Source organism: Microseira sp. BLCC-F43 (genome assembly GCF_041929235.1).
In the GTDB taxonomy this organism is placed as follows: domain Bacteria; phylum Cyanobacteriota; class Cyanobacteriia; order Cyanobacteriales; family Aerosakkonemataceae; genus Microseira.
Genome location: NZ_JBHFNP010000036.1, coordinates 57,672 through 115,342 on the forward strand (window position 1 = coordinate 57,672; position 57,671 = coordinate 115,342).

The following is a 57,671-nucleotide window of genomic DNA, read 5'->3' on the forward strand; positions in this document are numbered from 1 at the left end:
ATCATGACGAAACCAGCTTGGGCGATGGAAGAATAGGCTAACAGCCGTTTCATGCTGGTTTGGGCGAGGGCTACTACGTTACCCAAAATCATGCTGAGGATAGCGAGGGCTGTAAACACAAACCGCCACTCGTCGGCGACTAGGGGGAAAGCGGTGACTAACAAACGGATGGCGAGGGCGAAGCCAGCGGCTTTGGAACCGACGGATAAAAATGCTACAACAGGTGTAGGTGAACCTTCGTAAACGTCTGGCGTCCACTGGTGGAAGGGAACCGCAGAGAGTTTGAAGGCGACGCCCGCGATCGCAAACACTAACGCAATCACCAAACCAAGGGAACCAGTACCGTTAGCGCTGGCGATACCGCGCGCGATCGCCCCTAACTGAGTTTCGCCGCCGGATAATCCGTACAGCAGGGAAACCCCATACAGAAACACCGCCGAACTCGATGCCCCAATCAGCAGGTATTTCAACGCGGCTTCATTCGAGCGAGGGTCGCGCTTGGTGTAACCTGTGAGCAGGTAAGAAGAGATACTCAGCGTCTCCAGGGAAACAAAAATAGTCACCAGTTCATCTGCGCCTGACAGGAACATACCCCCAAGGGTGGCGGTGAGCAAAATTCCGATAAATTCCGCTAGGGAAGTTCCCGTTTGTTCGACATAGCGGATCGACATCAAAATGGTGACGGCAGCAGACAGGGCGATGATACCGCGAAAAACAACGCTGAGGGCATCGCCGTTAAAGCCACCTAAAAACGAGATCGGGTTAGAGATATCCCATTGAAAGTATAGGGCGACAACAGCGGCTAGAAGACCTGCGATCGCTGCGTAGGGTAACCAGCGCGACGCCGTCCGACCGACAATTAAGTCACCCAGTACGACGAAGAGAATCGTTATCAGGACGATACTCTCTGGCAAAATTGTTCCAGCATTCAACTGGGCTGCGAGTTCAGCAAAGCTCATAGAACCTATAAGTATTGGGGATTAGGCATAGAGTCACCGGACACTATTTATAATATTGTGTTCTGGGTTACTTGCGCTCAAGCTGTGTCAGGGAATACGCTTCGTTATATCGTTTCCGTTTGTGCCTGAATGAATAAACCGCTCCAGGCGCAGAGGACGCAGAGGAAGAGAAGAGATTAGTAATTCAGATGCAAACGGATTTGATATTACACCCTTATGCTTCTAAGATCGCCAGTTATCCAGCTTTAAACTATAACCCACAGCTTGAATCCTTTGATAGTGGGATATATTGCCGGTAATTAAGATTAAATCGCGATCGATTGCAGTTGCAGCAATTATAGAATCGGCTAAACCAATTGGTTGTCCCGTGCGTTCCAAATCTCCATAAATACGTCCTGCTAATTCGGCAATAGAAGTGTTTACTGGCAAAACTTCCATTGGGACAAGATCTGCCAAAAACTTGGTAATAGCTGCTTCTTGTTGACGCTTACGCCATCCTTTAATTACTTCCGTAACTGTTACAACCGAGATTGTAAAGTGACTGAAAGCTGCTGTATAAGCAGTTGCCCTAGCGACGACCTGCTGATTTATCCGTTTGCGGCTTTCAGAAAGAATATCCGTATCAAGTAGTGCTTTGTCCAAATTTTTGATTCAATGGGTGTGCGGCTCGATCTCTCATAATATCAGCTAGGATCTCATCTACCAATTCGGCTTCATCCTCCCATCCCCCTATAAGAGGATAATTTGCAGCTTCGGCGATTGAAAATTGCTCAATCGCCGAAGCAATCAGTTCATCCAAGCTACAGTGCTTCCACTTGGTCATCCACTGTGCTTTCTCCAATATTTTTTCGTCCATTTCAATTTCAATTTTGGTCATGTTGCTGATTCTATCTCCATTCCTAGCGATCATTTTAGCATTTTCTAAGTTTGTACCGAAAATTCCTCTGGTTCGATGCCCCAATTTACCCAGCGAATTGCTTCCCTCGCGGATTGCATATCAGGTGGAACGCGCAAAGCGTGAATATGTCCCGTACTGGGACAAGTCATCTTTAACAGATAAATTAACTCACCATCTACTTCTTTATCTATTTTCAATAACGTATATTCCCGCCTAGTATCTAATTCAGTAGCTTGCAATTATTGACAAATTCTACCGTAACCAATTCCTTGAATTAACACTTGCCGCAATTCGGCGTTTTTCTCTGCTAAAATCCATTCAGCTTGCCACTGGTGCGGGTGCAGTTTTCCATATGCTTCGGGTATGGTAACACCGTGGTAGGCATACAGGCTATAGCCATCAGCCAATTGAATTGCGGGCGCGCCTTCTGCGTGGAGTCGCTGTTGGTTATCAAACGAGATGATCCGGGGGCGATCGCTCTCCATTTCTCCACAATAATTGCAATCTGTGCTGCTTGTTTTGGCGTCAATGTTTCCATCTGATGTCACCTCCCGTCTGGTAAGCTTACCCTGCTTGCGTCAACTTTTCCCTGTAAATCATCATTGCTGGTTTTATATTACAGTCATAATACAAAAGCGAGTCTCGTAGGGAGTCGTAGTTAGGGAATCTGAAGAAAAAGTAGAGAGCGATCGCATCGAAGCTTTTCCCGGTATAAAAGAATAAGCTGGGTTAGCGCTACTCGCTCGGTGTGCCAATCTCAAGCAAGCGCATCTCAAGATTTGACACAATCATCAGGAAAAAATCCACGCGCAGCGAATCCAACCGGGCAAACCTCGATCCCCATCCATCAACGCTAAGTTAAAAATTGAGATAGCCTGACAATAAGAGAGCGATGTGCCGACCGCACGAATCCGCGCATCCGCAATGCTGAGCGAACGCGATCGCGCCTCTGGGAAGCACCAGCATCCCTCCCAAGCAACCCACCCTCTTGACAAGTTGCACAAATTCTCTAAATTAGACAAGCTAGCTGAACTGCTATTGTTGAAGTTCCCATGTCAACCCTGGTCATCGTCGAATCACCCACAAAAGCACGTACCATCCGCAACTACCTACCCTCCGATTACCGGGTAGAAGCGTCGATGGGGCACGTGCGCGACCTTCCCTCATCCGCAGATGAAATTCCTCCAGAAGTTAAAGGGGAAAAATGGGCGCAGTTCGGTGTCAATGTAGAGGCTGACTTTGAACCCCTATATATCATCCCCAAGGAAAAAGAGAAAACCGTCAAGCAGCTGAAAGACGCCCTCAAAGACGCTGACGAACTCGTACTAGCAACGGACGAAGACCGGGAAGGGGAAAGCATAAGTTGGCATTTATTGCAAGTGCTAAAACCGAAAGTGCCGATCAAGCGGATGGTATTCCACGAAATCACCCAAGAAGCTATCCGCGACGCCCTGAAGCACTGCCGCACCATCGACGAACAGGTAGTCCGCGCCCAAGAAACGCGGCGCATTTTGGATCGGTTGGTGGGTTATACCCTCTCGCCGCTGTTGTGGAAGAAAATAGCCAGAGGTTTATCCGCAGGGCGGGTGCAGTCGGTAGCAGTACGGTTGTTGGTGAATCGAGAACGTCAGCGCCTCGCTTTCCGTCAGGGGACATACTGGGATTTAAAGGCAACTCTAGAGAAAGAGAAAACGCCATTTGAAGCGCGGTTAATCACCCTGAGAGGGATTAAAGTAGCCACGGGCAGCGATTTTGACGAATCTACCGGACAAATTGCCGCCGGACGCAACGTAGTTTTACTTTCTGAAGCCGATGCATTAGCCTTACAAGAACGGCTAACGGGTAAAACTTGGACAGTGGCGAATATCGAAGAAAGACCGATGACGCGCAAACCTGCCCCGCCGTTTACCACCTCGACACTGCAACAGGAAGCGAACCGGAAATTGGGGTTATCGGCAAAGGATACAATGCGAACCGCGCAAAGTTTGTACGAGCAGGGGTATATTACCTACATGCGTACTGACTCGGTGCATTTATCGGAACAAGCGATCGCCGCCGCCCGCACCTGCGTCGAGCAAATGTACGGCAAAGAATACCTCAGTCCCAAAGCGCGCCAGTACAGCACCAAAAGCAAAGGCGCTCAAGAAGCTCACGAAGCGATTCGCCCCGCCGGTAGCAGCTTCCGCACCCCCCAAGACACCGGACTCAAAGACAGAGAATTCCGGCTTTATGACTTAATTTGGAAACGCACCGTCGCCACCCAAATGGCAGACTCGCGCCAAACCCTGATTAGCGTAGAAATTCAAGTCGAAGATGCCGGTTTCCGTTCCAGCGGTAAGCGCATCAACTTCCCCGGATATCTGCGCGCCTACGTCGAAGGTTCCGACGATCCCAACGCCGCGATCGAAGACCAAGAAGTCATTCTACCGCCATTAAAAGTCGGCGACCATCCCAAGTGTACTGAACTCGAAGCGATCGGTCACGAAACCCAACCCCCCGCCCGCTACACCGAAGCTTCTCTGGTCAAAACCCTAGAAAGCGAAGGCATCGGGCGTCCCAGTACCTACGCCAGCATCATCAGTACCATCGTTGACCGGGGTTACGCCCAAATGAACGGCAACGCCCTCGTTCCCACCTTCACCGCCTTCGCCGTCACAGGATTGCTGGAAAAATACTTCCCCGACTTGGTAGACACCGGGTTTACTTCCCGCATGGAACAAACCCTAGACGACATTGCCACAGGCGAAGTTGACTGGCTGCCTTACTTGCAGAAATTTTATCTCGGCGAGGAGGGTTTAGAAACCCAGGTGAAGGTACAAGAAAGCCAAATTGACGCAACTGTTGCCAGAACTATCGAACTCGAAGGAATAGATGCCAAAATCCGCATCGGTAAATTTGGCCCTTACGTGGAAGCAGAAAACGGCGACGGCGTCGTCACCGCCTCGATTCCCAAAGATTTAACGCCAGCGGACATCAACCCCGAACAAGTAGAAACCATCCTGCGGCAAAAAACCGAAGGCCCCGAAAAGCTAGGAATCCACCCGGAAACTGGGGAACCGATTTACATCCTGTTGGGCAGCTACGGTCATTACATCCAACTCGGCGACGCCCAAGAAGGCAGCAAGAAAAAACCCAAGCGCGCCGGAATACCCAAAAATACCAAAGTCGAGGATGTCACCCTAGAGATGGCACTCGGACTGCTGGCTTTACCCCGCAACCTGGGCGTCCACCCAGCCACCTCCGGCAAAATTCAAGCCGCACTAGGCCCTTACGGCCCCTACGTCGTCCACGACCAAGGCAAGGAAGGGGGGAAAGATTATCGCTCGCTCAAAGCCACCGATGATGTATTGACAATTACCCTCGAACGTGCTTTAGAGTTGCTTTCTCAGCAGAAGACCGGACGCGGCGGCGGTCGCAGCAAGACAAAGGAAGCATTGCGCGAACTGGGCAATCATCCAGAAGATGGAGAGCCAGTGAATATATACGATGGCCCCTATGGCCCTTATATCAAGCACGGCAAAACCAATGCTTCCATCCCAGAAGGCGAATCGGTCGAAGCGGTGACCCTGGAGAGGGCACTGGAACTGCTAGCTGCTAAGGCTTCTACGGCGAAGTCTACCAAATCTAGTACCAAGTCGAGTAAATCAACCACCACCAAAAAATCAACAACCTCGCAAGCCAAGACGACTAAAACTGCTGCGAGTAAAACCACAACTAAAACCACTGCTACCAAGAAAAAAACATCTTAGGTAATGGGTAATTGGTAATTGGGAAAAAGCAGATTTCAGATTGCGGATTTCAGATTTTAATTCAATCAAATATACAATCTGAAATCCCCAATCTAAAATTACGCATTACCTACTACCATTGCCGAGGGATGTAATATTATGTCCGCTGGCATCGGCATCGCGCGCGGGGCGGGTTTATCAACACAATTCGCTTGGTATCAAAGGTGGAGGGTTTTACCCGCCCCTACTATAAACAACCTTTGCTATCGGACATGATATAAATAGCAACTTACGTTAAGTATTTGAAATACTGGAGAGAAGTATTATGACTGCTTACACTATTAACTTTGAGCCTGTTTGTAAAATGACTGACGAGCAATTTTATCAGCTTTGTCGAAAGAATCCAGAAATTAAATTTGAACGCAATGCTAAAGGGGAGATCGTTATAATGTCACCCACAGGAGGAGAAACAGGAAATCAAAATATTGAAATAGCAGGAGATTTTGTGATTTGGAATCGCCAGGAGAAACTTGGTAAATTGTTTGATTCTTCTAGCTGTTTTAAACTCCCAAATGGAGCCAATCGTTCTCCCGATATTTCTTGGGTTAAACAAGAAAGATGGGATACTCTGACTCTGGAAGAAAAACGCAAATTTCCGCCGATTCCCCCAGATTTTGTGTTGGAGTTAATGTCGCCAACTGATAGCTTGAAGGAAACACAAGCCAAAATGCAAGAATACATGGAAAATGGGGTTAAACTTGGTTGGTTAATTGACCCCAAAACCCGCCGAGTTGAAATTTATCGCCAAGGACAACCCGTGGAAGTGTTGGAATCTCCAACTGAATTATCGGGAGAAGATGTTTTGCCGGGTTTTGTACTGAACTTGCAAGTTGTTTGGGGATAATAACGTAAGTTGCTAGTTATATCAGGAGGCGCTGGTAATTGGTAATTGGTAATTGGTAATTGTCAGAATTCCAGCACCTATGAATCTCATTACCCATTAGCTATTACCTATTACCACCCCCAAATCTGATAACTAGCAACTTGGGTTAATAGCGATCGCATGAATTACCCATATCGAGGCCATCACCAAAGTTTCTTCGGATCAACCGGATTTCTGTGAAAAATCGTTGAGCAACACAACATTGTTGTGGGGGCACGGCATTCAAAAAACTTTGCTCTTAGCGACAAAATTTACTCATGCCTTGCCCCTACAGAAAACAAGATCGACGAAAAACCCAGTTTCTAGCAGGAAGTTACCCCAGGACGCGGGCTAACTGCCGATTAAATAACCGCGTGCAGGGAAAATCCCGCACGTGGTTTCGGATCAAAAGCGGCTGCTATCCTAAGCTTTCTGTTGCTGCTTGCGTTTGGGCACCCAATTGACACCAAACGCACCAAACGCCAACAAACCTAACATCGAAGAAGGTTCGGGTATGCTTGTTTGAGGCCGTGGAACAACAACATTATGCAGCCCGACGACATAGGTAATATCTGGGTCAAACTGAGTGTCAGTAAATGTTGCGCTTCCAGGCACACCAGTCTGGGGAGTATATTGACCCCCTAGGAAACCCTGACCATCTTGTCCGGTGACCCGATCTGTTGCGATCGCGTTGCTGATGCGAATAGCGTCAATGGCATCGCCGTCACCAAGGCCAAAATCCCTCAAATCGAAAAGTGTGACAAATGCAAACAGATCGGGGTTATAGGCGGCGGTGAATTTGTAGAGGAAATTGGTAAAGTTGGTTTCACCCTGTTTGCGAATGGCTACGGCAAAAGGTTCCGGTTTGCCTAAACTACCGCTTTCGTAAATTGCCAAGTCATTGCCGGTTTGATTTTGCAGTAAAGAGCCCCCCCAGTTTAGCTCGATGGTTGATCGATTGGTGGGATTCCCCAGCTCTACCGAGGTCTTGTCCTCAACGAAACCAAGTACTGAAGCCACGGTGCTAGCTGGATTTACTGGAAAGTAGGTATAAAACCCGGAGGCGCTTTCCCTTCCGGAGACGAATGAACCGGATGTTACCGCGTTGGCTTCATTACCAACCAATGTAACCGCAGTAGCAGATTGTGACGATGTAGCGCAGGAAACAGCGGTGAGGACACCCAAGGCTAAGCTGAGTCGATTTTGGCTGTTTTTGGTGGTAGATGTTTTCATAAAGCTTATAGCTTCCAGTAGATAACGGTGATAGGACAACTCCAGGTGCGTCATGCGATCGCTCGATAGATCGGGCATCTCGCTCAGGGTTCTGTAGCTCGATAACATCCCGACCAATAGAAGCGATCAATAGCTTGATTAATCCTGACGGCAAACCTGTAGATATGTTCTGGGAATGGAACTTAGCACAGGCTCCCTGTTATCCTCATCGGTAATTTTAGCTAAATTGCCAACCCCAAACCGGCGCTATGGCTTGTACTGGCTCAGGTTGATGTACTGTAGTAAATATCAGGGAACTTCAACCCCGGATACACTTAACCCTGATATATGACCGTCGATGGGTGTGCCATGAGCAGCGTGATTTCGATCGGTGATTCTGAGTTTGAAACCGAAGTCCTGAAAGCAACACAGCCGGTGTTAGTGTACTTTTGGGCGTCTTGGTGCGGGCCTTGCCGACTGATGACGCCAATTATGAACACGGCAGCGCAAACCTACGGCGATCGCCTCAAGGTTGTCAAAATGGAAGTCGATCCAAACCCAGTTACCGTCGCGCAGTACAAGGTGGAGGGCGTTCCCGCACTGAGACTGTTTAAAAACGGTGAATTAGTTGGATCGGTTGAAGGTATCGATAGCAAGCAAAAAGTAACCAGCTTGCTCGAAACTAACTTGTGAATCGGTAATGGGTAATGGGTAATTGCAGATTTAAAATTTCAGATTTCAGATTGAAAAGTTAAATTTGAAATTTGTTCCACCAATTACCAATTACCCATTACCAATTACCAATTGACCAATTATGCAATTCTCTAAGCGTTTAGAATCCCTGCAAGCCAATGTTTTCGCCGATATGGATCGGGCGAAGTCTTTGGCAATGGCTGGGGGTAAAGATATCATCGATCTTTCGTTGGGTTCTTCCGATTTGCCAGCAGCGGCGCATGTTATTGATGCGATCGCTCACTCCCTACAAGATAAAACTACCCACGGCTACTTACTATTTCACGGCACCGCAGCGTTTCGCCAAGCCGCAGCAACCTGGTATACTCAAAGATTCGGCATCAAAGTCGATCCCCAAACCGAAGTGCTGCCTTTAATCGGTTCCCAAGAAGGCACGGCGCACTTACCTTTAGCAATACTCAATCCGGGAGATTTCGCCTTATTGCTCGATCCGGGTTATCCTTCCCATGCGGGTGGTGTCTATCTCGCCAGCGGTCAAATTTACCCGATGCCCCTAACAGCCGAAAATAATTTCTTGCCAGTACTAGAAGATATCCCAGCGCCAGTATTATCCCAGGCACGGATGATGGTACTGAGCTATCCCCACAATCCTACTACCGCGATCGCTCCCCTATCTTTTTTCCAGCAAGCCGTCGCTTTCTGTCAGCAACATAACTTAGTATTAGTCCACGATTTCCCCTACGTCGATTTAGTCTTCCAATCTTCACTTGCCCCTTCGATACTGCAAGCAGATCCCGATAAAAGCGTTTCCATCGAATTTTTCACCCTCTCCAAGTCATACAATATGGGAGGTTTCCGCATCGGGTATGCCATCGGCAACGCCAAGCTGATTCGCGCTTTGCGACAAGTCAAAGCAGCGGTTGATTTTAACCAGTATCGCGGAATTTTAAACGGCGCGATCGCAGCCCTCACCGGCGATCAAATCGGCGTGCAACACACCGTCGCCACCTTCAAACAGCGCCGAGATGCTTTTATTAGCGCTTTACACCGCATCGGCTGGCAAGTGCCAACCCCCGCAGCGACAATGTATGTTTGGGCGCAACTCCCCCCACCTTGGCAGCAAAATTCCGTAGATTTTTGCACTCGCTTAGTCGAAACAACAGGCGTCGCTGCTTCCCCCGGTGCAGGATTCGGTAAATCTGGGGAAGGATATGTACGATTTGCCCTAGTCCACGACCCGGATATTTTGGAAACAGCCGTCGAGAGAATCTCACTATTTTTACAATCATCCTAACATTCTGGAATTTTTAACGCGAGCCTGATACCCACACTGGCAAAGGTATAAATGGGTTGTCTCCCTTGCTTGTTTTGCTTGTCTCCCTTTTTTCTGAGGAATTACACTCATATTCCGGGTTTCTCTCCAAAGCAGAAACCCGGTTTTTAGGCTGGGAAGTGCTTAAATACCGACAGAAACAACCTGATAGCATAAAAATGTGGAAATTTTGTGAATCAGTAGATTCGGAAAATACTGAAGGGAAATTACGTAATTTATAGCCAACAAAAAAGCGCGAAAAATTCACATAAACTTTACCAAATTCAGTCAAAGAGTCATCTAGATTAGAAACATCAGAAAAATGGGTGGATCGACTACACACAACCTCAGGATTTAGGGAGAAGAGAAGATGACAGGTTTAATCAAAAAGGCTTTGATTGGCGCTTCGGTGGTAGCAGGAATGAGTGCGATCGCATCTGCCCCAGCTTCTGCCTTCACCATCACCGGCACAGACTACCTACTCTACGATGTCACTGGCAACAGCACCTACGTTAATCCAAACGCTAACTTAAATAGCATTTTGGCTGGCAACAGCGCTAATCCCGGTGGCAACGTAGAACTATTTGCCAGCAGTGAAACCCTCACCAATGCACAGTTTTTAGCATCTAACGCTCGCACTAGCGTTAGTGGCTTGGTTGGCGGCAGTACCCTCACCCTCAGCAGTCTGACAGCAGCAGACTGGTTTAGCACTGGTTCAGGCATGAGTATGAGCTATGGGGCAAATAACTTGGCAAATAGATGGTTTAATGACTTCTTAACTGCCGCCGGACAAGGTTCTGCCTCACTTACCACAAAAGCAGACCTTTACAATATATTTGGTGCTATTGAAGGCTTCCAACGCAGCAGCGACCCCAACATCTCCTACATCAACAGCAGCGGCGGCAACATCAACATTGGACTTGCCGGTCACTATGACCTCAAAGCATTCTATACCCGTCCTGGTTCTCCATTCGCAATGGTTGCAGCCTTTCTACCCAATGGATTCCAAGCCAGTGAAGTCGTTAGAACTGACTACAATGGCGTAACTAACTACCTTTACAGCTTCTCTGCCACCCAGACTGGACTAACCAACAGCGTCGGAGCAGGAGCAGATGGTAGTTCTCACAGCGGCAACTACGAAGTTTCCCTCAGGGGTATTGTCACTCCTCCTCGGAGAACGGTTGTGCCAGAACCCTCTGCAATGCTGGCTCTGTTTGGCTTGGGTGCTTTCTTAGTTACCAAGCGCCAGCAGTCGAAAACCCCCTAGACTTCACATCTACTCAATCTCTGCCAATCAGAAAAAAAGGCAACAGGCAAGAGGCAGTAGGTAACAGTTCCTAATTTTATTGTTCTCTTGTTAAACAAACCCGGTTTAGTTTTTTTGCCCTATTCCTGTTTTAATTACCTAGAACGCTCACATCCCACTTGTGATTTAAAACACAGGTGGGATGTGAGCGTTGTCATACACTTATGCAAGGCTTTAGTTGATGATGTCCAAATAAAGAAAGAATCATTTTAGACAATAAAAGATGGTAAAAGTACTGAAGAAATGCGAGTTTAAAGTCGAAAGAAACCTTTGTAGACACTTACGCAAAAAAACCCGGTTTATACGAAAAATCGTGGGTTTAGAGGCGCTCTATTGACGCATCACCTTTGTTTTTGGCCCCGCGTGGGTAAGTCCTGATTGAGTTAAAACCAGAGTAAAATTTACGAAAGCTTTACAATACTAATTTAAGATGGGAAATAACTAGCGAGATAGTGGCAAGATTCAAGCGCAACTCCAAGATTCAGGAAAAAGCACAGATGAAAGCAAGTATCCCAAAATTTTTGCTCGCCGTAACGGTGGCAGGTGGAATGAGCGCGATCGCTTGTGTCGAAGCGATCGCCACAACCCTCAAACCGACTAACATTCAGTTCCAGACTTACAACGGTCTACCCCAAATTGAAACCTATCTGTTCAACAATCCTCCTACCTCCGAAACAGTCAACGGGGTTTCCAGGCAAAGGCTAGAGGACGTTACCAGAGATAATGTGGGCAAGGCAATCCAAGCCTTGACCGATGATTCGTCGGCAACTAACGTAGAACTTTGGTACGCCAGCGAAACTCCTCAAAGGGTTGGCTTTACCGCGAATTTAGGCACGAATACTCTCAAAGTAGAAAGCGTCACTAAGGCTGATTGGGCGGATGGCGTACTGGCGACGGCATGGCTAAACGGCTTTCGCAATCAATACAGCAGCCTGATGTCCAGTATCGCTACGACTGGCGGCTCTAACATGCTGAACGATTTTAATACTAACTTTAATTCCCTGGTGGGGTATCTGCGTACCAACGGTTTCGATGTAGTTGGAGATCCTAATATTGGGTCTGTGACCTACAACGACCAAACTGGTCAATTGCAAGTTGACCTAGTAGGACACTTGGATATAGCCGGGAGATATGTAGATACCCGTCCCCAAATCATGCAGGGTGGCAACTTAGTAAATAACCCAAATCTTGGGATAGGTTTTTCACCCGACTACAACCGTAACAGAACGGGAAATCAGCTTTTAGATAGCGCACTGTTCGCTTTGTCGCAGAAAGCATTCCAAACCAATCAACGCTTTCAATTCAGCGAAATTGCCAAAGTGACATTTAACGACGATGTAAACTACGCCTACGCCTTTACAGCAACAGATTCGGGTGCGATCGCAGGTAACCGCAACGTAATCAACGATAGCACCTCCCACACGGGCATCTACACTTGGACGAAGGATTACCAGACGAACCCAAATCCGCCCGCAGCAGTACCCGAACCTTCTACAATCTTGGGTCTAATAGCTGTTGGCGGTTTATTTGCTGCTGCACGCAAGGCTAATCAAAAAGCTTAACCCCTAGATGCTTCAGAAACCGAGTTTATTAGACCTCTCCAACAAAAAAACTCAAGGGCAGGCAGAATGCCCACCCCACAAGAGTTTTTGCAGAAGTCGATTTGAGAAACTTTGGTGTTTGCCAGGGCGTTGCCAGAAACCCGGTTTCGACCGTCCTTCGCGTAGCGGAAGGGAGGCATATCTCTGGTTGCCAAACCAACGATTTTTCGTAGAAACCGGGAACTTGCGCGTAAGTCCTGAAATAGATAATCTTCTGGCAGCAAGGAACTAAGTTGCATCGGAATTACTTAATGCGGTCAAGGCAATTAGCCATTAGCCATTAGCCATTAGCCAGAAAGCTAATCATTCCGATGCCACCGAATTTGATATTACTTCTATTGTTTCTGTTGCTTCTTCCTCATCTGAGGATAGCCGATCGTTGGTTTGGGGAACAACGATCGCGCTCTCTAATGCCTCGCAAATTAACTGCCGTTGTTCGGCATCGTAACCCCAGCGGTCTAAAAAAGCTTGGTACCTACCTGCACCCGTTACCGCACTTTCCAATAATTTTCGACAGCGATCGTATACTGCATCTTGATCGACGAGTTTGATCAGCGCTGCCGAGCGATCGCGCACTTGTTCTGAACTTTGCGCCATTGGTTCGTCATCGTTACGGCGATGGGTAAGCGCCATTGCCGCCGACATGGCGACATTTTTCGCCAACAGTTCGGCGACAATATCTGGACTAGAACGTAACGCCTGTACCAGTTCCTCTGAGGGATGACTGGCTAAACTGCTACTCGATACCAGATAGGTGACAAAAAATCCCCTAGCACCATTTTCGCTTTGAACTAAAGCAGCGATCGCTTCCCCGATCTGTTCGGGGGATAATTGATTGGCTTCCACCTGTTCTAGCAAAGACTTCGTGGCGGCGATCGCTTGTTCAAACGTAATCTCAGAGCCAATTTGAGTCATATTACCTACCATTTACGATGGTTTTTCCACTGTCGCGAGATTGATGACGACCCCGCGCAACAAGCAGTTGCGGCTGTGCGTTCGCGATAGCGATGCGGAGCATTATCGCGGCGTCCTCATGGTAGCACCTTTGTTTTCCAGGATAAATCAACCCAACTCGATCGGGACTTACGCCAAGAAATCGGGTTTCTACGAAAAATCTTTGGTTTGGCAAGGAGAGATTGACTCAGAAACTTTGGTGATGGTCTCGACCGGCGTCAGTCCTGTCGATATGACTTGCCGGCATATTAGTTAAAATACTTAACTAGACCAATGGCTGGGGACCCAATAAGATCCGCGATAGTTCCTCAAACTCAAACAGCAGGATGCACAATACAGTTCGTGCCTCATCCGCAAGCATTACCGACCGGATACCATTGGTAATAATCAACCGCCTCAATACGGCTGGTTTATGGGCGATCTGTTAAGTCTTAAGGAGCGCGATTCCCAAAATGTCCCAATACTTACAATGGTCGTGAAAAATTTAGCAACCAGACATTCTCAAGCATTTAATCTGCTTAGATCCATGCGAATTTTACTGCTTGAAGACAACGATATCAATCGCCAGTTGCTGAGCGAATATCTGATTTATCTGGGCTACCAAGTCCTTGCTTTACCAGATGGCTGCAACTTATTTCAAGCCTTATCTGACTTCCAACCTCAGCTGATTTTGCTGGACTTGAAATTACCCGGTATTGATGGTTATACCATTCTGGAACAAATCCAACAAAGCTCAGACTGGCATCAAGTGCCGGTGATTGTCGTTTCAGCATTTGCTTTTAAAGCAGATCAACAGCGAGCGATTAATTTAGGGGCGCGAAGGTATTTTGTCAAACCTGTAAAGCTACCTCAGTTGAAAGAGGCGATACAGGAAGAATTGAACAGAGGTAGGGCGTAGTAACAATTGCCCAGAGTCATTTCACCGTCAGCGGGTAGTGGGGAAACCCCTACTCACGCGCGATCGCCCTATCGACTCGCGACGGTCTAAACTGATAGTTAGCCACCTCACGTCCCTAGTCAGAAGGACCTGTGGCGATAATTGCTTCCATAATTTGACACAGACTCTGCATAGACTCTCTCACATCATCCATCTTCGCTTCTATTTGTGCGATTAATAGAGTTACGCTTTGCAGTTGATTAAGTGTCTCATCTAAAGCTTCGCGATATTGGTGCTGGAGATCTTCTGAAGTCATTGATAGGATTTGGGTTTGGTTACTAAAGGTTGTAATATATCTAGCGTAGTAGACGCTTTCCTCTAATTTAATATCTAGTCTTTCAGATTTTATTTTTATGTTAATAACTTAATTATTACCCAGGATAGTTAATCAAAACTTTAAAAACATGGAAAAGATAATGTTAGGATAATCTCCCAAAAGGGGAATTTGCGTAATTTTACTAAAGATAAAACGGACTAAAAGCAATAGTTTTTACTTAAAAAACTGTAAAGATTACGGAAGCGGAGAATTGCGAAGGTTATGTCAGCTACAAAAACCCTGCCATTGGTAAAAGATCCAGAAGGACTCTCAAGCCGGTTGAAGGAAATTCCAGCCGAACCGGGTGTATATTTTATGAAAGATGAGAGCGGACGCATTCTATACATCGGCAAATCGAAAAAACTGCGATCGCGCGTCCGCTCTTACTTCCGCGACACCCCCAAACATAGTCCCCGCATCGATATGATGGTTCGCCAGGTGACAGAAATTGAATTTATCGTCACCGACACCGAAGCGGAAGCATTAGCACTAGAAGCCAACTTAGTCAAGCAACATCAGCCGTATTTTAACGTACTACTTAAGGATGATAAAAAATATCCCTACCTGTTAATTACTTGGTCAGAAGATTATCCCCGTATTTTCATCACGCGCAATCGGCGTTTGGCAAAAGAAAAAGATAAGTATTACGGACCTTATGTCGATGTTGGGCTGTTAAGAAATACTTTACATCTAGTCAAGCGTATTTTCCCCCTAAGACAGCGCCCGCAACCGTTATTTAAAGACCGACCCTGCCTCAATTACGACCTGGGGAGGTGTCCGGGTGTTTGCCAACAGTTAATCTCAAAAGAAGAATACCGCAAAATCGTGCAAAAAGTGGCGATGGTGTTCCAAGGTCGCACCCAGGAATTGATCGATATTCTGAGTGGGAATATGGAACAACTGGCAGAAGCGCTCAACTTTGAAGCAGCGGCGAGAATCCGCGACCAAATTAGCGGGTTAAAATCCCTGAGTGCGGAGCAAAAAGTATCCTTGCCAAAGGATACGGTATCGCAAGATGCGATCGCGCTTGCCGCCGATGACGAACGCGCCTGCATCCAACTGTTCCAAATTCGCGCCGGACGCCTGGTAGGGCGCTTGGGATTTATCGCTGAGTCTCCCCTATTGTCGGGACGTTCTGATGAGATAGATCAAAACGGTGTAGAAGCGGGGGCGATTTTACAGCGGGTGCTAGAAGAACATTACCAAAATGCGGAGGCGGTGGAAATTCCGGCGGAAATTTTGGTGCAGCACGAATTGCCGGATGGCGAGATGTTAGCCGAGTTTTTATCCCAGCGTCGGGGACGCAAGGTGAGTATTGTGGCACCGCAGCGGCAAACTAAAGCAGAATTGATTGAAATGGTGGAACGCAATGCTGCCTACGAACTGCAAAGGATGCAGAAATTAGGCGAACGCGATCGGCAAGGGATGCAGGATTTAGCCGATATACTCGACTTACCCGACTTGCCGCGCCGCATAGAAGGGTACGATATTTCTCACATCCAAGGGTCGAATGCCGTAGGATCGCAGGTGGTATTTATCGACGGTTCACCCGCAAAGCAGCACTATCGGCACTATAAAATTAAAAATCCCGCCGTTACAACTGGTCACTCAGATGACTTCGCATCTTTAGCAGAAGTCATCCGCCGCCGCTTCCGCAAATATGCTGAAGATGGAAAATTGCAGCGCGTAGGTAATCCAGATTGGCCCGATCTGGTAATGATAGATGGAGGGAAAGGTCAGCTATCGGCAGTGGTGGCAGTTTTGCAAGAAATGAACTTATTAGAAGATTTGCGCGTGGTAAGTTTAGCCAAACAGCGGGAAGAGATTTTCTTGCCAGGAGAATCATTCCCACTCGAAACCGATGCCGAACAACCAGGAGTGCAATTAATGCGGCGTTTGCGGGATGAAGCCCACAGATTTGCTGTCAGTTTCCATAGACAACAACGCAGCGATAAATTGAAGCGCTCGCGTTTAGATGAAATTCCCGGACTCGGCTTCCAGCGCCAAAAGCAGCTGTTAGAGCATTTTCGCTCGATTGATTATATTCGGGAAGCGACAAGAGAACAACTGGCTGGCGCGCCGGGAATTGGCCCCCACTTAGCTCAGCAAATATACGACTATTTTCACCCGAATGGGTGATAGGAATTTTAGGTAAAGTGCGCCCCTACAACAGGGGCAAAAAACTAACTTGGACGGTAAATCATCAATCTAAAATCTGCAATTTCAGAACCGACGCACAAGGATACTAGAAACCCGGTTTCTGGGCGTAAATCCTGAATTTGAAATCGGCAATTCCCACAACTTGTGAAACCGTAAGCGATAATGCCAATGGGTGCTGCAATGGCAATTAAACTGCTAAAGTCACTTGTACTGGGTCGGCAGCGTGCCAGCTTGCTATCGGTGCAGTGGTTGGCACTCAAACTGTCCTGAAGCCCATTGGCGAATTCTGTATAAAGTAGTCGTGCTGGCTAAATTCTCCCACAACTTTCGTAATTGGCTATCGAACTGGCGTTCCAACGGGAACCCTGGGGCGGGAGTTCGCCTCCCCATATCCTTACTGTTGGCGAGTGCGGGGGTAACGGGTATATTGTTGGGACTGCGGCAGATGGGAATGCTGCAACCGATGGAATTGTGGGCGTATGACCAACTGTTGCGAAATCGCCCACAAGAAGCAACCGATCCCCGCCTTTTAGTCGTTGAGGTGACGGAAGAAGATATCCAGCGAGTGGGGCGGTTTCCCCTACCCGACGCTACCCTGGCAACTTTATTAGAAAAACTCCAGCAATATCAACCCCGCGTCATCGGGTTGGATATTTATCGCGATTTGCCGATGGAACCGGGACATCAGCGGTTAAAAGAAGTTTTCACTCATGGCGATCGCCTCGTGGCAATTTGCAAGCTTTCCGATGCTAGCGATCCGGGCGTAGCGCCGCCGTCAACGGTAAAACCAGATCAAATCAGCTTCAGCGATTTGGTTTTAGACCCCGATGGACTGGTTCGCAGGGCGCTGTTGTTTGCCCAACCAGGAGAAGGAAAGTGTCCGACGCCCTTTTCTTTTAGCTTCCAGTTGACAAGGAAGTATTTGGAAAAAGAAGGAATCCAACCAATAAACCAGAAACCAGGGGAATACCTGAAGCTGGGAAATATAGTTTTTCGACCCATAAACCCCAATTCCGGCAGTTACCAAGGAATTGATGCGCGGGGTTATCAAATTCTGCTGAATTACCGTTCAACCCCATATGTAGCGCAGCAAGTCACCCTGGGCCAAATCCTGGACAATCAAATTAAACCGGAATGGGTGCGCGATCGCATCGTCCTGATCGGCACCACCGCCCCCAGCGTCCGAGACACCTTCAACACCCCCTATAACGCCCTGCGACGGGGACAGCGGAAAATGCCTGGAGTCGTCCTCCACGCCCAGATAGTCAGTCAAATGCTGAGCGCCGTACTTGACAAGCGACCTTTGTTGCGCTATTGGCCTTGGTGGGGAGAAGCGCTGTGGGTGTGCGCTTGGTCGTTAGTGGGTGGATTCGTTGCTTGGAAGCTGCGCCATCCCCTGCGCCTGGGATTGGGTATTGCAGCTACCTTGGGCAGCTTGGTTTTAGTCTGCTATGGATTGTTAATTGGGGGGGTTTGGATACCGCTATTGCCTCCAATGCTGGCAGCGATCGCTACCGGGGGAAGTGCGATCGTCACCATCGCTTACCAGATGCAGCAGCAGCAAGAAAAAGTGTCCAAACTGGCGGAAGAACAAGAACAAACGATTGACCAGCTGACAACCTTGCTCAAAGAAGGAACCAAAACATTAGCGACCGAGAACTGGTCAGAAGAAAAAACACGCGCAATGGCAACCTCAGAGGATGGCGCTAGCCCTCCCCCGCCGCCCCTCGCCACCCTCTCCCTAGATGGGCGCTATAAAATCACCCGCGTACTCGGTCAGGGCGGTTTCGGTCAAACCTTTTTGGCAGAAGATACCAAGCGACCCGGACACCCCACCTGCGTGGTTAAATATTTGATGCCCGCGAGGCAGGATGTTAAATTTTTGACAGTCGCGCGGCGCTTGTTCGAGACAGAAGCAAAAATTTTGGAAGCCTTGGGGCAACACAGTCAAATTCCCCAACTGCTGGCTTATTTTGAAGAAAACCAACAATTTTACTTAGTTGAACAGTATATCGAGGGAGAACCCCTGAGCGAAGAACTGAAAGCCGACAGGCGGATGTCGGAAGTGCAGGTGGCGGAAATGCTGAAAGACGTGTTGCAAGCGCTGGCTTTTATACACAAGCACCACGTGATTCACCGGGATATTAAACCGAGCAACATCATCAGAAGCAAACAAGATCGGTTATTGGTTTTGATTGACTTTGGCGCAGTTAAGCAGATGCAGGAAATCGAAGACCAAACCATCGCCATCGGGACGCGGGGATACGCGCCGCCAGAACAATTTCACGGTCGTCCGCGCCCCAACAGCGACATCTACGCTTTAGGAATGATTGGGATTCAGGCACTGACGGGAATTTCGCCCCAGCAGCTAATCGAAGAAGGGCAATCGGAAAAAGGGAATGTAGCTTGGCGCCATCTGGCTAACGTTGGGGATGAATTAGCCAAAATTTTGGACAAAATGGTGGAATATCATTTCAGCGATCGCTACCAATCCGCTTCCGAGGTGCTAGAAGATCTTAACCGCATCGATCCGAAAACTTTGAGCGATCGCGTCGAAGATCTCCGCAAAGTCCCCACCGACGACTCCGATGTAGACACCCTGCATCTATCTGACACAGCAGAGGATGCCACGATTAAAGTAGACCCAATAGACTCAGACGAGTATGGCAATCGGCAAGATGGGGAAGATGAAGAAGATGAGGAAGATGGGCAACTGACACCTGACCAGGCACAATAAAATAAGCATTCCTAATTAATTGTTAAAAAAAGCGCGTGAGTTTGACTGCCCAGGCTAAAACTACCCCCTCTTCAACTGCTCGTCGTGTCGTGTTTCCCTTCACCGCAATTGTCGGTCAAGAAGAGATGAAACTGGCACTGCTGTTAAACACGATCGACCCCAAAATCGGCGGGGTGATGATTATGGGCGATCGCGGAACTGGCAAAACTACCACTATTCGCGCCCTCGCTGACTTGCTGCCAGAAATTGAAGTCGTCGCAGATGACCCCTTTAACAGCGCTGCCGATGACCCCGACTTGATGAGCGACACCGTGCGCGACAAGGTCGCACAGCAAGCTGAAATTCCTGTCGTCAAGAAAAAAGTGACGATGGTTGACTTACCTTTGGGCGCTACCGAAGACCGCGTTTGCGGCACCATCGATATCGAAAAAGCTCTTTCTCTCGGCGTCAAAGCGTTTGAACCCGGATTGCTCGCCAAAGCGAATCGCGGTATCCTCTACGTCGATGAAGTAAACTTGCTCGACGACCACCTGGTAGACGTTTTGCTCGACTCTGCCGCTTCTGGATGGAACACCGTCGAACGGGAAGGCATCTCCATCCGCCACCCGGCACGTTTTGTTTTAGTAGGTTCTGGTAATCCCGAAGAAGGCGAACTGCGTCCCCAACTGCTCGATCGTTTCGGGATGCACGCAGAAATTCACACGGTTAGAGAACCGGCGTTGCGCGTGCAAATTGTGGAACAGCGAGTAGAATTTGACGCCGATCCGCCAAAATTTCTGCAACAATACCAGCAAGAACAAGAAGAATTGCAACGCCGATTGGTCAACGCCCAAAAGTTATTGCCCCAGGTAAAAATTGACTATGACCTGCGGGTGAAAATTTCGCAAGTTTGCTCGGAACTGAATGTAGATGGATTGCGAGGCGATATCGTAACCAACCGCGCCGCTAAAGCTTTAGCAGCGTTTGAAGGTCGCACGGAAGTAACCGTAGACGATATCCGCCGCGTGATTACCTTGTGCTTGCGCCACCGACTGCGGAAAGACCCGTTAGAATCGATCGATTCCGGTTATAAAGTAGAAAAAGCTTTTAACCGCGCCTTCGGTTTGGAAACCACAGATACTCCAACTGCTCAGGCAAATGGTACTCGGAGATAGCTAATTGGTAATGGCTAATGGCTAATTGCTAATTGCTTTTTACCATTAGCTATTAGGAAAAAATCTAAAATCTAAAATCTAAAATCTAAAATTACTATGAGACGACAGGTGCAATTTTTGTATAACGCCTTAGTCAGGTCAACCTTTTCTAATCCTCCGGTGTTTATTGAAGGATTAATGTTGTTGTTGGCAATGGTTTTATTACCTATTTGGTTCTTGGCACAAAAATGGCCTTATCTAGTGCTTTGCTGTAGCTATATTATCGGAGCCAGTATGTCAATTTTCGTGCGGGAGTCAATCTTGCCATCGTCCCAGTCCCACAGGAATCGGATAATTGTGTTGCTGGCTTCGGTAGCTCTGTTGTTAACGGTCTGCGCGTGGGGATTGGTGTAGAATTAGACGATTGCCATCGGGGTCATAGGCATAGATTTCTCTACCGTGAACTACCTACACCGACCGCTACGCGGTACGGTGTAGGTTTCCAACTTCAAGGGGAATTGCGTCTAGCAGAACCGAAGTTTTGCCAGTCCGACTTACATTCGCTCTGTTGGCAGGGTCGCTAGTTCCTAACGACAACATCCGTAAGACTACCCTTCGGAAACGCTTCGCGAACATTTCCGCTCAAACTCAACTAGCATTTCCACATCTACAGATGCCCGGGTAACAAAGGCGTCAGTGCATTGAACAACCATGCCGGTAAGAGTCGAGTTTGATTATATTATTGAAAAAGCCGAATTTTGTCAATCTATCTATGGTATGATAAAAATAAACTTAACAAAAAGCGGTCAAAGCTGGGTCTAAAAGACTGTTGCACAAGGTCAAATAGGCTCTGAAAGAGGGGAGTATCAAGACAATCAGGCGATGAGTTGAGCGAGTACACAGATAGTCTTCCAGAACAATGGCGATACTTAATAACATCGATGGCAACCAAACCCAGGCGTCCCCAGAATTTCCCAGCGGCCCAGTACCGCTCGATTCTAATTTTTACATCGAACGCCCCCCGATGGAACAACTAATTTACCAAGAAATTAGCAAACCAGGGAGCGTGATTCGGATTAAAGCGCCCAAGCAGATGGGTAAAAGCTCCCTACTGCTGCGTCTGCTTCATCAAGCCGAACAATTAAATTACCGCACTGCTTACATAGACTTTTTGCAAGCAGATAATGAAATTTTTAACTGTTTAGATAAGTTTTTACGTTGGTTTTGCGCTAATGTCAGTCGGCAGTTGCAGCTAGCACCAATGCTGGATGATTATTGGGATGAAGATATTGGTAGCAAAGTCAGCTGCACGATATATTTTCAAGGGTATTTGTTGGAGCAAATAAACACTCCCCTCGTTTTGGCTTTGAATGAAGTCAATCGGATGTTTGAGCATCCCAACATAGCCGAAGAGTTTTTATCCTTGCTGCGCTCTTGGTATGAAGAAGCAAAACAACAGGAAATTTGGCAAAAACTGCGGGTAGTATTGGTTCACTCGACGGAAGTTTATATTAACTTCAATATCAATCAATCTCCTTTTAATGTGGGGTTACCGATTAAATTGGCGGAGTTTAATTTAGAGCAGGTGATTTGTTTAGCAGGGCGTCACGGACTTGATTGGACAGATGGCAATGATGCTAAGAAGCTAATGGCAATGGTGGGGGGGCATCCTTATTTAGTGCGACTGGCGCTTTATCACCTGGTAAAATCGCCCCAAAATCTAGATACCCTGTTAGAAAAAGCCCCTAATATTAACGGCATTTATAGCAGTCATCTGCGAGAAAATTTAGTGCTTTTGCAAAAATATCCGGAATTGGCAACAGCACTTGAACGGGTAATAACTGCTGAAGAAAACGCGAAAATAGAGCCGATACTGGCGGATAAATTAGAAAGTATGGGAATGGTGAAGTTGGAAGGATATAGCATAACCTTAGCCTGCGATTTATATCGACAGTTTTTTGCTGCCCAAAACTTTGGAACAAACGATTTGCAAAAACAAATCGAGCAGTTGCAGAAACAGATTCAAAAGTTGCAACAAGTATCCCACACAGATGAACTAACTCAAGTTGCCAATCGAAGCTACTTTGAAATATACCTGGAACAGATGTGGCAAAAGTTAGCGTTTGAAAATAATCCGGTGTCATTAATTTTGTGCGAAATTGACTTTTTTAAAGTTTACAACGATAGGCAAGGGCAAGAAGCGGCAGATAATTGTTTGCGACAAGTGGCTTGGGCTATCCGCAATTGTACCAGCAGTAAAGATAATTTAGTTGCTCGTTATAATTGGGCAGAATTTGCTGTAATTTTGCCGGAAATAGAAGATAATAGTGCTTTCAAAATAGCCGAAAAAATCCGCTCAAAAGTAAAACAATTGGCAATTCGATACAACCTGCCACAAATGGGCGGGTTTCCGTCTTCGGTTATCACCGTAAGTTTAGGAGTGGCTAGCACAATTCCTCATAGATAAAATTATCCAGGGATTTTAATACGTGCAGCAAATGAAGCGCTTTATGAAGCAAGAAGAAATGGACGATATCGCACAGAAGTTTTCTCAACTTTAGATTCTGAAATAGCTAATGGCTAATGGCTAATTGCTAATCGAAAAAATCCAATTACCAATTACCAATTACCAATTAGCAATTAGCAATGACCAATTATCAATACCAAGTCGGCGGGAGTCTGACAAAAGATGCTCCTACCTACGTCATTCGACAGGCTGATTCAGACCTTTATAATGCCTTAAAAAGGGGGGAATTTTGTGACGTCCTCAACTCCCGACAAATGGGAAAATCTTCAATTTTGGTACGCACCAGATATCTGCTGCAACAAGAAGGATACCTTTGCACCACCCTCGACATGACGCGCATTGGTAGCGAAAATATTACCCCCGACCAATGGTATAAAGGCATTGTAACTGAGTTGTGGCGGGCGTTTAATATTTTAGTAAAAGTAAATTTAAAATCTTGGTGGAGCGAGTTAGAACACCTCTCAGCTATTCAGAGATTGGGAAATTTTATCGAAGATGTATTGTTAGTCAAGTTTCCAGAGAAGCAAATCGTTATATTTATTGATGAAATCGATAGTATTCTCAGTTTAGATTTCTCGATTGATGATTTTTTCGCTTGGATTAGATTCTGCTATAATCAGCGGACAATCAATCCTGAATACAATCGCTTGAGCTTTGCCATCTTTGGGGTGGCGACGCCAAGCGATTTAATCGCTGATAAAAAGCGGACTCCATTTAATATTGGGAAAGCAATAGAATTGCACGGGTTTCAACTGCAAGAAGCGCAACCGTTAGCTGTAGGATTAGAGGGAAAGGTCAGCAATGCTCAAGCAGTTGTTAAAGAAATATTAGCTTGTCCGAATGGACAGCCGTTTCTCACCCAAAAATTGTGTCAATTGTTGCTGCATCTTTTAGCTAATTCGGGCAGAAGCCCCACACTTACCCGATAGGGAAGTGTGGGATGAATGACCGGACAAAAATGGTGCATCCCCTGACTGAATTAAACGAAGTTTAAGAAGGAAGGGGACAGCGCCATTTTTGTCAATCAGGTCTATCTTGGGATTCGATGTATCTTCGCAACACTGACACAGTAACTCCACCACAAGACGCAAGGAAATAAGACCCATTCCATAACACATCTTTTTGGTAGATAATATCAATAATTTGGGCAAAATAACTTCTAATATTGCGACTACTTACAACGTTTAAATTACTAACTTGCATAGCTTAATTGTAAATCGGGATGATACTGGAGAAGTAGGTGAACGCGATCCTCTTCGCCATTAAAATCGACCAATTTACAATCCCACTTCGGCAGCAATTCGCTAAATATCTCATGCAACAAGCGTCAACATCTCTCGATTAAAGACTTTGCGCCGATATTTGGTAGTTAGGACTAGATGCGCCTTTAAGTCACTGACAGACCTACCCTTGCTCACGAAGTCATTTTTCATCGGGTTACTTGCAAATCATCTATAATCAGTGTAAAATTAAACTACTACAGCGACAGCATTCAAGAGAGGTGATTAATCCTTGCTGCTTAACTACCAATATCGTGATTATCCCGAGACAAATCAAAAGTTAACCCTGAATCATTGGTTAAGAATTTGCCAGTAATGGTACAATTGGCAGCTAGGAGATCGCTTTAAATGGTGGGAGGAAAATCGCAGCGATTATGTTGTAACTAGTGGAGAGTTATGCGTAATCTCTTGCAGGTTACCGCGTTCTGACTTAAGAGAAAAGCAAAGTTATTATTCGCAAAAGAAGCTACTACCAATATTCAAAGAAGACTTGATTAAGATAGGGCATTCCGGTGAGTTATTGGACTTCAGTGAAGTGCCTTATAAAACCTTGCAAGCAGTTTACAAAAAAGTAGAAGAAGCTTTTGTTCGGTTTATTAAAGGTGACAAGAATGGTAAGCGTAGCGGTAGACCAAGATTTGTGGGATGTAGAAAGTTGAGTGGAATGGAGGTATAACAACCAACAAAGTGAGAGGAAAGCCGTCTTTCAAGCGTGAATTCTGTCTCACTATCCCCACGTAAAAAGAGTCCCAGACTCCGGTCACGTTAGTAGTAAGTAATGAATCTAACGGAATGCAGACCACGAAAGTATCTAAACCTGGAAGCCTAATCTGGGGGAGGGCAAGGGGAAGTCAGGGAAAGGTTAACGAAAGTGAACCATCGAAGAAGCTTCGTCAGTTTTAAAGAGTGGAATAAGGCTTATACACTCTAACCAAAAGGTAAGTAGGTGGTCTTGACGGTTGAATCGTCCGCAAGAAGACAGAACAGAGTCCTACCGGAGTATAGATGGAACCTAACCCCTAACGAATCTCACACAGTCGAAACTACAGTAAGCCCTATAGATTCTCGCAAGAAATGGTCGATATTGGGAGTAGGTCAACCGTAAGGAAGACGGAATTATCTAGAGGGTAAAGGATGTTGGAGAAAGCGAATGCCCTTGGTAATGCAAGGGATAGAGGTTCAAAATTTGCCTCAGATCGAAAGATGGCAGACTTCCAACAGGTTCTCAACGATAAATCGGAAGTATAAGGAACTGAACCTCAAGTGAAAGATAGAGTCCGTAAGGACATCGGAACCAAGGAAGCCTTAACGCAATGGTCTGACATTAACTGGAAGACCGTGAACAAAAGGATTAAGAACCTGAGACAAAGAATTTATCGTGCTACACAGGAAAAGCGATGGAATCAGGTGAGAAGCCTGATGAAATTGCTAATGCGAAGCTACTCCAATCTTCTTCTGTCTGTACGAAGAGTAACCCAAGAAAATCAAGGCAAGCGAACAGCAGGCACAGATGGTCAAAAGGTGAAAACACCCCAAGACAGGGTGAAGCTAGTCAACGAATGGAAAGATTTCCAACCAAGGAGGGTCAAGCCAACCAAGAGGATATATATACCAAAATCCAATGGCAAACACCGTCCAGTAGGAATTCCGACCATCAACGACCGCATCGCACAGGCAATGGTCAAAAACGCACTCTTCGCCAATCTGGGAAGCCCGATTTGAGGCAAACAGTTACGGCTTTAGGCCAGGTAGAGGATGTCACGATGCCATAGAACAGTGTTTCGCCAGACTACAAAAAGGCAAAGACACCTGGGTATTAGACGCCGATATCAAGGGAGCATTTGACAACATCAGTCACGAATATGTACTCAAAGCTATCGGAGAAATACCGGGTAGAGAGTTAATTAAACAGTGGCTGAAGGCAGGATATATCGAATCAGAAGTATTCCATGAAACGGAAAGCGGTACCCCGCAAGGCGGAATCATTTCACCCTTACTAGCCAACATCGCGTTAGATGGAATGGACGACTGGCTGGGAAGCCTCACAAAAACTAAGTGGGGAAAAACGTACCAGTACGGAAATAAAACAGTCCATAGCAGACACAAGTACAGGAAGTATGGATTTATCCGCTACGCTGACGACTTTATAGTCACTGCCGAAACCAAGGAAGAAATAGAAGAAATCCTGCCAGAAATAAAAGCCTGGTTAGCCAAAAGGGGTCTACAACTCAATGAGGAAAAGACCCAAATCAAACAGATATCAGAAGGTTTCAACTTTTTGGGATTCAATATAAGGCAATACCAAGGCAAATGCCTCACTAAACCCCAACAGGAAAAAGTAAGGGACAAAATAAACCAAATAAAAACCTGGTTAAACGAACATCCGAACGTCCAACCAGAAACGGTCATCAATGTCCTGAACCCAATAATCAGGGGTTGGGCAAACTACTATAAACATGGAGTAAGCAGCCGCACATTCCACTACTTCGACCACAGGATGGTAAAGTTGCTCATCAGGTGGGCAAAGAAAAGACATCCCAGCAAAGGAGTGGAATGGGTCATCCCCCGATATTTTGGCAGAATAAGGGGTGACCACTGGGTATTCACAGCCAAAACCAGAGACAGAAGGGGAAAGTCCAAAGAAAGCTTCATATTCAAGATGGCTACTACGGAAATTACCCGACATGTCAAAGTCAAAGATAAGGCGTCACCCGACGACCCGACTCTGAGAGTTTACTGGGAACAGCGACAAACTAAGTACGGCAAAACGTACTTCGCCAAAGGTTCCAAGCTATATCAGATAGCGCAAAACCAAAACTGGCAATGCCCAATCTGCGGTGAACACCTCTTCAATGGGGAACGCATTGATACCCACCATAAAGTAGAAGTGGTTAACGGAGGCAGCGACGAAGTGAATAACCTAGTCCTCGTCCACAAAGAATGCCACAGACACCTGCATAGTGGGAAGCAACCTGTGTACAAGGGAGCTTGAGCCGGATGATGGGGAACTGTCACGTCCGGTTCTGAGGGGAGAGAGGTACGGTGACGTATCCTCTCTTACCCGACAAAGGAACTAGAATTCCCGTTAGTCTTATATTGGGATATTTAGCCGTTGGCAACACCCAGGAGCAAATTATTCAAGAATTTCCAGACTTATCAAAAGAGCAAATATCCGCTTGTCTTGATTATGCTCTGGTAATTTACTGTTAGACCTCATAGGTTCTCTATAAATTCTTCAATAGTGACTTGTGCTTGCTTGAGAATACCGCTCAACGTACCTACTTTTAGTTCTCGATGCACAGGGACAACGCATCCAATCACACCGTCAGGCATTTGCCTTTTCATCACAACATGACTGCCAGTTTGTCGAACTTGCTCAAAGCCCAAACGTTCTAATACCCGAATTGCTTCCCTACTTGAGATTCGTGGTAGTTTAGGCATAGCTAACCTCAATGCTTGTCACATATCTGGGGGAGGTTTCAGGCAAAGGGAATTCTTCCAAGTATAGCCGCGTTGCTTCTTTAACACCAGCGATCGCCTGCTCAATCGTTTCTCCCTGATCCACAGTACCAACTTCTGGACACTCAGCGATGTACATATCATCTTCTCTATAAACAATGACTGTAAAGCTACGAGTTTTCATCGCGTTCCATCCTTAAAGCCTTAATTCCAATTACACTTTAACCGTTTGAGACTGACTTTCTGACTCTGACTCAATTGAAGAGCGATCTTTGTTGCGATTATGGAATGCTTCCCACAATTTAAAAAACCGATCTAGGGCATCTCTTTCATCAATAGAATGAAATAGAATCAGACTCGCCCAAGATTGGGTTGTTTCGATATTATATCGGGTTCGCACCCAGGACAAAAATTCTTCAAATTCAATGTCTGCATCCGTTTTGGCAATCCCCAGTTGATTTCTGGCTAAGTCATAACCGTAATAAAATGATTGAAAATCAAAGATTGAGTAGCGGCTCAAATAAAGTGTAGGTCTTTTTTTGATTTCTGGTAACAATTCAGCAAAACTAGGCATATTAATTTACTCTCTCGTTTTAGTTACTCAAACTCTTCTTTAATTATAATATTAAGCTGATTGCCGGGTATAACTACTAAATCTTGCCGCCATTCGTCTATTGGTTTACCTTCTGGTTAGAGGTTATCGAAAACTTTTTGGACTCCTTCTATCTCAATCGCAATCCCTTCATGGAAACCATTGGTAGCAATTTGTTGATTTGTGCCATCATCGTAGATAATTCCCTGCAATCCATGTGGGGAAAGCGTTTCAACTCTGATATGTCTGCCTTTAATATTCTGTAATTTCACAAATTCTTTGATAGCGATCGCACACTGGCGACAGCTTCCAATGTCGTATTGCTCGGCGATCGCCCTAATTTGATCAAGCCGATCGATCCCAATTTCTCCTCCTGTATCGGTCATATTTGAAAGTTATTATAAATATTTTTTTATAATGGCTAATTACTTACTTCAACAGCAATTAGCCATTAACAATTAGCCATTAGCCATTAGCAGCTTCAAGCTGTTTCTGCGAATATTCAGGCAAAATACGCGCCACGGCAGGCTTAACAAACCCCTGCAAGAAAGCCGTTCTTTGATTTTCCTGAAACACTTTCTTCAGCGTTTCACCCAACTTTTCAACATTCAAACCCCGCGATTCTTCCACGCTAATTTCTTGAGCTTGGAAATACTCTATCAAGCTAATTCCAGCCAATCGAGTCAAATAAGCCGCACTCACACCCTGCACTGCACCACCCGCTACAAATGTAACGGCGTGACTCTTCAAAATCCCGGTAATCGCCTGAGAAGAAAGTTCAACTAAACCCAGTTTTAGCATCAAACTCCCCATTGTCCCCGCGACGGTTTTCGCTTGTTCCAAGGAGAATTTTTGCTGATAAATATTGCTCAAATCCATCACTAACTGAGCGTTAATTGCACCCGTTGCAACTAAATCGAGTGCGGGTACGGGATTCGCAAATGCTGCGGCTGCGGCTATCCACTGATATTGTTCAATTTGAGGCATGGCGCGATCTCGTCTCACCCCATTCAACACCGCTTTCGCCTCCGCCTTCAACACCCCAGCTTGGCGCCAAGTCGTCGCCAATACTAATTTTTGGGTTTCTTCTGGGACAATTTGGCTAATTTGCGCGGTTAATCCCTCTATCTCCGGCGTTTTCTCTTCCAGCCACTCATTTACGCTTCCATCTGTCTGATGCTGGCGCACTTTCACCGCTTTGGGAGAGGCGGCGATCGCTACCACATCCCCACCCATCCGCTGTTGCAATTGTTGCAGCACAACTGCGCGGTCTTCGGGTAAATACTGGTCTTGTTTATTGAATACCAGCACAACCCGCTGATTTTGGGTTTTGAGTTGCTGTAAAAATTCATACTCGGAATCGGTCAAATCGCCGTTAGTGACAAATAATACCAAGTCGGCAGCGAGCGCTACTTCCTTAGCAGTATCATCCCCATTCCCAGTAAACAACGCGGGCGTCTCTTTAATCGTCACCGATTGCTGGAGATGGGAAACCAAACTTGCTCCTAAAAGATGAATTAAAGTAGTCTTACCCGTCGCTTTTGTCCCCGTAACTGCCAAATTTAGCTCTTTTCGGTCTAATTCTGCCTTTAATTGCCCAACTTTCTGTTGCAGTTGGGGAATCGCGTCATGGTTTTGCGCTTCTGCTTCCAACTGGGAAATAACCGTTTCTACCTTTGCGATCGCGAATTCTGCTGCTTCCCTATCCACGGGGGGCGCAGAAAGCTGCAATTGGACATTTTTACCCTGTTTCCGGAATAACCAGAAACCAGCGCCGAGTGCTATAGCACCCAACATCCCCCATTCATCCACTTGATCGATCGAGTGATGGAAACTCTCTAACGCCCACAGGGAGAAAGATAGTCCAATTCCTCCAATTAAAATTGGTCGCCGCATCACAGACATAAATATTTCAACCTCGTCCTACAGCTTCTTTTATTTCAACAGGCAATGTGCCAATGGCGCTATCACTTTGCTTTTGCACCTCTGTTTTCTCAATCGCAGCCAATTCCCAGATTAACTCCCAAGCGTCGCGATACTGTGCAGAACGCGGTTTTCGCTGTCGTTTCAGGGCTTCAACTAAATGGATTTCGCTACCGTAGCTGATGAATGCATCTACTGGGAAAACATAAAATAAGTCAAGTTTTTCTACGTACACCAAGGCGAAGTCGAAATCCGATCGCTGATAAACGTCTCGGATTGTTATCCGCCGATTTGTCTTAGTGCGACGATTATCCACTACATAGTTACCAGACGGCTCATCAAACCATGCGTACTTGACTTGAATTTTAATTAGAGTTCCCTCTACATCGAATACTAAATCGTAAGGTAAGCGATCGCCGACAGGTTTTAGCACTCCCCAACCGCGTTTTAAGGCGTGAAGTACAGCCGCTTGCTCTGCGATATCTCCTTTCAGCTTTGTATCCACGATAGCGTTTTGTACCTGCGATCGCTTTTAGTAATAGCCGATCGTCAGCATATAACAAATACCTGAAACTATTAATAGTTTCAGGTTTGCGTTTTGTTGATTAACTTGGTGGCGGGAAGTGGATTTGAACCACTGACCTTCGGGTTATGCTTACCACTACAGCTTTTGCTGCCTGTTTGACCAGTTTGTGGTCTGGACTCTCTCTTTACCCTCAGCCTAACTGTTAGGGTACCTCCCTTCGAGTCTCTACACCTTCCAGCTACTTTGGATTCTAGATCTAGATTCAAATCTAAAATCTCAAATCTGCAATCTGCAATTAACTGGCTTGGCTCGGGATTACCACGCTAAAGGCTTCCCCGAATTTGAGAGGCTATCGCACGCAAGTTTCCTCGCGTACAGCCCATAACACAACTAACTTTTAAGCGTTTAGTTAGTTTTGCTTTGCGAGCCCGACGAGCTACCAGACTGCTCTATCCCGCGTCGCTTTATCTAGTATAACCACAAACTCAAAAAAATAGCAACTAGGGCAGCAATAATTCTCCAACAACTTCTAGACGCTTGTACTTGCCTAGATTCACAAAGGTTTCAGCCAAACTGTCTGCCACCGTTGGAGATATCCAGCCCACTTGCCGCAACAGGTGAATTGCCGCAGCATACTTGGCTCGCTTAGAACCGTCGATGACTTTAATCGCCAGTCCCATACCTTCGCCCACCTTACCAATGCACTGAACGCCTTCTGCGCCAGCTTTACTGACGATTTCGCCAGCAGTCAGTCGCATCAGTTCGGTATCGAATTCTCCATCCCCTGCGACCATTGCTGGATGATTGGTCATGGCGCGGACAATGCGTTCCATATCCAAACTTTCCCCCGAAGACAGTCGAGCATACAACGCCGCCATTTGACCCAGTTGCATAAAATAGGTCGGGGCGCCGCAATCATCGTGGGCGCTGATAAACTCTTCCCCTGCCCCTGGCATTCGCAGCAATTCAGCTATTTTGCCCAAGATTAGCTGCTGAACTGGGTGATTGCGCTGCAAGTAAGAATTGAGCCCCCAATTTAACTGCTGGCAGACGGCTAGCATTCCCGCGTGTTTGCCGGAGCAATTATATTCCAGCGGACTCTGTTTCCCTTCTGGGATTGGACACTGGAGTGCCGATGGATCGATATCGCAGCGCCAAAGGACGTTAAAAACCTGCCGTACTTGGTCGATTTTGCCTTGATGCGAACTACAGATAATCGCTAAGTCTTTGTCTGTCAAGCCATAGCGTTCTAGCGTGCCCGTGGTGGTGACTGCTAGTGCTTGGAAAGGCTTGAGCGCGGAACGGGCGAAGGTAGCGGTTTCGCCGCTGCCTGCCACTGATAAAGTACGCCCCCGCTCATCGCATACAACTGCTTGGGCGCGGTGCGTGGATTCAATAATGCCTTCCCGCAGTAAGCTGACTCCCAGTTCTGCGGTTTGATTTCGTTTTCCCCTTGTCATGGGTAAGACTTTAACATATTAGTTATTCGTTATTAGTCATAATCATTAGTAATTTAGTCAATAGTTGTTATTTGACCCATTACCGATGACCCAATCTCAAATCTAAAATTCCCCTGCGGCTTACAGGAAAACCCAGACAATGCAGCCGATACTGAAAATGACGGCGAGGATGCCGAAGGTTCGCACCAGTCGTCCCAGGATGGGTTGCACCTGATAAGTCACCAACAGGCGATCCCGCGTCAGCACTTCTAGTGGTTTCACCCAGGTTTGACCGTCGTACCAGCCCGACTCTTCGTAGAATACCGTCGGATTTACCAGCCGCGAGCGCACGTACCACCAGCCCAAGTATAACCGCAGCAGCACCAACGTCATCAACAGACCTGCGATCGCCGCCCCAAACAGGAAAAACTTACCAGTTGCCTTCATCGGGGCAAAACTTGCTGCTGCGACTGGTCCTGCCACCAGCCAACTCCAACCCCAAACCCAAGCTATTTTTGTTACAAAACTACCCACTTCCAGCGTTGCCCAGCTATAAAACCAAGATTCCTTTAACTCCTGGTATTCGTTGATAGGTTGCTGTTCAAAAGGAACCGGGCAGACCGAAACCGAAGACTCCATCATGGTTTGCGCTTCCCAACCCGATTAGATGCTAGATGCGGTCAACTCTATGCGTTCTGCATGACTCCAGAACGCTTCCAGATTATAAAACTCCCGTTCGCGAGGCATCAAGATGTGGAGCATCACATCGCCGTAGTCCAGCAGCACCCAAGACCCTTCTGCTTCTCCCTCGGTTCGCCTGGGACGCCGCTGCAACTCCTTTTCCACCTTCTCTTGTATAGCTTGGGCAATTGCCCTTACCTGCACCCGCGAAAAGCCGGTAATAAACACGAAATAATCTGCCAAGTACGATACCTCGGATACTCGCAGTACCACGATATCGGCGCCCTTGCGGTCTTCTGCTGCGCTGACGGCGTCCCTTACCAGGAACCAGATCGAATCGCTACGCGATTGCGTCTCCGCCACAGAATCGCTCTGGGATAAAGCAGCATCCGAATTCTCTACTATTGCACGGTATGGGGAATTTACAGTTTTTAAATTATCAGACATTAAATTGATCTATCCTTCTCCAGTTTTCAATGTTAACAAACGTTCTAACTCGAGCCAAATTTCTCCTTTCTGACGGTTAGTTAATCGGTTTTTCAGGTTTTTCTGCAAACTCACTCAATTTTTTCAGGTTCAAAGGCATCTTTGCTATGTAGTTATAAAGTTATTATCCTGGGCTGATGGCCTGTTGCGGCTTGCCATTTGCATTGCCCTATTCCGGGTCAATACAGTTCTAGGGTGAATTAAACGATTGATAGTCATCAAATGTTTCAGCGAATCATCGCCACTTTCCCAAAGAGATTGAGCAATATTTTCCCGACTCACCAGCCGCCCTTGCCTCTAACTCTGAGGTTTGTTCCCGCCGTGGATCTATGCTATCAGCTAGAAATACGATACAACTTATCCGGATCATGCCAGGTCTGCCTAAAGTATGATTCTCTATTGCCTGCAATATTTCTTCATCTTGAACCCCAAAACGATCTCTAGCTACAATTGCGCTTAGCTGTGGGTGCACTAGGTGCGGATTCGCTTCATCAACCCCATCGAGTTCTAAACCTTCCACTTCTGCTATTTCCAACAGTTGTTGGGGGGTAAAATTTTTAGCTTGGTCGTGCATTAACCCAGCCGCAGCGGCTTTCTCAACGTCCAGGTGGCGGATCGCCAGCCAAAAGAGCAGACAGCTGCTCAACTCTGAGAATATGCTGAAGCCGGGAATCGGGCACGTTATCCCCTAACCAAGCTCATACCCGCTCGCCCATCAACCTAGTAATTTCCACAGGTAACAACATAACGATCGGCAAGCGCAACTGGCTTCTACGAGAAATTACTAGGTTTATTTTATCGTTTTTGACTGGAGCGATGCAGCTGCACCGTGGTTTTACGGCTTAAACTTCACTTAGTTTGGTACGGCATTCCGGATGGTAGCTGGAGCGGTAGTGACTTCTGCAAATAGCGCCTCATACCGATCCAAAGCTTGCTCGAAGGAGTATTGCTCGACTGCATACCGCCTGCCTTGCTGACCGAACTTTTCGGCTTTTTCCCGATCGGCGTACAGATCCTTGACGGCAAATGCTAACGCATCGGGGTCTTCTGGGGCAACCACCAGTCCGCCACCGCTTTGCTTAACTGCTCTGGCTGCCGTGCCGCTGGCGGGAACACTGGCGACGATCGGGCGTCCCGAAGCCAGCAGCACTTGGGTTTTTGACGGCATGTTGAAGGCGATGACGTTTTTCTTTTGTACGATCAATCCCACATCCGCTGCTGCTAGCATTTCCGGCAGTTTTTCGCGAGGAACGAACGGTAGCAACCGCACGTTGTCGGCACCGCGATCTTGACAATACTGCTGCAATTCGTGCAAGGCATTTCCTTCGCCAACGATCGCAAACACTATATCTGGAATATGTTGCAGGCGAACGGCAGCCTCAATAACCGTATTTAAGCCTTGGGTGCGCGCGATGTTGCCTGAGTAAAGCACCACGAATTTACCTTCGAGTTGATGCGCGATGCGGAAGGCGTTATTTTCTTTGGGTAAGGGGCGGATAAAATTTACATCCACCCAGTTGGGAATCAAAGCAATTTTGTCTTCCCTTACACCCTTTTTGACCAAGTTTTCCACAAATACATCACTGATGGCGCTAATCTTGTGCGCTGTTTGGTAGGCGAATTTTTCCAAAGCTTCAAAGACTCGAATCATCGTTTTGCTTTTCAGTAGCCCCGTGTGAACTGCTGCTTCTGGCAAAATATCTTGGAGGTTGAGAACAACCGGACAGCGGTGCAACCATCCCAGGAACGCCGCCGGGACGGAAACGGGCAGAGGGGGTGAGGTAAGCAGAATCACATCCGGGCGCTTACCCTTAATCGCATGAACCAAACTCAGCAGCACAAAGCTGCCATCTAACAGAATACGATCCAACAAATTTGGTTTGGGGCGCACCCACAGCCAATTGCGCTGAACCACGACGCCGTTTCCGCTTCTTTCGGTAATCCACAACTTGCCGCGATATCCCGCATAAATGCGGCGTTCTGGATAGTTGGGCATCCCCGTGACAACGCGTACTTTGTGACCGCGCTTGGCTAGACCTTCTGCCAGTTCAGTCATTAAAGGAGCGATGCCAATCGGCTCTGGAGCGTAATTGTAAGAATAGATTAGGATACGCATATCACACCAAGTCCATGAAATTCGACGGTTAACTGGGAAATCAAGTTGGGTTTTTCAGGTAGGGTCAGCAGTCAGGCGGTCTTGTCTGAGTAGATTCATCTTGTTTGCTCCATCTTTCGGGTCCCACCCCCTAGCTGATCGGCAGGCGTAGCCTACCCCTACCGGCATAGCACACCTAATGCTAATTTTTAAGGTAAATTGGCTAGGTTGCTCCTAGCATCCCCCAGCTTAGGCCGCGAGGATTGATAAAATTATTACCAATTTCACTCATGTCGATCCGAGAAAAGATTTCCTTTTACTTTGAAGACATTGAAACGCCTACCGGCAGAATCATCAATCTAATTATTACAGCTCTAGTTTTATTATCGTCCGCGATCTTTATTATTGAAACCTATGAAATCCCTCAAAGTCTACGGCTTCATCTAAACTTTACAAACTCCGTAATTCTACTGATATTCGCCCTGGAGTATTTGTTACGTTTTTGGTGTGCTGAAGAAAAGATTAAGTTTTTATTGAGTCTTTTCTCTCTAATTGACTTGCTCGCTATTATACCATTCTTGATCGGAGTAATAGATATAAGTTACATCCGCATTTTTCGATGGTTTAGAATTTTGCGGTTAGTTCGCTTTTTAGAAGGAAAGACGGTTAAAACCCGTTTTAGCAAGGGAGATAGCGTCATTTATGCCAGGATATTATTTACTTTGTTTGCAATTATTTTTGTTTATTCAGGATTAATTTATCAAGTCGAGCATCCAGTTAATAGGGCGGAGTTCAGTACATTTTTGGATGCGGTTTATTTTGCTGTAGTAACGATGACAACGGTTGGGTTCGGCGATGTGACGCCGATTTCAGCAGCGGGTCGCCTCCTGACGGTGCTGATGATTTTTACCGGAATTGGACTGATCCCCTGGCAAGTGGGAGATTTGATTAAGCGCTTGGTGAGAACGGTCAACAAGGTAGAGACGCTTTGTCCGAATTGCGCGTTATCTTTTCACGATGCTGATGCAAGGTTCTGCAAAAATTGCGGGACTAAGTTGGAGGACAATTGAACCCCTGGTACGATCAAAGCGCAATACGTGCTAGGCACATGCTGCGCGAACGCAGGGATCGGCAATTCTGTATTGGTCACCAGTCTGTTACAGGAACATGCTCTTGACACTCCCCCGTCTAAAGAGCGGGGGATTCTTCGTTCAGCGAGCGATCTTACTCACACTTGTTGCCAAGTCCGAACAGAGGATCTTCTCTCCGGAAGCGTTGAAAGTTGACCTGTGTCCCACGGTACTTGCTAATTGATAGCCAGTCTGTTTCAGCGCTTTATCTAAAATATTAATTGCTGCATTATAGTCGCGGTCTAAGAAGCACCCACATTGACAAACGTGAGTGCGAACAGACAGCGACTTTTTCACAAATGCACCACAATTGGAGCAATTTTGAGAGGTATATTGCGGTGGTACTCCCACCACAATTCGACCGTAAACCTTACCCAAATACTCCAACCACTCGGTGAACTGCGACCAAGCAGCATCACTGATAGACTTAGCTAGATGGTGATTCTTCACCATATTCCGGACTTGTAGTTTCTCAAACGCCACAAAATCATTATATTTCACCACGCACAATGCCATTTTAATAGCAAAGTCTTTACGCTGGCGGGAAACTTTTAAATGCTTGCGTCCTAACCGATTAATCGCGCGCTTTCGATTGCGAGAACCTTTCTTCTTTTTAGAAACGCGCCGCTGTAATCGCTTTAAAGCCTTTTCTGATTTACGCAAGTAGCAGGGGTTTTCTACCTTATTCCCTTGTGAATCAGTGTAAAAGGCTGACAAACCAACGTCCAATCCAATGGTTTTACCAGTTGGTCGAATGTCGATATTGCGTTCGGCAACGATTGCAAACTGAACGTAGTATCCATCGCTGCGTCGAATGATTCTGACGCGCTTAATTTGGTTGGTTTGATAGTAGTGCAGGTCGTAAGTACCAATCAGCTTAAGAGAACCGATATCGTTTTTATCGGTGAAGTTGATTGACTTACGATCCTTTGATAGCTTCCATCCCGTCTGCTTGTATTCTACGGAACGATTTCTTTTCTGGAATCTTGGGTAACCCTTTTTCCCTGGCTTTCCAGATTTGCAGTTCTCGTAAAACCTAGAAATTGAAAAGGATGCTCTCTCGGTAGCCGCTTGTCTGGCTTGAGAGTTTAGCTTACTCGCCAACTCAAACTCTTTAGCTAATGTTGCACTTGATCTGCTAATTTCAAACAATTTAACGCCAGGATTATCCATCCAAAATATGATTGCTTTATTGCGGATAAATTGGCATATTCTGATAGCTTCATCTATCTTCAGATACTGCTCAAGTTTTCCTTTTGCTTTGAATTCGTATGTAATCATGGCGCTTTCTTTATCGACCTGGTTAAATTTTATAATTATTTATTGCTGACTCAACCTCGTAAATACAAAAGTTAATGTGCCAGAAAATCTTGACTGCGAATAAATAAGCCCTTGTCGCATTTCATCCACCGGATAAATCACGGTGGCTTTCATGCTCCCGTTTTTCTTTAGGTAAGTTTGTATATTAAAGTCATCCTTAAGATTCAGGCTGCTAGATAGTCGAGTGGAGACTTCGCGCCCATGTCGTGGACACCCCTAAGCCACCGCCTTGCCTGCCTGCCTTTAATTTTGGCTGGCCCCATCCTGCGGCGCACCGAACCGGATGCGGTTACGGTTTGGGTCGCGTTAAAAAAACCTTGCCAAGTCGGACTGGGCGTATATGCCACCCACGCCGGGAACAAGGTAATAGCAAACCCCATCCTCGAAGGTTCGCGCCAGACAGTCCCCTTGGGTAAATACCTGCACGTAGTAGCCGTGACGGCAAAGCCAGTCACTCGCCATCAACTCGAAGCCGGACAAATCTACGCCTACAGCCTCACTTTTTCCCACTACGATGGCGGATGGCTCAAAGCTTTAAACTCAGAAAGCTTGCCCTCCAACGTCACGGTTAGCTATTTCGAGCATGGTCTGCCCACCTTTGCCCTACCGCCGGAGGATTTAAACCACCTGCGAATCGTACACGGTTCTTGCCGCAAACCCCACGGAGGCGGACAGGATGCCTTACCCATACTCGACGATCTGATCGCCTTGGAGGCTGGGTTGCCAAATTCCAGACCCCACCAGCTATTTTTTACCGGCGACCAAATCTACGGAGACGATGTCGCCGACCCCCTGCTGTGGGCGGTGACTGACGCCGGGGATACCCTGCTGGGGTGGGAAGAAAATCTCCTCACCAGCGATGGAGACAAAAAACCCAGCGATCTAAAACCGGGTACGCGCAGCGATATCGCCAGAGATGACGGCGGCTTTACCGCCATGCTGATCAATCACCCCGAAAAAGCTAAAAGTCACCTGTTTAGCTTGGGCGAATACTACGCCATGTATTTGTTCGCTTGGTCGCAAGTTCTTTGGCCCGATCGTTTCCCTCCTGGCAAGAAAATTCGCCAACACTCCAAGGACGCAAAACTGTGGGATCGGGAAGTCGATGCTTTACAAAACTTTGCTAGCGATTTGTGGAAAGTCCGGCGACTGCTGGCGAATGTGTCAACTTATACCGTATTCGACGACCACGATATCACCGATGATTGGTGTCTCAATCGCGAGTGGTGTAACCGCGTGTTAAGCAAGCCGCTTGGCAGGCGTGTGGTGCAAAATGGAATGCTGGCGTATGCCGTGTTTCAGGGATGGGGAAATACCCCCGACCAGTTTGAGTCGGGGCAACCCGGTGAGAAACTATTACAAGCGGCGGTTGATTGGTCTAATTCGGCGGGGACGGATAAATCTGCTTTTGAAGCAATTTCTAAGTACGTGGGAATTCCCCCCCTCGATCCGGAAACGGGTTTGCCGAAGTTCAAACTTGACGGCGATGTTCTGATTTTGGATCGAGATTATCCGGATGTCCCGACAGCACTACGCTGGCACTATACGGTGAGAAGCTTTAACCATGAAGTGCTGGTGATGGATACGCGCACTTGGCGAGGTTATCCCTTGGGCGAAGATGCCTTGATGCATCCACCCATGCTTTTATGTCCGACAGGATTTGACCAACAGATTTGCCAAGCGCTAACTGCTTCACCCCCCTCATTCCCTCCTAAAACAGGGGGGAGGACAATCGAAGTAACCCTGGTGGTTTTACCGACAAATTTGGTGAGTTTGTCGATTATTGATTTGGTGCAACGGTTGCATTTGAGTCAAGGTAAAGTTTTTGGATCGGATGTGGGGGACTCGTGGAATTTTCACGAGGAAGCTTTTACCCAGTTGCTGGCGGAACTGTTTAAGCAACGCGATCGGATTACCATCCTCTCTGGCGATATTCACTATTCCTGTGCAGTTCGACTCAACTACTGGTTCCGTCGCCATTTTGGCGATGCACCCGTCAATCCCGATACACAGGAATTACCACGGGTATTGGCACAATTAACTGCCAGCGCGTTTAAAAATGCCGAGTGGAAAACATATGTTGCTCACACAAAATTAAAATCTATTTTTCCAGAACCCGTACAAGAATGGGCGGGATGGAACGAACCACCGCAATTGATTGAAATCCAAGTCACGCCGCAAATGGTGCGGATGATCGATGTAGAACTTCCCGAGCAAAAACCAACTATACGGTCATTTAAAAGAATGAGCGGCACTGAGGAAATAGCTTGGGAAATTGTTATCAAAGATCGGAATTCTTTTCCTGATTGGCGCTATCGGATTGATTGGATTAAACGCGAGCCAGCGCAGGAATTGCTCGGAGATTTGAAATCAATTGCTACGAGTACGCAGAGTTTATTAGGTTCTTCCGAACGCAAAAGTTGGCAAAATAGCGTATCTTTGATTTGGCGAAATCAGTGGTTGCAAGAAGGTGAGGAGATTGTCGGACGAAACAACTTTGGGTTAATTACTTTTCAATGGTCGCCCAATCAGGATAATAAAGCGGTGATTCAAGAGGTTTATTGGCGATCGCCTTGGGAACCCACCCGGATCGTTTTTAGCCGGTATGTAGTCCCTCTGGGGTTTGTGGCGCCGCCACCTCCACCCAAAACCTTCGCACCCTAGCGCTTGCTACTTTTTTTAATTTCTTCCCCATTACCCATTACCCTCGTTCCCACGGCTCTGCCTGGGAACGCCATTACCTAAAATCTAATTCATCAATGAGTGATTATCAATACCAAGTTGGCGGTAGTTTAACCAGCAATGCTCCCAGTTATGTGGAGCGACAATCAGATGTAGAACTCTACGAAGCTTTAAAACAGGGTAATTTTTGCTACGTCCTCAACTCCCGTCAAATGGGAAAGTCTTCGCTTTTAGTGCGAACTAAACATCGCCTCGAACGAGAAGGATTTAAATGCACTGCTATCGATATGACCAATATTGGCAGTGAAAATATCACTCCCCTGCAATGGTACAAGGGCATTGTTGCCGAGTTGTGGACGGGGTTTAAGTTGTTAAATAAACTTAACTTGAAAACTTGGTGGCAAGAACAGGAGGATTTTTCTTATATTCAAATATTAAATAACTTTATTATGGAGTTAATAGAAGTTCAATTTTCGGAAGATAGGTTATTTATTTTTATTGATGAAATCGACAGTACGCTAAGTTTGAATTTTCCGGTTGATGACTTTTTTGCCTTGATTCGATTTTGCTATAACCAAAGAGCAATTAATCCAAACTACAAGCGGATTACGTTTGCTATTTTTGGGGTGGCTACGCCTTCTGATTTAATTAAAGATCGGAATCGCACCCCCTTTAATATCGGTCAAGCGATAGAACTAAAGGGTTTTGACTTGCAGTCAGCTGGGGCGCTAGCTGAGGGATTAAAACTAAAAGAGGGAAATAGTCAAGAGGTTTTAAAAGAAATTTTAGCTTGGACAGGAGGGCAACCATTTCTGACGCAAAAACTGTGCAATCTCGTCACTAATTTTAGCGAAGATAGGGCGGGTAGCCTGGTGACAATTACACCGGGAACCGAGGCAGATTGGGTGGAAAAGATTGTCAGATCCGGTGTGATAGAACGCTGGGAATCCCAGGATGAACCGGAACACCTGCGAACCATACGCGATCGCATCGAACGCCAGAGCAAATATACGGGCAGAATGCTGGGGATTTACCAGCAAATTTTACAAGGATTTGCCGTTAAAACCGATGATAGTCGCGAACAAATTGAACTTTTACTCAGTGGTTTGGTTGTGAGAGAACAAGGGTTGCTGGATGTTAAAAATCCCATCTATGAAGAAGTTTTTAACCTCGAGTGGGTGGAAAAACAATTAGCTGCTTTGCGTCCTTATTCTCAATCTTTGGAAGCTTGGGTTGCTTCCGAACGAACTGACGAATCGCGTCTATTGCGCGGAATTGCGCTCAAAGATGCCCTGAATTGGGCATTGGGGAAAAGTTTGAGCGACTTAGATTATCAATATTTAGCTGCGAGTCAAGCATTGAGCAAGCGAGAAACTGAAAATGCCCTAGAGTCCGTTGAACAAGCTAGTTATATCCTCTCTTTTACTAGACGAAACACTAAAAAAGAATGTCTCAAACATAGAATTTGGTCAGGTTGGACTGCGGTAACGGCGCTATGGGTCGCCAGCTTGGCGATCCTTTTACGTTTGACGGGATTATTCCAGGGAATGGAATGGGATGTGCTAGACCAGTTTTTTCGGTTACGCCCTTTAGAATCTCCCGATCCGCGTATTGTTATTGTTACCCTTGGCGAAACGGATATTACTAAGATGGGAAAGTGGCCGATACCCGATCGAGTTTTAGCCCAGGCAATTACAAATATCAAAGCGCGCAATCCTAGAGCAATTGGTTTGGATTTATATCGCGATTTACCTGTAGACCCGGGTCATGAAGCATTAGTAGAAATGTTTAAATCTACGCCCAATTTAATTGGGATTGAAAAAGTTGTTGGCGCTCGAATTGCCCCGCCCTTAGTATTAAGCCAGTTAGGGCAAATTGGCTTTGTTGATATCGTGTTGGATAACGATGGCCAAGTCCGCCGTGGCTTGCTATCGGTGCAACGCCAACAGCGAGTTTATCGGAGTTTAGCATTGCAAATGGCCTTAATCTATCTGAAAGCGGAAGGGGTGAATGGCAAAGAAATAGACGAGAATCGCTGGCAGTTTGGTAAAGCTGTTTTCCAGCCATTTGAAGCAAATGACGGCGGCTATGTTGGCGCTGATGATGGCGGGTATCAAATTTTGATGAACTTTCGCGGTTTGTTAGATAATTTTCCGACAATTTCCCTGACTGACCTGCTGAACAATCCGATTGCACCCGGTTTAATTGAAAATCGCATTATTTTAATTGGTGCGACGGCTGAAAGCCTTAACGACTTTTTTTATACGCCCTACAGTAAAAGTTTGTTTGGCGCGGCAGAGCGGACGCCGGGAGTGGTAATTCATGCTAACTTGATCGGTCAGATTTTAAGTGCGGTTTTAGATGGAAGACCTTTGATTAAGGTTTGGAGTAAACCTAAAGAATGGTTCTGGATTTTCCTCTGGTCATTAATCGGAGCAGGGTTAACCTGGCAGTTCCAGTCTTTGTGGGCGATCGCTTGCAGTATCTTGTTGGCATGTTTCGGGTTATTATTGATTACTTACTTGGCTTTTTTACAGGGTTGGTGGTTGCCTGTAGTTCCACCAATGGTAGGATTAGTCGGAGCAGCGAGCGCTCTTGCTATCTTCATCAACAAAAAATTAGAACAACTTCAACTCCGACTCATTCTTCAACGGCTCTTAGAAGAATGTGCTGTTTCCCCCACAGCTGGACGGATTGCAATTGAATACTTGAAACAATCAGAAAGCGATAAGAATCAAGCTTTGATCGAACGGTGGATGAGCGATAGGCGCTGACTTGAAGAGGACGGGTCGAGTGGCAGACAAGGGAGAGCGGGGACACCCCATGGTAGGATCCAGGAAATTCTAACTTTGAAGAATTCTCTTCTTCTCCACGCATAATATCATGTCCGGTTACATACCCATAGTTATCAATGACTTGGGAGAACGGTGACACGGTGACGGGTCGAGATTTTGATTCAGGGTAATTAGGCGGACATCATATAAATTCTTCAGGACTGACGCACGGGGAGCCAAAAACAAAGGTGATGCGTCAATCTCTAGTAGAGACGTTACATGTAACGTCTCTACAATTAAACCCACGATTTTTCTATCACCCTTGTTTTTTTGCTTAATTCCCGTTCTTTTTAGCGATGGTGTAAAAGACTGAGGCACGCGGGGCCAAAAACCCAGTTTCTGCGTCACTAGAGCGCCTCGAAACCGACGATTTATCCTAGAAATCGAGTTTTTTTGCGTGGATAAAATTATGAAGTATTATTGCGAAGTGAAACTCGCCGTCCGGCGAAAGATAAAATGAAATATCCGCGCGGCGAGCATCCTCATGCTTAATAGCAGCAAGAAGCTCTCTCAGGCGGTGAACAAGGAGAAAAAAGGCAATGAGTGAAAGAAGCTACGCCCAAACCAAAAACTCATCAAATGCCTATTCTCCTGCCAAATCGCCCGAGTCATTCCAACGCCCTTTCACTGATGAGCGAGATGATTCACCAGCAAGGAATTCCAACCCATCAATACAACCTAAAAGGTCTCGCCCTAAAATAGATTGGAACAGAGTTTCTCTCGTGGCACCAGAACCGGGCAGTCAGGATTCAAACAGCTTCCCAACCGTTCAACGCGCAGAGAACTCCGAACAGGGTTTAGAGGCAAAAGAACCAGCCGCATCCAGCAATTCAACAACAGCTATAGATGGGTCAGATGGCAATAGCTTGCAGGAAAAAACAGAGAATAGCAAAATATCGAAACAAGGGGCAGAACAAAAACCAAAAATAGCCCGTGCTGGCTTGAACTGGCGAAATATTACCATAGAAGCGCCATCGAGGCAGGGTGCTTTTGCTGTAGAGCAACCAATTCAACGCCAAGTTCTGGAGGAGAAGGAACAGTCTGAATCGAATTCTCTGGAAATGCTTGATGGGGCAATTCAGGCTAAATGCAGTGAATGCAAGCGTGAAGAAGAACAACAGCTTGACAAGGAATCAATTCAAACCAAACTAACAGTTGGCGCACCGGGGGATAAATACGAACAAGTTGCTGATAACATGGCTGCAAAAGTCATGAGGATGCCAGACTCAGCTCTACAGCAACCAATTCAACGCCAGACGGACTCTGAAACAGAAGCAGTTGGAATGCAACCAGAGGTAAATTCCATCACCCCATTGGTGCAGCGTCAGACAGCAGAAGATTCAGAACAAGTACAGTTGAAACCTAATGGCAGTAACCAGGCAAGCGCCAGCGTAGAAAGCCAGCTCGCGGATTCTAAGGGTGGAGGTAGCGCTTTACCCGATGATGTACGTAGTTTCATGGAGCCGCGCTTTGGGGCAGATTTTAGCTCTATAAGAGTGCATACAGACTCCAATGCTGTCGGGATGAACAAGGAGTTGGGGGCGCAAGCATTTACTCATGGTAGCGATATTTACTATGGGGCGGGGAAATCTCCTGGTAAAGATGAGTTGACGGCGCATGAGTTGACTCACACCATCCAGCAAACTGGAGGACAGCGTAATGCACCAGCAACACAACCGCTAACTCATGGGGAGGAAAAGCAACCCGAAGACGGGAATCAGTCATTGTCAGCAGCGAAAGCGACTCCTGAGTTGGATCAAAATAAAACTCAGCCAGTCTTTCAGCAGGAACAACCAAACAAGGAAGTTGCTAACCCTGTTCCAGAAAAAGAACTTGCGAGGCAAAATTCTCAAACACAGACTGATTTAGAGTCTCGTAAAACTGAAATTTCACAAGATATCCCAGCAGCGAAGGCGGATAAATCCCCAGAAACAAAACCAGTCACAGAAGTTGCTAATCCTCAATAGACATCTCCAACCCCAGAAACAAAACCAGTCACAGAAGCTGCTAATCCTCAATAGACATCTCCAACCCCAGAAACAAAACCAGTCACAGAAGTTGCTAATCCTCAATAGACATCTCCAACCCCAGAAACAAAACCAGTCACAGAAGTTGCTAATCCTCAATAGACATCTCCAACACCTGCTGTTACTGGAGGAGAAACTCAACAAGTAAACCAGGAAAAAACGGCTGAAACACCTGCTAATACTAATCAAAAGCCGGAAACAGGGAATATTGCTGGTGTAAATACCCAAGTACCCGATTTAAGTCAAGCAGATCGGGGGACTTCGTTGACTGATATGTGGCAACAACAGCAGAATCAGATGAATAATGCTGGTAGCGATGTTGCCCAAAATATAGATCCTAGTCAAGAACCAAAAGTTGCTTTAGAACAAGCATTACAACAAGCACAACAAAAAATCGCCTCTATTCCCCAACCAGGGACAGATGTACCCAAATCTGAACCCTTACCTCAACCTCAAGTTGAGCAAATTGAAAAACCTGCTACAGAAACACCCCCCGCTACAGAAACTCCTCAAGTTCAAGATGTTGCTACCAAAGCTACCCCGGCAGCAGAAAAAACAGCAGAAGTTGCTTCTGTTGAAAGCACAACTGAAGAAACAACTCCTGAGATAGTTACCGAAACTTCAGAACAAGCACAATCACAACCAGCACAAGCAGAGGAAAAAGCACCTGCTGAAACTGCACCTGTACCTCAAGCAGAAGTTAAGGAAACCGCTGCAACTGAAGCAAAAGCAGATGAAACTCAAGTAGCTGAAACTGCGGAAGTAAAAAAACAGCAACCAGAACAAAAAGTTGAGCAGAATGTTAACCCTGCGTCACAACCTGCTGAGAAAGGTGCTGAAAGTAAGGTAGCAGTTGAGCAAGTAGATGAACAAAAAGTTAAATCTGGTCAAGTTATTCAAGGAGATTTACTTGCTAATCCCTTAGATTGGGCAAAAGGTATTTTAGATTCTCTTAAAGGCGATGCTTCCGCTAAAAAGAGCGAGTTACAAGGTGATTATAATGGCAAGCAATCTCAAGTAGATGGGACAAAACAAGAGCAAGGTAATCAATTAGATAGTGCTAAACAAAATAAGAGTAGTGAATTAGAAGCAAATAAACAAGCGAAAGGGAGTGAATTAGAAACAAATAAACAAGCGAAAGGAAGTGAATTAGAAGCGAATAAACAAGCGAAAGGGAGTGAATTAGAAGCGAATAAACAAGCGAAAGGGAGTGAATTAGAAGCGAATAAACAAGCGAAAGGGAGTGAATTAGAAGCGAATAAACAAGCGAAAGGGAGTGAATTAGAAGCAAATAAACAGGCTAAAACAGCAGAAATGGAAGTTAATAAACAAGCTAAAGGTGCTGAAATTCAGTTTGAAGTAGAAGCTAAAGGGACTGAAGTACAAACAGAAAGTGAAGCTAAAGGTACAGAAATACAAACTGATGCCCAAACTAAAGCTACTGAATTACAAGGAGAAGAAACAAACTTAAAACAAGAAACCACTAGCAAAGAGCAAGAAGTACAAACACAAGTAGCTGATAAAGTTACCAACCTGGAAAATAAAGCTGTTGAGTCAAAAGGAGAAATTGAAAGTAATTGGACAGGGTTAGAAAATAGTGCTACTTCAGAAATGACTGCCCTAGAAACAGAAGCCCAGCAGTTTTCCCAGACTTATATGGCGAAAGCTTCTGGCTTTATCGCTAAACTGAATGGGGCGTCAGCAGGGGCAAAACAAGAAGGGCAAAAACAAGGACAAGAACAAGGTAATAGTCAAGCTTTACAAGCAGAATGGCAAGCCCTCAAAACAGAAGCCCAATCAGTTTGGGGTGGGATTCAAGGTAAGGTTGCTCCTGTTACTCAGAAAGTTGAGCAAGGATGGCAAGGAATTAGCCAAACAGCCCAAAACGTTGGTAAAGAACTGCAACAACAAGGCGAACAAGTTAAGACTTCTGTAAATGATTCTGCCACCAGTGCAGGAGATTACCTCAATGAGAAATGGACAAGCTTAACTGGTAAAGCATCAGAAGGATGGGCAAGCTTCCAGGGTAAAGTTGGGTCAGCACAAAACTGGATTGGAGAAAAAGTTAATAATGCTACCAGTTGGGCAACAGAAAAAGCAGCAGCAGCAACTAATTGGTTATCGGAAAAAGTTAATAGTGCAGGTGGATGGATTGATCAGAAAACAGGAGGAGCATTTAGTTGGTTAGGTGAAAAGGTTAATAGTGCAAGTTCTTGGATTGGCGAAAAAGCCAGCAGTGCAACTTCTTGGATAGGTGAAAAAGCCAGTGCTGCCGGGACATTTATTACAGAAAAAGCTAGCAGCGCCACTTCTTGGCTGACTGAAAAGGGAAGCAGCGCGAAAAATTGGCTGACAGAAAAAGGTGAAGCTGCGAAAAATTGGCTGACAGAAAAAGGAACCAGCGCGGTTAATGCAGTCAGCGAAAAAGCTGGTTCTTTTGTCAGTGCATTACAGGAAAAAGGAAGCAGTGCTGTTTCTGCTATACAGTCTAAAGGAAGCTCGATTTTACAATGGCTGGGTGGTGCTGTAGGTTCGCTAGTTTCTGGAGTTCAAGAAAAAGCAGGTAGCGTTGTTTCTTGGTTGGGTGATAAGGTTTCCAGTGCTAAGAGTTGGGTACAGTCAAAAAGTTCTGGCGCATTAAGTTGGTTATCAGAAAAAGCTAGTGGTGCGGTAAGTTGGGTTCAAGATAAAAGTTCCGCCGGCTTAAGTTGGTTATCAGAAAAAGCTTCGGGTGCGGTAAGTTGGGTTCAAGAAAAAGGGTCTCAAGGCTTAAATTGGCTGCAAGAAAAAGGATCCGCGGTTGGGAATTGGGTTAAGGAAAAAGGGTCTCAAGGCTTAAATTGGCTGCAAGAAAAAGGTGCTGCTGTTGGTGATTGGGTTAAGGAAAAAGGTTCTCAAGCTTGGAATGGAGTTAAACAACTAGGAGAGTTAGGCAGCAATGCTCTCCAATGGGCTGGTGATGGGATTAAATCAGGTTGGGAATGGACTAAGAATAAAGCCACTGAAATTGGTAGTTGGGCGAGTGAGAAAGCATCACAAGGTTTAGCATGGGCTGGGGATAAGTTATCTCAAGGTTGGAATTGGGTACAAGACAAGTGGGGTGATGTATCTCAATGGGTTAAGGATAACTACGACACTATTAGCAAATGGGGACACGGCATTTTAGATTTTGTCGGTCTTGCTGCACCCTTTGTTGGTGCTGGAATTGGGTTTATTGTTGGTGGACCAGCAGGCGCAGTAGCTGGATGGGCTGCTGGAGAAGTTGTTGGTAATGTAGCTGATGCGATTAATACAGGTTGGTATCTTGGGGAGTCGGGATATTATGCGTCCCAAGGTAATAGTGAAAAAGCACAAGAGGCATTAACCAATGCTGCTTGGTCAGGTGTGGGTTTAATTCCGTTTGGGAATATAGCTGGGAAAGCAGGTAAATGGCTGGGCAAAACAAAAGTCGGTAAATGGGGTGGGGATGCGCTTGAAGCACTTGGTAAAACAAAAGTCGGTCAATGGGGCGGAGATGCCCTCAACTGGATGGGTAAGCAGGGAGGAAAGGCCGTAGATTGGCTAGGTCAACAAGGAGGAAAAGCTTTAGATTGGGCTGGTAAACAAAGAGAAAAAGCTATCAAATGGGGTGGAGATGCCCTCAACTGGGCGGGTAAGCAGGGAGAAGATCTTCTAAGACCTGTGGATGACTTGCTGACGGGGCGCAATTTGGAGATGGCAGGTGTTCCTCGAGGGGCTGTACCAGATATCAGTGCCCCAACGCCTACACCGCGTCCTAAAGAAACAGCGCCTGGGAAACCTCGAGTAGTTGAAGAGACTACACCTGCGAAACCTCGAGTAGTTGAAGAAACTACACCTGCGAAACCTCCGGTGGCTGAGGAGACTCCACCCACTAAACCTCCAGAATCAGAAAAGAACCCTACCCCATCTGAAGTGACGACCACCACACCTGACGCGGCTGTGAAAGTGCCCGATGGCTTAGGGGAACAGGCACCAGGAGGAGCAAGGTACGTTGATCTTGATGGCGTAAAGCAAAAGACAATCCGTCAGTACCAAGAGATCGCCGCCATGACTGACGATGTCGCTAGGATCGCACAAAACACAGGGATTCCCGAGCATTACATTGCCAAGGTCAAAGAGCATATCTTCCTTAAAGAACACGAACTTGAGGTAGCCAATTACGTCACACAAACAATCAGGCGTGAGAAAGGCAATTTCGCTCCGCTTGAAGACATTGCTGAGTCCTGGATGAATGCTATGAATAAACCCATGCAAGCTGAGGAGTTTGTTGATGAGCTTGCCAATTTCAGGCAATTCATAGCACACGAGTATGTAGAAGCGGGCCTAATGGATGATGGACTGCCGTATATGAATCCCAACTCTTGGAGGGAACACCCAAATTATGGTTGGGGTAACTATCCAATGCCGGGTGATGAAGGATATGGAGCCCATAACCTCGCCCCCAATCCCAATCCACGTCGTTCTTCCTTCGGTCACTGGGAGAAAGATCTTGGTAAGTCCTCGGAGGGATTATCATTGGCTGAGGATATCTCGAATCTCGATCAAGTGCTTGAAGAGATAAGAAAAAGAATCAAATGACCCAAGACAACAGCGTTGACAGAGCAATAGAGCGAATCAAGGCGATCAACTGGGAGCTAAACGATTCTCGTACCGCCTCCCACATTGCTTTATTTCGGGAATACCTGAGACGCGCTTCCCTATGGGCAAAAGCTTTAGGTTGTACCGATGAATGGCCCTTCTTTGACGTGGCAGCTCAGATCGATCCCTCACTACGTGCTGATGAAGCCAAGGTCGAAGTACTCAAGCGCCATCTGACACAATTCCGTCTATTCCGCCCCATTAAGCGAACGTGTGAGTGGTTCGTCCATTGGGCTGTAGTGAAGGACAGGCCGGAGGTGACCAAATTTGCTCTTCCAGACCCCTATGACCCCCTGATCGTCATGTACGAGCGGGGAGGCGATTTCTATGCCGAGCATGGTTTCTTCTACTTCTCTGTTGGAAGCTTTCCCATAGGGAATTGCAGCCAATACTACAGCTTATCCCCAAACATATTACTGGATGAACAAGTGCTAGATCAGCTCGACACCAAGCATATTGAGGTTTCCCGCTCCTCGAAATAGCGAAGGCTTTGCCCTCCTCGTTCAGCACCTCTTCGCTGCCTCCTCCAGCTCTAGCGTTGTGAAAATTATCAGTGTGGCTGAGCATTTCTGTCAAATGATGTCAGGTTCCGCTGAGTAGTTTATGAATCTCTATACATTAGGATTTCTGTGCAATTAATACTGAGAAAAAAACATTTTCTTTGGCTCGATTCCACCCCCTCGCGTTACTTCCTCATTCCCAACAACCATGCTCTTCCTAGTGAAGACTTCATCCTTAAACTGAGATGAACGAGAATTTATCTGACCAAACACCATCAACCCAAAAGCTGGTTGCCACACTTTTGGGTGTCACCCCAGAAGAACTGCAAAACAATCCTGAAGCAGCCCGCTCTGCCTTAGTCACAATCTACACTAAGCTAGGATAATCATGGAAAACCAATCCGACCAAAACCAATCCCCAACTCCCGCTAAAACCTTGCAGCAAGAATACCAAGACGCCTTGTTAAAATCAGGGATTGTTGCAGCTAATTTACTCACTGAGTTAATCGGGTTATCATGCCCGATCCCCGTGCTAAAGAAATGGCTGATGTCGCTCTGGAAGTAATTAAACTGATTAATTCCGCTCCGGGCGAAATTGTTAAATTTAATGGGGAAAAATAATCGGTCTTCTTATAATCAAGTAAATAGGCGATCGCTTAAGCCTAGGTTCGGTATGATAGGTGATGCGATCGCCTTCGGTTTTTGTTTGGCGATCGCATTACAAAACAAAGTGCTATTTTTAGCATAGAGTCTAAACGGAAGTTGCCCCCTACCTGGGGCAACTTCCGTTTAAAAACCCCGTCCGATTCAGCAAATTATACGGAGTTTTTATCAGTATGTCGAGAGCATTATAACTATAAAAAACAGCGAATTCAAACTATTAGTGCATCCAAAAAAGCACAATTGCTATGATTAACTTTATCGCTGTTTATTGCAACAACTTGATTGACGACTGCGTAATTTTCCCAATGTAGCTACCAGACCGAATCCCAACAACGCAGACGCACCAGTAGGTTCGGGTATGCTTGCAGGAGGCGATACAATTGATGATTGGTAAGTGCCGCCCACCACCGCTCCACTACTTCCTACTATTGAAAAATTTCCCGCTCCCGCGTTGAATGCAAATAGCTCACCGCTGTTACTGTTGAAAAAAGCACCGACATTATTAAATACACTGTTAAGTAGTCCAGGAACGAAAAAGCTAAAGGGAACAAAAGGATTGAGCGTTCCCGAAACATTTCCTACATTTAATTCTAAATCTGTTACGAGAAATAAAGGAAACTGTTCCGGTCCCGATGGATTTTCTCTGCCAACAATTGTATTTGTATCGTAAATAAATGAACCAGCCAAAGTATCACCGACTTTAACTTGTTGCGGATCTATGTTGAAAGTCTCGGTAACCGTTCCGCTAAATTCTACTCGCGACAAATTAGCAGCACTTGCCGAAGTCACACCTAAAGTCACTAAAGCAACAGACATTACTCCAGACGTAACAATTGATTTTACTGCTGTCACAAATTCTACTCCTTTATCCAAGGCAAGCTCACTAGGAAAATACGGGTTTATAAATGCGACCTTGACGCAATCATACGCAATAAAAAGTCAAGTTAGGATGAACTTATAACAAAGTTTTCGTGTAATTTACGTAACAATACGTAAATTACTGCTCCAGCCGCGCTAGGGTGTCGATCGAGTTTCCCGCCGTCACCACCTACACGCCATTCACCGCAAAACCGGGCAACTTCACTTCTCCTTGGGTAAAGCACAGCAGCGGTGTCAACTATTTCGCTCTTTTGAGTTGTTTCACTGCCACGGTCTGCCCTTTGACCTTGGTGAGCAAATCCCCTTCTTCAAAGTCGTAGATATTTCTGCCGTATCGCTTCCTCTGTTAAATTTTCTCAGGCTTCTTATAATCAACTAAATAGGCGATCGCTTTGGCATTTTCCTCAAAATTTAGCACAGTCAGAACTTACGCAAAGAAACTAAGGGCGATCCGAAAAATCGTTGGTTTGGTTGCCAGAGATATGTCTCCCTTCCCCACTCGCGTTCGACTCTTCACCTTTGTTTCTTTTCTCGTCTTGCGTAAGTCCTGACACTCAGTCCGGGACAACTGCAACTTTAAGCTATATCGAGAGTAATTCCGCAATTATTTTTCTTAATTGATCAGCGTAATTTATTACCGATTTGGAATTTATTACCGATTTGAGCGATCGCGCTTCTGAACAAATTTCTGGTGGCGCAGACAATTGGGGAAAACTAACTTCCGCAGCCATTGCTAACTGATTTAATCAAGGAGAACACGCATCCAGCTTTGCTGGAGAACCCCGTCAGGAACTGGGAAATTTGAACAAAGACCTAGCAGATGCTGGTTTTGGTAAAAAACAAGGTTTGGATGCGTTAACTAACTTCATTTCTTCGCAACTCCCTTAGACCGCATCTTGCCCCAGGGCTAACACCAAAGTTTCTGGCAAATAGCTAAACTTAAAAGCGTAGATTTTTCGTCAAGAAGCCCGGTTTTTCAAGGCTTGTTGAGAATGGTGCAATATCTGAGTTAGGCAATTGTTTAAGTCCTTATCTAGTTGCCGCTCAAAAATGAAATACCCTATTGTTCAACATATTGAAGAAGACTGTGGTGCAGCAAGTCTTGCTACTGTTTCCTTACACTACAGACGCAGATTTTCCATTAGTCGCATCCGAGAGTTGGTACTGGACAATCCCTCAAGCTTTGCAGTCAGAACGGTACATTGCTAAACTGTTTATAAAACATGACGAGATGCACAAAACCCCCTCTTATACGCGGGATGTAGTGCTTGCCGGGACTTTTAAGTCCCGTGAAAGTTGGAGGCAACTATGCTAAAATAGATTTCGTCAGTACAAGACTATAAAACCTACCGACCAACTGGGGGAAATTTGACAACCGAAAATCCCGTTGTCAGACTAAAATAGCAAACTTCCTTTAAACAAAAAGATGGCGCTAGGCTTTCCTTAATTCTCAGTATATTAAGACCGCAATGTCTTAAGAAGACCCGTACCAATAGGCGCGGGAAGTGTCAAAAGTGTTGCAATCATAGCTTCCAGTTTGACTGCCAAAATATTCATAGATGTGCTGGTGAACGCTAAAGCCGAATTGTCCTGAACCGTCTTTTCGCTCTGGCAATACCTATTGCAACAACTCGATAAATTATCCGCCAACCAGACTCATATTATCACCTCGTCTCTGAAATTTTATCCGAGGATAAAGAATAGTTATGTACTCAGATAGGGTAGCTTGTTACAAAGAACTAGAAGAGTTACGAAGGTCAAAACTATTAGTTTATATAACTGGAGACAGACCTGGTATGGAAACACAAATCCAGCACGAGGTTTTAGATTATTTCTCAGAGCATTTAGATACGTTCGCTTCACAAAAAAAAATCAGTCTGTATTTATATAGTACTGGAGGCGATATCTTAGCCGGATGGAGTATTGTTAACTTAATTCGACAATATTGTGATGAATTTGAAGTAATAGTTCCCTCAAAAGCCAGAAGTACAGCTACCCTAATTACCCTAGGAGCCGATAGAATTATTATGACCAAGAAGGCGACGCTTGGACCAATAGATCCAAGTGTTACTATTCCTCTTAATCCTCAGACTTCTGGAAGTCCAGAGAGAGTTAGATTCCCAATCAGTGTGGAAGCTGTTGCCGGTTATCTCGAATTAGCAACAGCCGAACTAAATATAAAAAATGAGCAACTCCTAACCTCGATACTCTTAAAATTATCAGACTTGGTTCATCCCCTGGCACTAGGTCAGATTTATCGGACAAGATTACAAATACAAGCCCTGGCTGCAAAACTCTTGAAAACTCACCTAGATGACGAGAATAAAATCGAAAAGATTATCTCTTTTCTATCTAGCAAATCAGGCAGTCATGACTACACTATTCATAGTAAACAAGCGGCATTTGATCTGCATCTGCCCATAGAGGAGCCTGATGAGGAATTAGATCGAATAATTAAAAAGATTTACGATGATTTTAGAGAAGAACTAGAACTCAATTCAAGATATAACCAAAATATATTTATCGGTGAAAATAATAAAAAAGAGTATTCGTTTACTAGAGCGGCTATTGAGAGTATCAGCGGCGGCTCTCACAAATTTATCAGCCAGGGTGTATTAGAAAAATCAGAATTGCCAACAAAAGCAGAACTGGTCAAGGACATCAACGATAAAAGAATCTTTGAAGGATGGAAACATGAATAACAATTGTCTTGAAGCAGTTCTGCCTGAATAGGGTTTGTGCAATCCCACGACTCAGGGGACACCGATACTCGGCTATATCCGCAATTTGCCAAAAGAAACCCGGTTTCTACGAAAAATCGTGGGTTTGGAACAGAGCCAGGTCGAAACCGGGTTTCTTTTCTCTTATTGCGTAAGACCTGCTTTTGCTGCTGCAATTTGTTGATACTCCTGTTCATACAGGGAGATACAACCCTGCACGATTTCCAGATTTCTAGCGTTGGCTTGGCTGTTGACTAAAGACGAAACCTCGCCCATCTGTAGCGCCAGCTCGGCTAGCTGGTCGCACATCAGACCAAGGCGAGGCAAATCACGGGTAGTACGCTCCTGCCCTGCGTAATACAGGTTGTATTCCTGGATAATCGTGTTAGCCGCCGCCCCCAAACTGGCGATGCGCTCGGACAAGGAAGAAGCCTGATGCTCCAGTTCAATCATTCCCAGTTCTCGGCGCAGGGAATTGAGGTTTTCTGCGACTAGCTGGAGGTTAGTGGCGCGTGCGCCCCCGTCCTCTAGGGCATCGAAAGCTGGGTCGGACAGCTCGTCACGAATTTCCTCCAAGTTGTCGATGACCCGCTGTAGTAACCCTGGTCGGCGTGACAGGCGAGGTTGTCCGGCAAAGTGCCCTCGGTAAGTGACATCCTCCCCTTCTAACCGCTAAGAGCGGTATAGAAGGGGCTTCCCAAACTCACGATTGAGAATTGCTGCCTCATAGGACTTGCACCCAAGTATCCTCCGCAGCCAGCAAACGCTAGTCCAAGCGTCCGTTGTACCCGATTCAAAATGTTAATTCCAGAGTTCCAGTCTCGATCAATCACTAATTTACAGTGAGGACAGTTGTGAACTCTATCTTTGAGGGTTTTTTCAACCCTTTGACCACAACTAGAACACTCGATACTCGTACCTCTAGGGTCATCTCCAATTGCCCACTTACCGCGTTTTACCGCTACTGTTTGCAGGATATTCAGGAAACTTCCCCAAGCGGCATCCAGTATCGACTTGGCAAGTCGGGTTTTTGCCAAGCCCTTAATGTTCAGATTCTCAAACGCTATCAGGTCATACTGACTGCACAGCCAATGTGCGACTTGATAATGAAACTCTTTTCTCTGTCTGGCAACGTACAGGTGAAGACGAGCAACTTTGTTAGATTGCCTCTGGTGATTCTTAGAACCCTTCTCCATTCGTGCCAGTTGCCGTTGTTGACGAGCTAACTGTTGTTGAGACTTCCGATAAAACTGAGGAATCTCTACGGCTTGTCCATCTGATGTTGCTAAAAACTTCTCCAGTCCAACGTCTATGCCAACAGCGCTTTTTACTTCATCAACAGGCAACGGCTCAGGAACTGTGTTGTCTTCAAGAGACAAACTCATATACCAACCATCAGACTTCTTAACCAATGTGGCTTGTTTAATTACAAACCCGTCAGGGATCGGGCGATGCAGAATTACTTCAATCTCGCCAATCCTTGACAGCTTTAGGATGTTGCCTGTTAGGTGTGCGCCTGCTTTTGGGTGGTTTACTCTTGGGAACGTAAACGAACAAATGTCACCCCGTTTTTTGAAACGAGGGCGACCACCTCGCTTACCTGTTTTGTCAGGAATCAACCAACGCTTCCAAGCTTTATCTAGCCGCATTAAGTTCTGCTGTTGGCAATCGGCATAGATGTTTTTGTACTCAGGAAACAGTTCTTTGGTTTGCTTTAAATCAGATGCTTGTGAGTAATAGTCAACTTTGTTAGGGATATCACCTATCGGTTCAGAGACAATACTGCATCGGTCAATCTGACATCGGGTGCGATGCAACCAATCCAGTCTTTGACCAAGGGCGTAATTGTAATGTCTACGCAGCAACTCTCCCCAGACCTCCATCGTGGATGCCTGTTCGGGGGTAGGGTTGAGTTTGTACTGATAGGTGATTAACATACTGGTATTATACCGCTTTTATCAGTATGAAGCACTTGACTATTAACATCCCTGAACAAGAGCTAGCAATCCTCAAAACCTACTGTGAGCAAGAGGGAAGAAACCAGACAGATGTACTTAGAGAATACATTCGTAGCCTCAAAAAGAAGATTAGACGCGACGACAAAGATTAATTGGAAGCCTCCGTACCTCCGGCTTCCCGCCTATCCCCCATGCCACCAAACCCTATCGGGCTATGGTGGCAGTACCCCGGCGAAATTCCGATGGCGAATTGCTCGTTAATGCGATCGGCTAGATAGGCAGAGCGCTCCGCGAGGTTTTCTGAGCGTCGGGTAGCAGCGATCGCATCCCGTTCGCCCTCGAACAGCGCCAGTTCAGCATCGATGCGCGTTTGGAGTTGGAAAATCTGCTCCTGTACTATCGTCTCTGCGCCTTCTTGAAGCG

The 57,671-nt window shown here is 46.1% G+C and carries 52 protein-coding genes and 3 pseudogenes (2 of these 55 cut by a window edge); 29 read left to right on the forward strand and 26 right to left on the reverse strand.

The features are described from left to right. The 4 genes and pseudogenes from ACE1CM_RS05895 to ACE1CM_RS05910 all read right to left on the reverse strand — a co-directional run. Positions 1-959 carry the 5' portion of an NAD(P)H-quinone oxidoreductase subunit N gene (locus tag ACE1CM_RS05895; protein ID WP_374876470.1) on the reverse strand. It extends 616 nt beyond the left edge of the window, so 959 of the gene's 1,575 nt are visible here — the first part of the coding sequence; the start codon lies at positions 957-959; its stop codon lies beyond the left edge, outside the window. A gap of 222 nt (positions 960-1,181) precedes the next feature. Continuing rightward, complete coding sequence (locus ACE1CM_RS05900) at positions 1,182-1,601, reverse strand: PIN domain-containing protein (RefSeq protein ID WP_374876471.1); 420 nt, start codon at positions 1,599-1,601, stop codon at positions 1,182-1,184. Continuing rightward, positions 1,582-1,836: a hypothetical protein gene (locus ACE1CM_RS05905; RefSeq protein WP_374876472.1), complete on the reverse strand. Its 255-nt coding sequence runs from the start codon at positions 1,834-1,836 to the stop codon at positions 1,582-1,584. The genes ACE1CM_RS05900 and ACE1CM_RS05905 overlap by 20 nt, the downstream gene beginning before the upstream one ends. A 44-nt stretch (positions 1,837-1,880) precedes the next feature. Then, positions 1,881-2,333, reverse strand: a pseudogene (locus tag ACE1CM_RS05910) (DUF6745 domain-containing protein); the annotation flags it as partial. Between the two features lie 576 nt (positions 2,334-2,909). Here ACE1CM_RS05910 and topA point away from each other — a divergent pair. Then, positions 2,910-5,606: a type I DNA topoisomerase gene (topA, locus tag ACE1CM_RS05915; protein WP_374876473.1), complete on the forward strand. Its 2,697-nt coding sequence runs from the start codon at positions 2,910-2,912 to the stop codon at positions 5,604-5,606. A gap of 304 nt (positions 5,607-5,910) precedes the next feature. Continuing rightward, entirely contained in the window at positions 5,911-6,489 is a 579-nt protein-coding gene (locus tag ACE1CM_RS05920; RefSeq protein ID WP_374876474.1) for a Uma2 family endonuclease, read from the forward strand. Between the two features lie 441 nt (positions 6,490-6,930). Here ACE1CM_RS05920 and ACE1CM_RS05925 read toward each other — a convergent pair whose 3' ends face one another. Further along, complete coding sequence (locus ACE1CM_RS05925; protein ID WP_374876475.1) at positions 6,931-7,848, reverse strand: PEP-CTERM sorting domain-containing protein; 918 nt, start codon at positions 7,846-7,848, stop codon at positions 6,931-6,933. Positions 7,849-8,067: 219 nt separating this feature from the next. Here ACE1CM_RS05925 and ACE1CM_RS05930 point away from each other — a divergent pair, with 219 nt between their 5' ends. The 4 genes from ACE1CM_RS05930 to ACE1CM_RS05945 all read left to right on the forward strand — a co-directional run bounded on the left by ACE1CM_RS05930 (position 8,068) and on the right by ACE1CM_RS05945 (position 12,592). Then, positions 8,068-8,412: a thioredoxin family protein gene (locus tag ACE1CM_RS05930; RefSeq protein WP_374876476.1), complete on the forward strand. Its 345-nt coding sequence runs from the start codon at positions 8,068-8,070 to the stop codon at positions 8,410-8,412. A 121-nt stretch (positions 8,413-8,533) separates the two neighbouring features. Continuing rightward, a complete protein-coding gene (locus ACE1CM_RS05935; RefSeq protein ID WP_374876477.1) occupies positions 8,534-9,706 on the forward strand; it encodes an LL-diaminopimelate aminotransferase in 1,173 nt (390 codons plus the stop codon). A 388-nt stretch (positions 9,707-10,094) separates the two neighbouring features. Further along, complete coding sequence (locus ACE1CM_RS05940; RefSeq protein WP_374876478.1) at positions 10,095-10,991, forward strand: NF038130 family PEP-CTERM protein; 897 nt, start codon at positions 10,095-10,097, stop codon at positions 10,989-10,991. Positions 10,992-11,527: 536 nt separating this feature from the next. Beyond that, a complete protein-coding gene (locus tag ACE1CM_RS05945) occupies positions 11,528-12,592 on the forward strand; it encodes an NF038130 family PEP-CTERM protein (RefSeq protein ID WP_374876479.1) in 1,065 nt (354 codons plus the stop codon). Here ACE1CM_RS05945 and ACE1CM_RS05950 read toward each other — a convergent pair. Further along, complete coding sequence (locus ACE1CM_RS05950) at positions 12,589-12,870, reverse strand: hypothetical protein (RefSeq protein ID WP_374876480.1); 282 nt, start codon at positions 12,868-12,870, stop codon at positions 12,589-12,591. The genes ACE1CM_RS05945 and ACE1CM_RS05950 overlap by 4 nt on opposite strands. A gap of 64 nt (positions 12,871-12,934) precedes the next feature. Further along, entirely contained in the window at positions 12,935-13,546 is a 612-nt protein-coding gene (locus tag ACE1CM_RS05955; protein WP_374876481.1) for a hypothetical protein, read from the reverse strand. Positions 13,547-13,589: 43 nt separating this feature from the next. Here ACE1CM_RS05955 and ACE1CM_RS05960 point away from each other — a divergent pair, with 43 nt between their 5' ends. Both ACE1CM_RS05960 and ACE1CM_RS05965 read left to right on the forward strand, forming a co-directional pair. After that, positions 13,590-13,841, forward strand: coding sequence for a hypothetical protein (locus ACE1CM_RS05960; protein ID WP_374876482.1), 252 nt, complete (start codon positions 13,590-13,592; stop codon positions 13,839-13,841). 270 nt (positions 13,842-14,111) lie between these two features. Further along, positions 14,112-14,483 (forward strand): response regulator, encoded by a 372-nt coding sequence (locus ACE1CM_RS05965; RefSeq protein WP_374876483.1) that lies wholly within the window; start codon positions 14,112-14,114, stop codon positions 14,481-14,483. A 115-nt stretch (positions 14,484-14,598) separates the two neighbouring features. Here the strand turns inward: ACE1CM_RS05965 and ACE1CM_RS05970 are convergent, their stop codons facing one another. After that, on the reverse strand, positions 14,599-14,778 hold the full coding sequence (locus tag ACE1CM_RS05970) for a hypothetical protein (protein WP_374876484.1): 180 nt from the start codon (positions 14,776-14,778) through the stop codon (positions 14,599-14,601). A gap of 282 nt (positions 14,779-15,060) precedes the next feature. On the opposite strand from ACE1CM_RS05970, the gene uvrC reads away from it, so the two are divergent. Then, entirely contained in the window at positions 15,061-16,977 is a 1,917-nt protein-coding gene (gene uvrC, locus ACE1CM_RS05975; RefSeq protein ID WP_374876485.1) for an excinuclease ABC subunit UvrC, read from the forward strand. A gap of 44 nt (positions 16,978-17,021) precedes the next feature. Here the strand turns inward: uvrC and ACE1CM_RS05980 are convergent, their stop codons facing one another. After that, complete coding sequence (locus ACE1CM_RS05980) at positions 17,022-17,258, reverse strand: hypothetical protein (RefSeq protein ID WP_374876486.1); 237 nt, start codon at positions 17,256-17,258, stop codon at positions 17,022-17,024. Positions 17,259-17,299: 41 nt separating this feature from the next. On the opposite strand from ACE1CM_RS05980, the gene ACE1CM_RS05985 reads away from it, so the two are divergent. The 5 genes and pseudogenes from ACE1CM_RS05985 to ACE1CM_RS06005 form a co-directional block, all read left to right on the forward strand. Continuing rightward, positions 17,300-19,735, forward strand: coding sequence for a CHASE2 domain-containing protein (locus ACE1CM_RS05985; RefSeq protein ID WP_374876487.1), 2,436 nt, complete (start codon positions 17,300-17,302; stop codon positions 19,733-19,735). Positions 19,736-19,770: 35 nt separating this feature from the next. After that, positions 19,771-20,889 (forward strand): magnesium chelatase ATPase subunit I, encoded by a 1,119-nt coding sequence (gene bchI, locus ACE1CM_RS05990; protein ID WP_374876488.1) that lies wholly within the window; start codon positions 19,771-19,773, stop codon positions 20,887-20,889. Positions 20,890-20,985: 96 nt separating this feature from the next. Next, on the forward strand, positions 20,986-21,282 hold the full coding sequence (locus ACE1CM_RS05995) for a hypothetical protein (RefSeq protein ID WP_374876489.1): 297 nt from the start codon (positions 20,986-20,988) through the stop codon (positions 21,280-21,282). Positions 21,283-21,787: 505 nt separating this feature from the next. Then, complete coding sequence (locus ACE1CM_RS06000) at positions 21,788-23,335, forward strand: AAA-like domain-containing protein (RefSeq protein ID WP_374876490.1); 1,548 nt, start codon at positions 21,788-21,790, stop codon at positions 23,333-23,335. A 179-nt stretch (positions 23,336-23,514) separates the two neighbouring features. Next, positions 23,515-24,279 (forward strand): annotated as a pseudogene (locus ACE1CM_RS06005) (AAA-like domain-containing protein); the annotation flags it as partial. Positions 24,280-24,415: 136 nt separating this feature from the next. Here the strand turns inward: ACE1CM_RS06005 and tnpA are convergent. Next, a pseudogene (gene tnpA / locus ACE1CM_RS06010) lies at positions 24,416-24,828 on the reverse strand (IS200/IS605 family transposase). A 337-nt stretch (positions 24,829-25,165) separates the two neighbouring features. Here tnpA and ACE1CM_RS06015 point away from each other — a divergent pair. The 4 genes from ACE1CM_RS06015 (at position 25,166) to ACE1CM_RS06030 (ending at position 27,885) form a co-directional block, all read left to right on the forward strand. Continuing rightward, positions 25,166-25,351 carry a hypothetical protein gene (locus ACE1CM_RS06015; RefSeq protein WP_374876491.1) on the forward strand — a complete coding sequence of 62 codons (186 nt, stop codon included), beginning with the start codon at positions 25,166-25,168 and terminating at the stop codon, positions 25,349-25,351. 587 nt (positions 25,352-25,938) lie between these two features. Beyond that, a complete protein-coding gene (locus ACE1CM_RS06020; protein WP_374876492.1) occupies positions 25,939-26,397 on the forward strand; it encodes a reverse transcriptase N-terminal domain-containing protein in 459 nt (152 codons plus the stop codon). Beyond that, entirely contained in the window at positions 26,378-27,667 is a 1,290-nt protein-coding gene (locus tag ACE1CM_RS06025; RefSeq protein ID WP_374876526.1) for a reverse transcriptase domain-containing protein, read from the forward strand. Before ACE1CM_RS06020 ends, ACE1CM_RS06025 begins: the two co-directional genes overlap by 20 nt. Before the next feature lie 50 nt (positions 27,668-27,717). Next, positions 27,718-27,885 carry a DUF433 domain-containing protein gene (locus ACE1CM_RS06030; RefSeq protein WP_374876493.1) on the forward strand — a complete coding sequence of 56 codons (168 nt, stop codon included), beginning with the start codon at positions 27,718-27,720 and terminating at the stop codon, positions 27,883-27,885. A gap of 3 nt (positions 27,886-27,888) precedes the next feature. Here the strand turns inward: ACE1CM_RS06030 and ACE1CM_RS06035 are convergent, their stop codons facing one another. The 11 genes from ACE1CM_RS06035 to ACE1CM_RS06085 all read right to left on the reverse strand — a co-directional run bounded on the left by ACE1CM_RS06035 (position 27,889) and on the right by ACE1CM_RS06085 (position 35,897). After that, positions 27,889-28,116, reverse strand: coding sequence for a type II toxin-antitoxin system HicA family toxin (locus tag ACE1CM_RS06035; protein ID WP_374876494.1), 228 nt, complete (start codon positions 28,114-28,116; stop codon positions 27,889-27,891). Further along, a complete protein-coding gene (locus ACE1CM_RS06040; protein ID WP_374876495.1) occupies positions 28,109-28,318 on the reverse strand; it encodes a type II toxin-antitoxin system HicB family antitoxin in 210 nt (69 codons plus the stop codon). The genes ACE1CM_RS06035 and ACE1CM_RS06040 overlap by 8 nt, the downstream gene beginning before the upstream one ends. Positions 28,319-28,348: 30 nt before the next feature. Beyond that, positions 28,349-28,708 carry a hypothetical protein gene (locus tag ACE1CM_RS06045; RefSeq protein ID WP_374876496.1) on the reverse strand — a complete coding sequence of 120 codons (360 nt, stop codon included), beginning with the start codon at positions 28,706-28,708 and terminating at the stop codon, positions 28,349-28,351. Between the two features lie 116 nt (positions 28,709-28,824). After that, positions 28,825-29,112: a papain fold toxin domain-containing protein gene (locus tag ACE1CM_RS06050; protein ID WP_374876497.1), complete on the reverse strand. Its 288-nt coding sequence runs from the start codon at positions 29,110-29,112 to the stop codon at positions 28,825-28,827. A gap of 79 nt (positions 29,113-29,191) precedes the next feature. Beyond that, positions 29,192-30,631: a DUF697 domain-containing protein gene (locus ACE1CM_RS06055; protein ID WP_374876498.1), complete on the reverse strand. Its 1,440-nt coding sequence runs from the start codon at positions 30,629-30,631 to the stop codon at positions 29,192-29,194. A gap of 7 nt (positions 30,632-30,638) precedes the next feature. Beyond that, on the reverse strand, positions 30,639-31,154 hold the full coding sequence (locus ACE1CM_RS06060; RefSeq protein ID WP_374876499.1) for a group I intron-associated PD-(D/E)XK endonuclease: 516 nt from the start codon (positions 31,152-31,154) through the stop codon (positions 30,639-30,641). Positions 31,155-31,675: 521 nt separating this feature from the next. After that, positions 31,676-32,635 carry an asparaginase gene (locus ACE1CM_RS06065; protein WP_374876500.1) on the reverse strand — a complete coding sequence of 320 codons (960 nt, stop codon included), beginning with the start codon at positions 32,633-32,635 and terminating at the stop codon, positions 31,676-31,678. A gap of 120 nt (positions 32,636-32,755) precedes the next feature. After that, positions 32,756-33,256 (reverse strand): CGLD27 family protein, encoded by a 501-nt coding sequence (locus tag ACE1CM_RS06070; protein WP_374876501.1) that lies wholly within the window; start codon positions 33,254-33,256, stop codon positions 32,756-32,758. A 21-nt stretch (positions 33,257-33,277) separates the two neighbouring features. Further along, positions 33,278-33,742, reverse strand: coding sequence for a ribosome silencing factor (gene rsfS, locus ACE1CM_RS06075; RefSeq protein WP_374876502.1), 465 nt, complete (start codon positions 33,740-33,742; stop codon positions 33,278-33,280). Between the two features lie 274 nt (positions 33,743-34,016). Further along, on the reverse strand, positions 34,017-34,427 hold the full coding sequence (gene yqeK, locus ACE1CM_RS06080) for a bis(5'-nucleosyl)-tetraphosphatase (symmetrical) YqeK (protein ID WP_374876503.1): 411 nt from the start codon (positions 34,425-34,427) through the stop codon (positions 34,017-34,019). 207 nt (positions 34,428-34,634) lie between these two features. Then, positions 34,635-35,897, reverse strand: a complete 1,263-nt coding sequence (locus tag ACE1CM_RS06085) for a glycosyltransferase family 4 protein (RefSeq protein WP_374876504.1) — start codon at positions 35,895-35,897, stop codon at positions 34,635-34,637. Between the two features lie 269 nt (positions 35,898-36,166). On the opposite strand from ACE1CM_RS06085, the gene ACE1CM_RS06090 reads away from it, so the two are divergent. Next, on the forward strand, positions 36,167-36,946 hold the full coding sequence (locus ACE1CM_RS06090; protein ID WP_374876505.1) for an ion transporter: 780 nt from the start codon (positions 36,167-36,169) through the stop codon (positions 36,944-36,946). 141 nt (positions 36,947-37,087) lie between these two features. Here the strand turns inward: ACE1CM_RS06090 and ACE1CM_RS06095 are convergent, their stop codons facing one another. Then, on the reverse strand, positions 37,088-38,287 hold the full coding sequence (locus ACE1CM_RS06095; RefSeq protein WP_374876506.1) for an RNA-guided endonuclease InsQ/TnpB family protein: 1,200 nt from the start codon (positions 38,285-38,287) through the stop codon (positions 37,088-37,090). A gap of 240 nt (positions 38,288-38,527) precedes the next feature. Between ACE1CM_RS06095 and ACE1CM_RS06100 the strand changes: the two genes are divergently transcribed. The 7 genes from ACE1CM_RS06100 to ACE1CM_RS06130 all read left to right on the forward strand — a co-directional run bounded on the left by ACE1CM_RS06100 (position 38,528) and on the right by ACE1CM_RS06130 (position 51,593). Next, positions 38,528-40,990: a PhoD-like phosphatase gene (locus tag ACE1CM_RS06100; protein WP_374876507.1), complete on the forward strand. Its 2,463-nt coding sequence runs from the start codon at positions 38,528-38,530 to the stop codon at positions 40,988-40,990. Between the two features lie 95 nt (positions 40,991-41,085). Beyond that, the gene (locus ACE1CM_RS06105) at positions 41,086-43,782 is read left to right on the forward strand and encodes a CHASE2 domain-containing protein (protein ID WP_374876508.1); all 2,697 of its coding nucleotides are present in this window, start codon (positions 41,086-41,088) and stop codon (positions 43,780-43,782) included. 599 nt (positions 43,783-44,381) lie between these two features. Next, on the forward strand, positions 44,382-45,809 hold the full coding sequence (locus ACE1CM_RS06110; protein ID WP_374876509.1) for a DUF4157 domain-containing protein: 1,428 nt from the start codon (positions 44,382-44,384) through the stop codon (positions 45,807-45,809). 324 nt (positions 45,810-46,133) lie between these two features. After that, positions 46,134-50,468, forward strand: coding sequence for a hypothetical protein (locus ACE1CM_RS06115; RefSeq protein WP_374876510.1), 4,335 nt, complete (start codon positions 46,134-46,136; stop codon positions 50,466-50,468). Next, entirely contained in the window at positions 50,465-51,010 is a 546-nt protein-coding gene (locus ACE1CM_RS06120) for a hypothetical protein (RefSeq protein WP_374876511.1), read from the forward strand. Before ACE1CM_RS06115 ends, ACE1CM_RS06120 begins: the two co-directional genes overlap by 4 nt. 263 nt (positions 51,011-51,273) lie before the next feature. Beyond that, complete coding sequence (locus ACE1CM_RS06125) at positions 51,274-51,414, forward strand: hypothetical protein (RefSeq protein ID WP_374876512.1); 141 nt, start codon at positions 51,274-51,276, stop codon at positions 51,412-51,414. A gap of 2 nt (positions 51,415-51,416) precedes the next feature. Further along, a complete protein-coding gene (locus ACE1CM_RS06130; protein WP_374876513.1) occupies positions 51,417-51,593 on the forward strand; it encodes a hypothetical protein in 177 nt (58 codons plus the stop codon). A 353-nt stretch (positions 51,594-51,946) separates the two neighbouring features. Here ACE1CM_RS06130 and ACE1CM_RS06135 read toward each other — a convergent pair whose 3' ends face one another. Then, positions 51,947-52,543 carry a hypothetical protein gene (locus tag ACE1CM_RS06135; RefSeq protein ID WP_374876514.1) on the reverse strand — a complete coding sequence of 199 codons (597 nt, stop codon included), beginning with the start codon at positions 52,541-52,543 and terminating at the stop codon, positions 51,947-51,949. A gap of 1,077 nt (positions 52,544-53,620) precedes the next feature. On the opposite strand from ACE1CM_RS06135, the gene ACE1CM_RS06140 reads away from it, so the two are divergent. After that, the gene (locus ACE1CM_RS06140) at positions 53,621-53,779 is read left to right on the forward strand and encodes a cysteine peptidase family C39 domain-containing protein (protein ID WP_374876515.1); all 159 of its coding nucleotides are present in this window, start codon (positions 53,621-53,623) and stop codon (positions 53,777-53,779) included. A gap of 587 nt (positions 53,780-54,366) precedes the next feature. After that, the gene (locus ACE1CM_RS06145) at positions 54,367-55,272 is read left to right on the forward strand and encodes an ATP-dependent Clp protease proteolytic subunit (RefSeq protein WP_374876516.1); all 906 of its coding nucleotides are present in this window, start codon (positions 54,367-54,369) and stop codon (positions 55,270-55,272) included. A 162-nt stretch (positions 55,273-55,434) separates the two neighbouring features. On the opposite strand, the gene ACE1CM_RS06150 is transcribed toward ACE1CM_RS06145, so the two are convergent. Together ACE1CM_RS06150 and ACE1CM_RS06155 are read right to left on the reverse strand one after the other, a co-directional pair. Then, entirely contained in the window at positions 55,435-55,866 is a 432-nt protein-coding gene (locus ACE1CM_RS06150; RefSeq protein ID WP_374876517.1) for a hypothetical protein, read from the reverse strand. Between the two features lie 89 nt (positions 55,867-55,955). Then, positions 55,956-57,227 (reverse strand): RNA-guided endonuclease InsQ/TnpB family protein, encoded by a 1,272-nt coding sequence (locus ACE1CM_RS06155; RefSeq protein ID WP_374876518.1) that lies wholly within the window; start codon positions 57,225-57,227, stop codon positions 55,956-55,958. Between the two features lie 26 nt (positions 57,228-57,253). On the opposite strand from ACE1CM_RS06155, the gene ACE1CM_RS06160 reads away from it, so the two are divergent. Further along, on the forward strand, positions 57,254-57,400 hold the full coding sequence (locus ACE1CM_RS06160) for a ribbon-helix-helix protein, CopG family (protein WP_374876519.1): 147 nt from the start codon (positions 57,254-57,256) through the stop codon (positions 57,398-57,400). Here ACE1CM_RS06160 and ACE1CM_RS06165 read toward each other — a convergent pair. Then, positions 57,397-57,671, reverse strand: the 3' portion of a protein-coding gene (locus ACE1CM_RS06165) for a hypothetical protein (RefSeq protein ID WP_374876520.1). The gene runs 226 nt beyond the window's last position; 275 of the gene's 501 nt are visible here — the last part of the coding sequence; the start codon falls outside the window, past its right edge; its stop codon occupies positions 57,397-57,399. The genes ACE1CM_RS06160 and ACE1CM_RS06165 overlap by 4 nt on opposite strands.

Coding starts and splice junctions, on each gene's coding strand:
- ACE1CM_RS05905 (WP_374876472.1), bottom strand. CDS start 1,836: ATGACCAAAATTGAAATTGAAATGGACGAAAAAATATTGGAGAAAGCA.
- topA (WP_374876473.1), top strand. CDS start 2,910: ATGTCAACCCTGGTCATCGTCGAATCACCCACAAAAGCACGTACCATC.
- ACE1CM_RS05920 (WP_374876474.1), top strand. CDS start 5,911: ATGACTGCTTACACTATTAACTTTGAGCCTGTTTGTAAAATGACTGAC.
- ACE1CM_RS05925 (WP_374876475.1), bottom strand. CDS start 7,848: ATGTTATCGAGCTACAGAACCCTGAGCGAGATGCCCGATCTATCGAGC.
- ACE1CM_RS05930 (WP_374876476.1), top strand. CDS start 8,068: ATGACCGTCGATGGGTGTGCCATGAGCAGCGTGATTTCGATCGGTGAT.
- ACE1CM_RS05935 (WP_374876477.1), top strand. CDS start 8,534: ATGCAATTCTCTAAGCGTTTAGAATCCCTGCAAGCCAATGTTTTCGCC.
- ACE1CM_RS05940 (WP_374876478.1), top strand. CDS start 10,095: ATGACAGGTTTAATCAAAAAGGCTTTGATTGGCGCTTCGGTGGTAGCA.
- ACE1CM_RS05945 (WP_374876479.1), top strand. CDS start 11,528: ATGAAAGCAAGTATCCCAAAATTTTTGCTCGCCGTAACGGTGGCAGGT.
- ACE1CM_RS05950 (WP_374876480.1), bottom strand. CDS start 12,870: ATGCAACTTAGTTCCTTGCTGCCAGAAGATTATCTATTTCAGGACTTA.
- ACE1CM_RS05955 (WP_374876481.1), bottom strand. CDS start 13,546: ATGACTCAAATTGGCTCTGAGATTACGTTTGAACAAGCGATCGCCGCC.
- ACE1CM_RS05960 (WP_374876482.1), top strand. CDS start 13,590: ATGACGACCCCGCGCAACAAGCAGTTGCGGCTGTGCGTTCGCGATAGC.
- ACE1CM_RS05965 (WP_374876483.1), top strand. CDS start 14,112: ATGCGAATTTTACTGCTTGAAGACAACGATATCAATCGCCAGTTGCTG.
- ACE1CM_RS05970 (WP_374876484.1), bottom strand. CDS start 14,778: ATGACTTCAGAAGATCTCCAGCACCAATATCGCGAAGCTTTAGATGAG.
- uvrC (WP_374876485.1), top strand. CDS start 15,061: ATGTCAGCTACAAAAACCCTGCCATTGGTAAAAGATCCAGAAGGACTC.
- ACE1CM_RS05995 (WP_374876489.1), top strand. CDS start 20,986: ATGAGACGACAGGTGCAATTTTTGTATAACGCCTTAGTCAGGTCAACC.
- ACE1CM_RS06000 (WP_374876490.1), top strand. CDS start 21,788: ATGGCGATACTTAATAACATCGATGGCAACCAAACCCAGGCGTCCCCA.
- ACE1CM_RS06035 (WP_374876494.1), bottom strand. CDS start 28,116: ATGCCTAAACTACCACGAATCTCAAGTAGGGAAGCAATTCGGGTATTA.
- ACE1CM_RS06040 (WP_374876495.1), bottom strand. CDS start 28,318: ATGAAAACTCGTAGCTTTACAGTCATTGTTTATAGAGAAGATGATATG.
- ACE1CM_RS06045 (WP_374876496.1), bottom strand. CDS start 28,708: ATGCCTAGTTTTGCTGAATTGTTACCAGAAATCAAAAAAAGACCTACA.
- ACE1CM_RS06050 (WP_374876497.1), bottom strand. CDS start 29,112: ATGACCGATACAGGAGGAGAAATTGGGATCGATCGGCTTGATCAAATT.
- ACE1CM_RS06055 (WP_374876498.1), bottom strand. CDS start 30,631: ATGTCTGTGATGCGGCGACCAATTTTAATTGGAGGAATTGGACTATCT.
- ACE1CM_RS06065 (WP_374876500.1), bottom strand. CDS start 32,635: ATGACAAGGGGAAAACGAAATCAAACCGCAGAACTGGGAGTCAGCTTA.
- ACE1CM_RS06070 (WP_374876501.1), bottom strand. CDS start 33,256: ATGATGGAGTCTTCGGTTTCGGTCTGCCCGGTTCCTTTTGAACAGCAA.
- rsfS (WP_374876502.1), bottom strand. CDS start 33,742: ATGTCTGATAATTTAAAAACTGTAAATTCCCCATACCGTGCAATAGTA.
- ACE1CM_RS06085 (WP_374876504.1), bottom strand. CDS start 35,897: ATGCGTATCCTAATCTATTCTTACAATTACGCTCCAGAGCCGATTGGC.
- ACE1CM_RS06090 (WP_374876505.1), top strand. CDS start 36,167: ATGTCGATCCGAGAAAAGATTTCCTTTTACTTTGAAGACATTGAAACG.
- ACE1CM_RS06095 (WP_374876506.1), bottom strand. CDS start 38,287: ATGATTACATACGAATTCAAAGCAAAAGGAAAACTTGAGCAGTATCTG.
- ACE1CM_RS06100 (WP_374876507.1), top strand. CDS start 38,528: ATGTCGTGGACACCCCTAAGCCACCGCCTTGCCTGCCTGCCTTTAATT.
- ACE1CM_RS06105 (WP_374876508.1), top strand. CDS start 41,086: ATGAGTGATTATCAATACCAAGTTGGCGGTAGTTTAACCAGCAATGCT.
- ACE1CM_RS06110 (WP_374876509.1), top strand. CDS start 44,382: ATGAGTGAAAGAAGCTACGCCCAAACCAAAAACTCATCAAATGCCTAT.
- ACE1CM_RS06120 (WP_374876511.1), top strand. CDS start 50,465: ATGACCCAAGACAACAGCGTTGACAGAGCAATAGAGCGAATCAAGGCG.
- ACE1CM_RS06125 (WP_374876512.1), top strand. CDS start 51,274: ATGAACGAGAATTTATCTGACCAAACACCATCAACCCAAAAGCTGGTT.
- ACE1CM_RS06130 (WP_374876513.1), top strand. CDS start 51,417: ATGGAAAACCAATCCGACCAAAACCAATCCCCAACTCCCGCTAAAACC.
- ACE1CM_RS06140 (WP_374876515.1), top strand. CDS start 53,621: ATGAAATACCCTATTGTTCAACATATTGAAGAAGACTGTGGTGCAGCA.
- ACE1CM_RS06145 (WP_374876516.1), top strand. CDS start 54,367: ATGGAAACACAAATCCAGCACGAGGTTTTAGATTATTTCTCAGAGCAT.
- ACE1CM_RS06155 (WP_374876518.1), bottom strand. CDS start 57,227: ATGTTAATCACCTATCAGTACAAACTCAACCCTACCCCCGAACAGGCA.
- ACE1CM_RS06160 (WP_374876519.1), top strand. CDS start 57,254: ATGAAGCACTTGACTATTAACATCCCTGAACAAGAGCTAGCAATCCTC.